The sequence below is a fragment of the Ralstonia sp. VS2407 genome, assembly GCF_052950655.1.
Genome location: NZ_JBRFVG010000009.1, coordinates 115,344 through 172,581 on the forward strand (window position 1 = coordinate 115,344; position 57,238 = coordinate 172,581).

The 57,238-nt window shown below is 64.3% G+C and carries 48 protein-coding genes and 1 tRNA gene (1 of these 49 running past the window's edge); 14 read left to right on the forward strand and 35 right to left on the reverse strand.

From position 1 onward, the window contains the following. From ACU8YE_RS16180 to ACU8YE_RS16190, 3 genes are all read right to left on the reverse strand, one after another. Window positions 1-1,920, reverse strand: the 5' portion of a protein-coding gene (locus tag ACU8YE_RS16180; protein WP_446929156.1) for a bifunctional salicylyl-CoA 5-hydroxylase/oxidoreductase. 444 nt of this gene lie to the left of the window's left edge; 1,920 of the gene's 2,364 nt are visible here — the first part of the coding sequence; its start codon is at window positions 1,918-1,920; its stop codon lies beyond the left edge, outside the window. Window positions 1,921-2,056: 136 nt separating this feature from the next. Then, window positions 2,057-2,872, reverse strand: coding sequence for a dienelactone hydrolase family protein (locus ACU8YE_RS16185; protein ID WP_446929157.1), 816 nt, complete (start codon window positions 2,870-2,872; stop codon window positions 2,057-2,059). Window positions 2,873-2,899: 27 nt separating this feature from the next. Further along, window positions 2,900-3,352, reverse strand: coding sequence for a tautomerase family protein (locus ACU8YE_RS16190; protein ID WP_446929158.1), 453 nt, complete (start codon window positions 3,350-3,352; stop codon window positions 2,900-2,902). A 97-nt stretch (window positions 3,353-3,449) separates the two neighbouring features. Between ACU8YE_RS16190 and ACU8YE_RS16195 the strand changes: the two genes are divergently transcribed. Together ACU8YE_RS16195 and ACU8YE_RS16200 are read left to right on the forward strand one after the other, a co-directional pair. Further along, window positions 3,450-4,421 (forward strand): GlxA family transcriptional regulator, encoded by a 972-nt coding sequence (locus ACU8YE_RS16195; protein WP_446929159.1) that lies wholly within the window; start codon window positions 3,450-3,452, stop codon window positions 4,419-4,421. A 110-nt stretch (window positions 4,422-4,531) separates the two neighbouring features. Further along, entirely contained in the window at window positions 4,532-5,224 is a 693-nt protein-coding gene (locus tag ACU8YE_RS16200) for a DUF2076 domain-containing protein (RefSeq protein WP_446929160.1), read from the forward strand. A 45-nt stretch (window positions 5,225-5,269) separates the two neighbouring features. On the opposite strand, the gene ACU8YE_RS16205 is transcribed toward ACU8YE_RS16200, so the two are convergent. After that, entirely contained in the window at window positions 5,270-6,175 is a 906-nt protein-coding gene (locus tag ACU8YE_RS16205) for a LysR family transcriptional regulator (protein WP_446929161.1), read from the reverse strand. 118 nt (window positions 6,176-6,293) lie between these two features. Here ACU8YE_RS16205 and ACU8YE_RS16210 point away from each other — a divergent pair, with 118 nt between their 5' ends. Continuing rightward, window positions 6,294-6,884 carry a flavodoxin family protein gene (locus tag ACU8YE_RS16210; RefSeq protein WP_446929162.1) on the forward strand — a complete coding sequence of 197 codons (591 nt, stop codon included), beginning with the start codon at window positions 6,294-6,296 and terminating at the stop codon, window positions 6,882-6,884. 132 nt (window positions 6,885-7,016) lie between these two features. Here the strand turns inward: ACU8YE_RS16210 and ACU8YE_RS16215 are convergent, their stop codons facing one another. Both ACU8YE_RS16215 and ACU8YE_RS16220 read right to left on the reverse strand, forming a co-directional pair. Beyond that, window positions 7,017-7,370 (reverse strand): hypothetical protein, encoded by a 354-nt coding sequence (locus ACU8YE_RS16215; RefSeq protein ID WP_446929163.1) that lies wholly within the window; start codon window positions 7,368-7,370, stop codon window positions 7,017-7,019. Between the two features lie 683 nt (window positions 7,371-8,053). Further along, on the reverse strand, window positions 8,054-10,441 hold the full coding sequence (locus ACU8YE_RS16220; protein WP_446929164.1) for a PAS domain S-box protein: 2,388 nt from the start codon (window positions 10,439-10,441) through the stop codon (window positions 8,054-8,056). Between the two features lie 265 nt (window positions 10,442-10,706). Between ACU8YE_RS16220 and ACU8YE_RS16225 the strand changes: the two genes are divergently transcribed. Next, the gene (locus tag ACU8YE_RS16225) at window positions 10,707-11,828 is read left to right on the forward strand and encodes an ATP-binding protein (protein ID WP_446929165.1); all 1,122 of its coding nucleotides are present in this window, start codon (window positions 10,707-10,709) and stop codon (window positions 11,826-11,828) included. A 96-nt stretch (window positions 11,829-11,924) separates the two neighbouring features. On the opposite strand, the gene mctP is transcribed toward ACU8YE_RS16225, so the two are convergent. Together mctP and ACU8YE_RS16235 are read right to left on the reverse strand one after the other, a co-directional pair. Continuing rightward, window positions 11,925-13,433 (reverse strand): monocarboxylate uptake permease MctP, encoded by a 1,509-nt coding sequence (mctP, locus tag ACU8YE_RS16230; protein WP_446929201.1) that lies wholly within the window; start codon window positions 13,431-13,433, stop codon window positions 11,925-11,927. After that, entirely contained in the window at window positions 13,433-13,612 is a 180-nt protein-coding gene (locus ACU8YE_RS16235) for a DUF3311 domain-containing protein (protein WP_024978098.1), read from the reverse strand. The genes mctP and ACU8YE_RS16235 overlap by 1 nt, the downstream gene beginning before the upstream one ends. 838 nt (window positions 13,613-14,450) lie before the next feature. Here ACU8YE_RS16235 and ACU8YE_RS16240 point away from each other — a divergent pair. Further along, complete coding sequence (locus ACU8YE_RS16240) at window positions 14,451-14,651, forward strand: hypothetical protein (RefSeq protein ID WP_322018188.1); 201 nt, start codon at window positions 14,451-14,453, stop codon at window positions 14,649-14,651. Window positions 14,652-14,674: 23 nt separating this feature from the next. Here the strand turns inward: ACU8YE_RS16240 and ACU8YE_RS16245 are convergent, their stop codons facing one another. Next, a complete protein-coding gene (locus ACU8YE_RS16245) occupies window positions 14,675-16,051 on the reverse strand; it encodes an MFS transporter (RefSeq protein WP_446929166.1) in 1,377 nt (458 codons plus the stop codon). Between the two features lie 135 nt (window positions 16,052-16,186). On the opposite strand from ACU8YE_RS16245, the gene ACU8YE_RS16250 reads away from it, so the two are divergent. Beyond that, a complete protein-coding gene (locus tag ACU8YE_RS16250; protein WP_446929167.1) occupies window positions 16,187-16,912 on the forward strand; it encodes an ArsR/SmtB family transcription factor in 726 nt (241 codons plus the stop codon). 13 nt (window positions 16,913-16,925) lie between these two features. Here the strand turns inward: ACU8YE_RS16250 and blaOXA are convergent, their stop codons facing one another. Beyond that, on the reverse strand, window positions 16,926-17,753 hold the full coding sequence (gene blaOXA, locus ACU8YE_RS16255; protein ID WP_232038791.1) for an OXA-22 family class D beta-lactamase: 828 nt from the start codon (window positions 17,751-17,753) through the stop codon (window positions 16,926-16,928). Between the two features lie 179 nt (window positions 17,754-17,932). Between blaOXA and ACU8YE_RS16260 the strand changes: the two genes are divergently transcribed. Continuing rightward, window positions 17,933-18,017: transfer RNA gene (locus ACU8YE_RS16260), tRNA-Leu, on the forward strand. Window positions 18,018-18,215: 198 nt separating this feature from the next. On the opposite strand, the gene ACU8YE_RS16265 is transcribed toward ACU8YE_RS16260, so the two are convergent. The 4 genes from ACU8YE_RS16265 to pip all read right to left on the reverse strand — a co-directional run bounded on the left by ACU8YE_RS16265 (window position 18,216) and on the right by pip (window position 22,001). Beyond that, window positions 18,216-19,364 carry a DSD1 family PLP-dependent enzyme gene (locus ACU8YE_RS16265; protein WP_446929168.1) on the reverse strand — a complete coding sequence of 383 codons (1,149 nt, stop codon included), beginning with the start codon at window positions 19,362-19,364 and terminating at the stop codon, window positions 18,216-18,218. Window positions 19,365-19,375: 11 nt separating this feature from the next. After that, the gene (locus ACU8YE_RS16270; protein WP_446929169.1) at window positions 19,376-20,044 is read right to left on the reverse strand and encodes an HAD-IA family hydrolase; all 669 of its coding nucleotides are present in this window, start codon (window positions 20,042-20,044) and stop codon (window positions 19,376-19,378) included. A 94-nt stretch (window positions 20,045-20,138) separates the two neighbouring features. Then, the gene (locus tag ACU8YE_RS16275) at window positions 20,139-21,044 is read right to left on the reverse strand and encodes a LysR family transcriptional regulator (protein ID WP_260801130.1); all 906 of its coding nucleotides are present in this window, start codon (window positions 21,042-21,044) and stop codon (window positions 20,139-20,141) included. Window positions 21,045-21,047: 3 nt separating this feature from the next. Further along, the gene (pip, locus tag ACU8YE_RS16280; protein WP_446929170.1) at window positions 21,048-22,001 is read right to left on the reverse strand and encodes a prolyl aminopeptidase; all 954 of its coding nucleotides are present in this window, start codon (window positions 21,999-22,001) and stop codon (window positions 21,048-21,050) included. Window positions 22,002-22,121: 120 nt separating this feature from the next. Between pip and ACU8YE_RS16285 the strand changes: the two genes are divergently transcribed. From ACU8YE_RS16285 to ACU8YE_RS16295, 3 genes are all read left to right on the forward strand, one after another. After that, window positions 22,122-22,751, forward strand: coding sequence for a TetR/AcrR family transcriptional regulator (locus ACU8YE_RS16285; protein WP_446929171.1), 630 nt, complete (start codon window positions 22,122-22,124; stop codon window positions 22,749-22,751). Then, a complete protein-coding gene (locus ACU8YE_RS16290) occupies window positions 22,751-25,279 on the forward strand; it encodes a PEP/pyruvate-binding domain-containing protein (protein ID WP_446929172.1) in 2,529 nt (842 codons plus the stop codon). Before ACU8YE_RS16285 ends, ACU8YE_RS16290 begins: the two co-directional genes overlap by 1 nt. Before the next feature lie 123 nt (window positions 25,280-25,402). Continuing rightward, on the forward strand, window positions 25,403-25,549 hold the full coding sequence (locus tag ACU8YE_RS16295; protein WP_232038798.1) for a hypothetical protein: 147 nt from the start codon (window positions 25,403-25,405) through the stop codon (window positions 25,547-25,549). Between the two features lie 60 nt (window positions 25,550-25,609). On the opposite strand, the gene ACU8YE_RS16300 is transcribed toward ACU8YE_RS16295, so the two are convergent. From ACU8YE_RS16300 to ACU8YE_RS16320, 5 genes are all read right to left on the reverse strand, one after another. Further along, the gene (locus ACU8YE_RS16300) at window positions 25,610-26,296 is read right to left on the reverse strand and encodes a Fe2+-dependent dioxygenase (protein ID WP_027679602.1); all 687 of its coding nucleotides are present in this window, start codon (window positions 26,294-26,296) and stop codon (window positions 25,610-25,612) included. A gap of 48 nt (window positions 26,297-26,344) precedes the next feature. Continuing rightward, window positions 26,345-28,573: a TonB-dependent receptor gene (locus ACU8YE_RS16305; RefSeq protein WP_446929173.1), complete on the reverse strand. Its 2,229-nt coding sequence runs from the start codon at window positions 28,571-28,573 to the stop codon at window positions 26,345-26,347. Between the two features lie 286 nt (window positions 28,574-28,859). Continuing rightward, a complete protein-coding gene (locus ACU8YE_RS16310; RefSeq protein WP_446929174.1) occupies window positions 28,860-30,263 on the reverse strand; it encodes a ClcB-like voltage-gated chloride channel protein in 1,404 nt (467 codons plus the stop codon). Window positions 30,264-30,315: 52 nt separating this feature from the next. Continuing rightward, window positions 30,316-30,633, reverse strand: a complete 318-nt coding sequence (locus ACU8YE_RS16315) for a YciI family protein (protein WP_232038801.1) — start codon at window positions 30,631-30,633, stop codon at window positions 30,316-30,318. Window positions 30,634-30,760: 127 nt separating this feature from the next. Continuing rightward, window positions 30,761-31,759: a zinc-binding dehydrogenase gene (locus ACU8YE_RS16320; RefSeq protein ID WP_433867618.1), complete on the reverse strand. Its 999-nt coding sequence runs from the start codon at window positions 31,757-31,759 to the stop codon at window positions 30,761-30,763. Window positions 31,760-31,964: 205 nt separating this feature from the next. Between ACU8YE_RS16320 and ACU8YE_RS16325 the strand changes: the two genes are divergently transcribed. Next, window positions 31,965-32,837: a LysR family transcriptional regulator gene (locus tag ACU8YE_RS16325; protein ID WP_232038803.1), complete on the forward strand. Its 873-nt coding sequence runs from the start codon at window positions 31,965-31,967 to the stop codon at window positions 32,835-32,837. Between the two features lie 108 nt (window positions 32,838-32,945). Here the strand turns inward: ACU8YE_RS16325 and ACU8YE_RS16330 are convergent, their stop codons facing one another. The 7 genes from ACU8YE_RS16330 to ACU8YE_RS16360 form a co-directional block, all read right to left on the reverse strand. Beyond that, a complete protein-coding gene (locus ACU8YE_RS16330; RefSeq protein WP_004632384.1) occupies window positions 32,946-33,671 on the reverse strand; it encodes an ABC transporter ATP-binding protein in 726 nt (241 codons plus the stop codon). Then, entirely contained in the window at window positions 33,668-34,465 is a 798-nt protein-coding gene (locus tag ACU8YE_RS16335) for an ABC transporter ATP-binding protein (protein ID WP_232038804.1), read from the reverse strand. Before ACU8YE_RS16335 ends, ACU8YE_RS16330 begins: the two co-directional genes overlap by 4 nt. A gap of 7 nt (window positions 34,466-34,472) precedes the next feature. Continuing rightward, complete coding sequence (locus ACU8YE_RS16340; protein WP_232038805.1) at window positions 34,473-35,381, reverse strand: branched-chain amino acid ABC transporter permease; 909 nt, start codon at window positions 35,379-35,381, stop codon at window positions 34,473-34,475. Window positions 35,382-35,394: 13 nt separating this feature from the next. Then, window positions 35,395-36,276 (reverse strand): branched-chain amino acid ABC transporter permease, encoded by an 882-nt coding sequence (locus tag ACU8YE_RS16345; RefSeq protein WP_446929175.1) that lies wholly within the window; start codon window positions 36,274-36,276, stop codon window positions 35,395-35,397. Window positions 36,277-36,407: 131 nt separating this feature from the next. Beyond that, entirely contained in the window at window positions 36,408-37,568 is a 1,161-nt protein-coding gene (locus ACU8YE_RS16350; protein WP_232038807.1) for an ABC transporter substrate-binding protein, read from the reverse strand. 451 nt (window positions 37,569-38,019) lie between these two features. Then, window positions 38,020-40,701: a diguanylate cyclase domain-containing protein gene (locus ACU8YE_RS16355; protein ID WP_322018206.1), complete on the reverse strand. Its 2,682-nt coding sequence runs from the start codon at window positions 40,699-40,701 to the stop codon at window positions 38,020-38,022. A 108-nt stretch (window positions 40,702-40,809) separates the two neighbouring features. Next, complete coding sequence (locus ACU8YE_RS16360; RefSeq protein ID WP_232038809.1) at window positions 40,810-41,250, reverse strand: surface-adhesin E family protein; 441 nt, start codon at window positions 41,248-41,250, stop codon at window positions 40,810-40,812. Window positions 41,251-41,375: 125 nt separating this feature from the next. Here ACU8YE_RS16360 and ACU8YE_RS16365 point away from each other — a divergent pair, with 125 nt between their 5' ends. Beyond that, the gene (locus tag ACU8YE_RS16365) at window positions 41,376-42,176 is read left to right on the forward strand and encodes a YhfC family intramembrane metalloprotease (RefSeq protein WP_232038810.1); all 801 of its coding nucleotides are present in this window, start codon (window positions 41,376-41,378) and stop codon (window positions 42,174-42,176) included. On the opposite strand, the gene ACU8YE_RS16370 is transcribed toward ACU8YE_RS16365, so the two are convergent. The 7 genes from ACU8YE_RS16370 to ACU8YE_RS16400 form a co-directional block, all read right to left on the reverse strand. Further along, a complete protein-coding gene (locus tag ACU8YE_RS16370) occupies window positions 42,173-43,531 on the reverse strand; it encodes a sigma-54-dependent transcriptional regulator (protein WP_446929176.1) in 1,359 nt (452 codons plus the stop codon). The two genes, ACU8YE_RS16365 and ACU8YE_RS16370, sit on opposite strands and share 4 nt — an antisense overlap. Then, window positions 43,528-45,444: a sensor histidine kinase gene (locus ACU8YE_RS16375; protein ID WP_446929177.1), complete on the reverse strand. Its 1,917-nt coding sequence runs from the start codon at window positions 45,442-45,444 to the stop codon at window positions 43,528-43,530. Before ACU8YE_RS16375 ends, ACU8YE_RS16370 begins: the two co-directional genes overlap by 4 nt. Window positions 45,445-45,448: 4 nt before the next feature. Beyond that, on the reverse strand, window positions 45,449-46,789 hold the full coding sequence (locus ACU8YE_RS16380; RefSeq protein ID WP_232038813.1) for an MFS transporter: 1,341 nt from the start codon (window positions 46,787-46,789) through the stop codon (window positions 45,449-45,451). 282 nt (window positions 46,790-47,071) lie between these two features. Beyond that, window positions 47,072-48,022 (reverse strand): UTP--glucose-1-phosphate uridylyltransferase GalU, encoded by a 951-nt coding sequence (galU, locus tag ACU8YE_RS16385; protein ID WP_232038814.1) that lies wholly within the window; start codon window positions 48,020-48,022, stop codon window positions 47,072-47,074. A gap of 266 nt (window positions 48,023-48,288) precedes the next feature. Beyond that, window positions 48,289-49,107 carry a DNA-binding protein gene (locus ACU8YE_RS16390; protein WP_446929178.1) on the reverse strand — a complete coding sequence of 273 codons (819 nt, stop codon included), beginning with the start codon at window positions 49,105-49,107 and terminating at the stop codon, window positions 48,289-48,291. Between the two features lie 320 nt (window positions 49,108-49,427). Further along, complete coding sequence (locus ACU8YE_RS16395) at window positions 49,428-50,438, reverse strand: ParB/RepB/Spo0J family partition protein (protein ID WP_260801112.1); 1,011 nt, start codon at window positions 50,436-50,438, stop codon at window positions 49,428-49,430. Continuing rightward, on the reverse strand, window positions 50,435-51,103 hold the full coding sequence (locus tag ACU8YE_RS16400) for a ParA family protein (RefSeq protein WP_316668838.1): 669 nt from the start codon (window positions 51,101-51,103) through the stop codon (window positions 50,435-50,437). Before ACU8YE_RS16400 ends, ACU8YE_RS16395 begins: the two co-directional genes overlap by 4 nt. Before the next feature lie 416 nt (window positions 51,104-51,519). Here ACU8YE_RS16400 and ACU8YE_RS16405 point away from each other — a divergent pair, with 416 nt between their 5' ends. Beyond that, window positions 51,520-51,723 carry a cold-shock protein gene (locus ACU8YE_RS16405; protein WP_004632415.1) on the forward strand — a complete coding sequence of 68 codons (204 nt, stop codon included), beginning with the start codon at window positions 51,520-51,522 and terminating at the stop codon, window positions 51,721-51,723. 75 nt (window positions 51,724-51,798) lie between these two features. Here ACU8YE_RS16405 and ACU8YE_RS16410 read toward each other — a convergent pair whose 3' ends face one another. Then, on the reverse strand, window positions 51,799-52,875 hold the full coding sequence (locus ACU8YE_RS16410) for a replication protein RepA (protein ID WP_045205615.1): 1,077 nt from the start codon (window positions 52,873-52,875) through the stop codon (window positions 51,799-51,801). Window positions 52,876-54,312: 1,437 nt separating this feature from the next. On the opposite strand from ACU8YE_RS16410, the gene ACU8YE_RS16415 reads away from it, so the two are divergent. Then, window positions 54,313-55,617 carry an NCS2 family permease gene (locus ACU8YE_RS16415; protein WP_316869273.1) on the forward strand — a complete coding sequence of 435 codons (1,305 nt, stop codon included), beginning with the start codon at window positions 54,313-54,315 and terminating at the stop codon, window positions 55,615-55,617. A gap of 288 nt (window positions 55,618-55,905) precedes the next feature. On the opposite strand, the gene ACU8YE_RS16420 is transcribed toward ACU8YE_RS16415, so the two are convergent. Then, window positions 55,906-57,168, reverse strand: a complete 1,263-nt coding sequence (locus ACU8YE_RS16420; RefSeq protein ID WP_446929179.1) for an integrase — start codon at window positions 57,166-57,168, stop codon at window positions 55,906-55,908. Between the last annotated feature and the right edge of the window lie 70 nt (window positions 57,169-57,238).

Genomic DNA, 57,238 nt, shown 5'->3' on the forward strand with positions numbered 1-57,238 from the left:
GCCGCCCTCCACCCAGTCGTGCGCCGAAATCCGCACCGACATCGGCTTGTTGCTCGGCCACACTTCACGCACTGCGTGGAAGACTTCGAGCGGAAAACGCAAGCGGTTTTCCAGCGAGCCGCCATATTCGTCATTGCGCTGATTCGTCAATGGCGAGATGAACGATGACAGCAAATAGCCATGCGCACAGTGCAGCTCCAGCCAGTCGAATCCGGCTTCAGCTGCCAGGCGCGCGGCGTGAACAAAGTCGTCACGCACGCGGTCCATGTCGTCGCGCGTCATGGCGCGCGACCACTGGCTCACGCCATCCAGGTACTGCTGCGGCGATGCCGAGATCAGCGGCCAGTTCTGCCCGCCTTCCAGCGGCAGATCGATGCCCTCCCACGCCACGCGCGTCGAGCCCTTGGCACCGGCATGGCCGAGCTGGATTCCGAGCTTCGCATCGCTGTTGGCATGCACGAACTGCACGATGCGCGCCCAGCCGTCGCGCTGGTCGGTGTTCCACAAGCCCGGGCAGCCCGGCGTGATGCGCGCGTCCGGCGACACACAGGTCATCTCCGCCATCACCAGGCCGGCGCCCCCCATGGCGCGCGCGCCCAGGTGGACGAGGTGGTAATCCGCCGGCTGACCGTCTTCGCACGAGTACTGCGCCATGGGCGACACCACCACGCGGTTCTTGAGCGTGACGTCACGCACCGTGAAGGGCGTGAACATCGGCGGCACGGGGCCGTGCTGCGGCCCGCGCGGGGCGCCGGCCTGCTCGGCAATCCAGTCTTCAAACTGTTCGAGATAACGCTTGTCGCGCTGACGCAGGTTTTCGTGGCTGATGCGCTGGCTGCGCGTGAGCAGCGAATACGCAAATTGTTCGGTCGGCAGGTTGGCGTAGCGGTCTACGTTTTCAAACCACTCGGTCGAGTTGCGCGCCGCGTTCTGGATGCGCAGCACTTCCACGCTGCGCACTGCCTCGTAGTGCTCAAGCGCGGCACGCAAATCGCCAGGGTGCTGGCCGATGCTGCGCGCCAGTTCAATCGAATCTTCCAGCGCCAGCTTGGTGCCCGACCCGATCGAGAAATGCGCCGTGTGCGCGGCGTCGCCCATCAGCACCACCGGCGTGCCGTGCGCGTTGGTATGCACCCAATGCCGACAAACCACGCGCGGAAAGCGAATCCACTGCGCAGAGCCCCGCAGGTGCGTGGCGTTGGAAATCAGCTTGTTGCCGTCGAGGTACTTGGCGAAGAGCCGCTCGCAGTACGCGATGGCCTCTTCCTTCTCCATGGTGTCCAGCCCGGCGGCGCGCCATACCTCTTCAGGTGCCTCGACGATGAAGGTGGAGGTCTCGTCATCAAAGCGGTACGCATGCGCCTGGAACCAGCCGTGCTCGGTCTCTTCAAACGCAAACGTGAAGGCCTCGAACAGCTTGTGCGTGCCCAGCCAGACAAAGCGGCAGCGGCGCGTGTCGATATCGGGTTGATACGTGGCGGCGTACTTGGTGCGGATGCGGCTGTTCAGGCCGTCGCTGGCGATGATGAGGTCAGCATCGGCATAAGCCGTGTCATCCTGCACGTCGGTTTCAAAGACCAGCTTGACGCCCTCTTCCTCGCAGCGCGCCTGCAGGATGTTCAGCAAGCGCTTGCGCCCGATACCGCAGAAGCCGTGGCCGCCGGAGCGCACGACCTGCCCGCGGATGTGGACTTCAATGTCGTCCCAGTGGTTGAAGGCGTCGAGGATCTGCGCGGCGCTCTTGGCGTCGGCGCGCTGCAGGTTGCCCAGCGTCTGGTCGGAGAACACCACGCCCCAGCCGAACGTGTCATACGGGCGGTTGCGCTCCACCACGGTGATGTCGTGCGACGGGTCCTGCAGCTTCATCAGCAGGGCAAAGTACAGGCCGGCCGGCCCACCACCAATACAGACAATCTTCATGACAACGGCTCCGCATTTGATGCGGTATTACCTTAGTCATGAATAGTTTAGTTGTAAAGCAATTTGCACAGACGTCGCCCCGGGGTTTACACCGAACCGTGCGGCGCCGGGCTCACACTCGCATGTGAGCCCCCACTCAGCTCAGGCGCTGCCGGAAGAACGCCAGGATCTCGTCGCGGGCCGCCAACGTGGGCTCGCCGGCGGCGTCGATCAGGTGGGCAGTCACCACGCTGTGCGGACAAGGCACGTGCTGGGCAAAGAACGGCGGCGGGTTCGGGTGCGCAGCGCTGTCGGGCAGCACGCGCGCCACAAAGCGGGGGCCCAGCGCCTGCGCATACGCAGCAAAGCGCTCGGCACGGCAGAAACGATCACCCTCAAAGCGGTAGGCCAGCACGGTCAGGTCTTCCTGCTCCAACCGCTGGCGCACGGCGGCCGCATCCTCAGGCGCGATCTCGATCCCGTCCGGTGCGTTCAGCGGCAAGGACGGCTGACACAGCACCGGCGCCAGCATGGCCGGCTCCAGCATCATCGTCAGCGCGAAATTGCCGCTGAAGCACATGCCGATGGCGCCCACGCCCGGGCCGCCGCACTCCGCATGGGCCCGCCGCGCCAGCGCGCGCAGCCATTGCGTGACCGGGCTCGACTGGTTGGCGGCAAACGCACGGAACTCCGCGCTCACGCACGCATGGCGGAACACCTCCGCACCCGCCTCCGCCTCGGGCACCGCGCCATCGCGCCCGAACAACGACGGCATGTAGACCGTCAGCCCCGCATCGCGCACCCAGCGTGCAAACCGCGCCACGTGCGGGCTGATGCCCGGCATCTCGGCCATGACGATCACGCCCGGGCCGGTGCCTGCCACGTACACGGTCTTGGCGATGCCATCCAGGGTGATCTGGCGGCGCGTGAAGTCTTCCAGGCTGTCATCCTGCTGCGTGTGCTGGCTTGTCATGCGTGGGCTCCGTTGGAATGGCCTGGCTCAGGCGGCGAGATGCTGAAGATGCGCATAACCGGCCGCCCTGGCGAAATCAGGCAGCGACCACAACGCGCCGTTCACGCCCCAGGTGCCGTCGGGCACGTCATGCAGCATCACCGAGGTCACCACGCGCCGCGCATCATCGGCTGGCAACGCCAGCGCAAAGGCTTCGTGCATCTGCTGAACGAAGCGCGTACGCGCAGCAGCATCCAGCACACCGGCCGGCACATGGGCGACGACCAGACACGGCACCATCTGCGTTGTCACATCCGCCCCGCCGCACCACCACGAGGCGGCCGGCACCTCTTCCACCATTACCCAGGTCGTCGCGCGCCGGCGCGGATCATCGGGAATCTGCTCGGCCTGCGCGGCCGCCTCGGTGATGCGGCGTGCGAGCGTCGCGCGCGCGTCGCCGTCAAACGTGTTTGCAGGAATCTTGACGAGGATGTTCGGCATGGGGGCACTCGAGAGCGTCGTTGACATGCCTGCATTGAACCCGCGCAGCCGCTAGACTGGCAGTGTCGATTTCGACATCTTTCGGGCAACTTTGGTCATGGCGGATTTCACCATCCTCGTACTCTCCGGCGCGTACGCCACCAGCGTGGCGGCCACGCTGGACATCCTGCAGGCTGCGTCGACACTCGCCCCGCGTGTGAAGGCGCCGCGTCCAACGTGGCGCGTACTGTCAGCCGACGCGCCCAGCGTGCGCCTTAGCAACGGCATGCAGGTGGAGACTGCTGCGCTGCCAAAACGCCCGCGCCCCGATGGCAGCACCTGGATCGTGCCGGGCGTAGGCCTAGACCATGCCGGCGTCATAGCCACGCGCCTGGCGCAGGACGATGCGCAGCGAGCAGTTCGCGCCGTGGCCGCTCAAGTCGCATCGGGCGGGCAGGTGGCTGCATCGTGCTCGGCGGTGTTCCTGCTGCAGGCGGCCGGCGTGCTGCCGGGGCGCTGCGTCACCACGTCTTGGTGGCTCGCCCCAACGTTGCAGCAGTGGGAGCCCGCATGCACCGTCGACGCAAACCGCATGGTGTGCGCCGACGGCCCGATTACCACCGCCGGCGCCGCCTTTGCGCAGACCGACCTGATGCTGCATCTGCTGCGCACGCGCTTTGGCGTGGCGCTGGCCGATGCCGTGGGGCGCGTGCTGTTGATCGACGGCCGTCACGCGCAAGCGCCGTTTGTGGTGCCCGCCATGCTGGCCAACGGCAACGCGCTGATTGCCCGGCTGGTGGCACGCATTGAAGCCGCCCTGCCCAACCCGCCCAGCGTGCAGGCGCTGGCCGACGAGCTGGCCATGTCGCAACGCACCCTGTCGCGGCACGTGCGGGAGGCCACCGGCAGAAGCACCCTCGCCCTGGTGCAGAGCGTGCGCCTGAACCGCGCCCGCATGCTGATCGAATCAAGCCGCATGACCATCGACAGCGTGGCCGAAGCCGTAGGCTACGAAGACGCCACTGCGCTGCGGCGCCTGATGCGCAAGGTGTCGGGCGCCAACCCCAGCCAATACCGCCCGGCCGCCTAGGGGCTTAGGGTTACAGGCCGTTACACAAGAAGCTGCCGGGCCTTAATTTTCGTTTAAGACTTGACGCCTACCTTGGTCACGTCGCACCCACCCAGACAGGAACACACACCATGTCCCCGCAAGAACAGCAAGCGCTGGAAAACTTCCTGGCCCAACTGACGCAAGCCCGCGCCGCAGCCAAGGACCCGCAGGCCGAAGCCCGCATCCTCGACGCCGTGGCCCGCCAGCCGGACGCGGCCTATCTGCTCGTGCAGCGCGCCATGCTGCTCGACCAGGCGCTGGCCTCGGCGCAGGCGCAAATCGCCACGCTGCAGAACCAGTTGCAGGCGGCGCAAGCCGGCCGCAGCGCGTCGTTCATGGACTCGGCCAACAACTGGGGCAGTCACGCCGGCAGCCCGACGCCCACGCCCGCATACGCTCCGCAGCAGGCCGCCCCGGCGCAGATGCCGCCCCAGGCCCAACAGGCCCCGGCGCAACCGGCGCGCTCCGGCTTCTTCAGTGGCGGCCTGGGCAGCACGCTGGGCAGCGTCGCGACCACCGCAGCCGGCGTGGCCGGCGGCGCGCTGCTGTTCCAGGGCATCGAGAACATGTTCCACCACAACAGTGGCGGTGGCGGCTTCTTCGGCCAGCAGCCGGTGATGGGCGGCGCCACGGAAACCGTCATCAACAACTACTACGACAGCGACAGCGGCGGTAACAACGGCAATACCAACACCGCGTTGCGCGATGACAGCCTCGGGCTGATCGACGACAGCGACCTGGGCGGTGGTGACTACTCGGATGACGATTCGATGCTGAGCTAGTCGCGCTAGGCACGCCGCCGATCACGTGGTGTGCCTGCGCAACGCTCAATCCAGATAGGGCTTCAACAGCCCTTCGATCCACGCCATGAAGACCCGGACGCGCGGCGAGAGGTTGCGCCGATGCGCCACCACGAACGACGCAGGCAGCGGCTCAGGGCGCAGGTCTGGCAGCACCTCAACCAGCGCACCGCTCTCGAGATGGGGCGCGAGCGCGGTGTAGCCCGCCTGGATCAATCCAATGCCCGCCAACCCGGCCGCGTGATACGTCTGCACGCTGTTGACCTGCATGGCGGCGGGCAGCGGAAGCCACGCATAACCATCGCCATCGGGGTATTGCCACCCAGCGTGCCTGGCGCCGAGCATGAGCGTGTAATGCACCATCTGATGCCCCTGGCGGACCAAGTCTTCCAGCGTATGCGGGACGCCATAACGCGCCAGATAGGCAGGGCTTGCCGCATTGGTCATGCGCAGCTTGCCCAGCGGCCGCGCAATCATCGTTTCATCGGTAATCGGCCCGAAACGGATCACGCAGTCGAAGCCTTCCTGGACAAGATCGACGCGCCGGTCTGTGCTGGAAAGCTCCAGTTGCAGCTCCGGGTGCGCCGCCATCAATTGCGGCAGCGCAGGCACCACGACACTGCGTGCCAACTCGGTCGGCAGATCGACGCGCAGCCGGCCACGTACCGGCCCGCCATTCGCCAGGAACATCGATTGCAATTCCTGCGCTTCGGCCAGCAGGTCGCGGGCGCGTGCATAGAATTCGCGGCCGTCTTCGGTCAGTTGCACGCTCCGCGTGGTCCGGTGCAGGAGCGCAACGCCCACATCCTGCTCGAGCGTGCGGATCACCGTTGACACACGTCCCTTCTGGATGCCGAGGCTTTCCGCCGCGCGCGTAAAGCTCGTCATTTCGGCCACACGGGCAAAGATCAACAGCGCGTCGAGGTTTTGCATTGTTCATCCGGCGAAGAACAGAACGTTCAAATCGGCGTCGTTTATCACGCCGTCACAGCTCAGTAGAGTGGCCTCCCATGTCGTCCGCAGCGGACCACGTTCACGATAGGAAGCCACCATGACTGAAACCACCACCCAAGCAAAAACGGCCGTCGTCTATCACTCCGGCTATGGGCACACCGCCCGCATGGCAAGCGCTGTTGCCGAAGGCGCCGGCGCAGACCTCGTCGCAATTGATGCCGAGGGCAATATCTCCGAAGACGCCTGGGCCACGCTCGCAGCAGCCGACGCCATCCTGTTCGGCTCGCCGACCTACATGGGCGGCCCGAGCTGGCAGTTCAAGAAGTTCGCCGATGCATCGTCGAAGCCGTGGTTTGAAGGCGCGTGGCAAAACAAGGTCTTCGGCGGCTTTACCAACAGCGCCAGCATCAATGGCGACAAGCTCAACACGCTCGAATACTTCGTTCTGCTCACGGGGCAGCATGGCGGCATCTGGGTCAGCATGGACATCAAGCCTGCGAACGTAAAGGCCTCCAAACGCGACGACCTGAACCGCATGGGATCGTACATCGCGCCGATGGCGCAGACGCCCGCCGATGCGTCGCCGGAAGAAATGTCGTCAGGAGATCTTGAAACCGCACGTCGCTATGGCGCACGGGTGGCGATGGTTGCGGCGCAATTTCGCGCGGGGCGGGGGCAGGTGCGCTGAGATGATGCGAGCGCGCCTGCGCCCGATCACGTGAGGGCGGCGGGCCCGACAGCGGAGGTGGAAAACTGACACCCAAGGAAGCCAGCCAGCCTGAAGGCTGCTCCGCCCGGCCCGCAATCAATCAACGCATCGTTACTGCTCGCTATGGCCACGCCGCTCAATGGCGGCGAGCACATCCCATGCTTGCGGATCCACGTCCCGGCCTCCAAGCGACATCGACACGTACACATCGATCGCATCGACAAAGCCCTTCACGAATGCAGGCGGAAAACTGTGCGCTGAGAAGTGCTGAAGCTGCTCACGCAGCATGCCGGGCCGGCATTGAACATGCGAGCACATTGCGGTGCGCGTGCGCTTGAGATAAGCCTGGCCAGCGAGCGCGCCATTCAGGTAAGTGCGATTCTTGGTGAGCTTGCCCGTTGCCGCTGACGTGGCGTCGGCGTGAGGGGCGCACCGTGGTGGAGAGGGGTATGAAGCGATTGGCATGGAGCCTCCAGAGATAGTAGAGGCCTGTCAACTCGTTGCTACACGGGTGGCGGGCCTGACGGCGGGGGTAGCAAACCGGCTCTCTGGAGCACCGGCAGACCCGAAGGTCTCCCCACCCGGCCCGCCCTTGATGGCGCGCGAGTGCCTGCCGGCAAATTGCAATGCAATTGCCGTCCAGAGGTACCACTCAAACAGGTTGCTACACCCGGCTGCCGTTGGTGCGGCAGCGGGAAGGATTATAGCGATGGGGCTGGCAGCGCAGGTCTGATTTGTGGGGCGTCACTCCAAATGCGCCACGACCCACCTCCAAACCCTCGCGCTCCACTCCCAGGCACTCAAGCGCCAAGCTCTGAGCCCCACGCTCGACCCTCAAACACTCGATTCCGACAGTGCAAGCGTCGCGCATCACCGTCAGACACTCGCGCGCCACGGTCTGCCCCTCGCGCCCGGCTCTTCGAGCTTCAAATTTTCGACCTCCGAGAGCCGCGTTCCAGCCTCGGACAGTCGATCGCCACGGTTGGAGGCTCGCGCTCCACAGTCTGGCCCTCGCGCACGACTCTCGGAGGTCGAAAATTTCGAGCGAGAACTGCGGCGTTCCACAGTCTGAGTGCCGTGCGTGCGCCTCCGACTGTGGAAGACGGGTCTCCGAGGGCCGAACGCCGCCCTCAAACCCCGGCGCTCGGCTATGTATCGGTGGCGGCCCGCTCTGGCGCCATCATCGATTGCAGTGCGTGCTGCAACTGATCGAGCGTGTAAGGCTTGCGTAGCGCAGTCCACCTGAACGCAAAGCGGTCGTGGTTGGGAATCGGGTTGCCGGAGGCGAAGACGACGCGGAGTTCCGGATGCAGTGTGGACGCGCACTGTGCGAGTTCAATGCCGGACATGTCGGGCATGACCACGTCTGTGAACAGCACGTCGAAAGACCCCGACTTCAGCGCGGCCAGCGCCTGCGCGCCGCTGGCCGCCTGCTGGGGTGTGATCCCGATCAGCATCAACAGCTCGCACACCGCGCCACGCAAGGAAGCGTCGTCCTCAACCACGAGGATACGCAAGCGCGCCGGTTCCCACACCGTGCCGGTGTTGAGGTCGGGCGGCGTGTCACCTTCATCGGGTCCGGCCGCTTGCCCCGCGTCGCTTCCGAGCACCTGGCGGATCTTGAACCCAAGCTGCTGTCGGCTGTACGGCTTGCTCAGCAGCTCCACGCCCGGATCGAGCCGCCCGCCATGCACGATGGCGTTCTGCGTGTAGCCGGAGGTATAGAGCACCTTCAGCGCGGGCAGTGCCTGCACGGCTCTCCGCACCATTTCCGTACTGCGCAGGGCGCCGGGCATGACCACATCGGTGAACAGCAGGTCGATATGCACGCCGCTCTCGATCACGGCCAGTGCCTGCTCCGCATTGTTGGCCTTGAGCACGGCATAGCCCAGGCCGCTCAGCAGATCAACCACGGTCTCGCGAACCTTTGCGTCGTCTTCCACGACGAGGATCGTCTCGTTGCCGTGCTTGAGCGCTCCGGTTTTGACGCGTGCGGGCTCAACCGCCATATCGGTGGAACGGGGCAGATAGATGCGCACCGTCGTGCCCTCACCGACCTCGCTGTAGAGCCGGATATGGCCGCCGCTCTGTTTGACGAAACCGTAGGCCATGCTCAACCCCAGGCCCGTGCCTTCCCCCTCGGGCTTGGTGCTGAAGAACGGGTCGAAGGCCTGCTCCATGACGTCGGGGGCCATGCCCGTACCGGTATCCGTCACCGCCAGCATGACGTACTGCCCGGCCGGCACGTCGGGCAGCGCGACCACGTAGTCGTCATCCAGCGTGGCATTGGAGAGTTCAAGCGTGAGCTTGCCGCCGTCCGGCATCGCATCCCGCGCGTTGATGGCCAGGTTCAGGATGACGTTCTCGAACTGATGCGGATCGACCGCGATATTCCACAGTCCGCCCGCCACCACCGATTCGATCTCGATCGCCTCGCCCAGCGCCCGCCGCAGCAGATCGTCCATGGCGCGCAGTTGGCGCGCGGGGTTGATCACCACGGGTGCAAGCGGTTGCTGGCGGCCGAAGGCAAGCAGTTGGGCGGCCAGCTTCGCACCGCGGTCGACGGCATCGATGGCGTTAGTCAGCCGCTCAGCGCTCCAGCCATCCCGGCCATGGCGGCTTTCGAGCAGTTCGAGGTTGCCCCGCAGCACCTGCAGCACGTTGTTGAAATCATGCGCAACACCGCCCGTGAGCTTGCCCAGGGCCTCCATCTTCTGGGCCTGGAAGAGCGCTCTTTGCGTTTGCTCCAGTTGCTCGCTCGCGCGCCGCCGCTCCGTGATGTCGCGCGTGACCTTTGCGAACCCGACCAATTGGCCGTCTTCGTAGATGGCATCGATGATGACGTGCGCGAAGAAGCGGCTCCCATCGCTGCGCACGCGCCAGCCTTCAGCTTCAAATCGCCCTTCGCGCCGGGCCGTTTCCAGGCCACGGAACGGCACACCGGCCGCAACGTCCTCGGGGGTATAGAACCGCGAAAAATGCGAACCGATGATCTCGTCTTCGGTATAGCCCTTGATGCGCCGGGCGCCAGCATTCCAGCTCGTAATGTGCCCGTCGGGCGACAGCATGAAGATGGCGTAGTCCGTCACACCCTGAACCAGCAGCCGGAAATTCCGCTCGCTATTGAGCACGGCGTCGTGGGCGGCCTTCTTCTCGCTCATATCGCTGATCACGGTGCCGAACCCGATCAGCGCGTTGTTGCTGTCGCGCAGTGCCGTCATGGCAACGGTCGCCCAGAAGGGCGTGCCGTCCTTGCGGATGTGCCATCCCTCCTCGACATACCGCCCTGACTCTGCGGCGGCACGCAGCGCGGCCTGCGGCGCACCCGAGGCTCGGCTCTCTGGCGGATACAAAAGGGCGAGCGGCTGGCCAATAATCTCGTCCGGCCGATAGCCCTGCATCCGTTCGCCGCCAGGGTTCCACGTGGCGACCACGCCAGGGCGCGACAGGGCAAAGACGGAGAACTCCGAGGTGGATTCGGCCCACAACCGCAGCCACGCAAAACCGGATTCAGCAGACAAGGGGTCGTGGTTCATAGGATTGGCAGATCAGTCCCGATTCCGCAGGGTGTCGGGCGCGCTTAGCAATTAGTGGACCGCGCCCGCATCTTTACCGAAACCAGCGCAATGGGCGACTGAAACGCCACTCCTTCACACCGGTATGGCTGGCAAGAGGAACGCCGTTTGCATACCTTGTAGCCAAAAGCGCAGCATGGGCCGTTCCCGCGAACGATCGGGATGACAGCGGCGCGGCGCACGAGCCGGCTCCCGACCATGGCTTTCGCCACCATCAAGGAAACCCATGAACCTATCCGACTTTATCGAGGCAAACCTCCCGGGCCTCATCGACGACTGGACGGAATACGCGCGCAGGCTCAACAGCGGCCGCTCTCGTCTGTCTGAACAGCAGCTGTGCAACTCGGCGCGTGACCTTCTCCTGCGGATTGCTGCCGATATGCGCGAGGGGCAGACGTCTGCACAACAGCACGCCAAATCGTGGGGCGACCGTGCGCCGTCCGATTCGGGCTTCAATGAAGCCGCCCACGAGCATGCAGACGACCGCCTCTCGCACGGGTTCGACATCAACGATCTGGTGGCGGAATACCGCGCGTTGCGCGCCAGCGTGCTCCGCCGGTGGCAGCAGGACCCGCAGGCTCACGCGCTGGCGCTGCAAGAGATGATCCGGTTCAACGAGGCCATCGACCAGATGCTTGCGGAATCGGTGCGCCAGCACGCCCAGCAGACCGAGCGCATGCGCGACCTGTTTGCCGGGGTGCTAGCGCATGACCTGCGCTCCCCACTCGGCGCGATCCTGGCTTCGACAGAAACGCTGCTGCACGACGATGGCCTGTCTTCGCGCAGCGTGCGAGCGGTCGCGTTCATCCAGCGCGGCGCGATGCGCGTGCAGCAGATGATTGACGACCTGCTAGTCTTCACACGCACGCGCCTGGGCGACTTCCTGCCCACGAGTTTCAGTAGCCAGGATATGGGACGGCTGTGCAGCGATGCCATCGATGAAGTGTGTGCGTCGTACCCCGACGCGCAGATCGACCTGCGCTTGGCCGGCGAACTGCGTGGCAAGTGGGACGGCAGCCGGATCGGCCAGCTGCTGGTCAATCTGTTGACCAACGCGGTGCGCTATGGGTCGGGGCGGGTCGCCGTTGAAGCGGCCGGGCGCGATGGGCAGATGACGATTGCCGTTTCAAACGAGGGCAACCCCATTCCGCCCGCTGCTTTCCCCACCCTGTTCGATCCGCTCACCCGCGCGACGCAACCCGACCAGAGGGGAAGTGCTGCCGGGATCGGGCTTGGCCTGTATATCTGCCGCTGCATCGTGCAGGCACATCGCGGCACGATCGATGTGCAATCGTCGGAACACGGTACGACGTTCACGGTGCGGATTCCTCTTTTGGCGTCTGCTTGAACCTCGTCGGCTGCGCGGCGTGCCGGTCGCCCAAAGAAAAAGCCGGCACCCTGAGGTGCCGGCCCTTTCTCCTGCTTCTGCGAGTTGCAGCGTCGATCAGCCTGCCTGACGCAGCGCGGCCGTTTCCTGCCCGCGCTTGCCCATCAGCAACTGCACCACCACCGCAACGATGATGTTGAAGGCCAGTGCTGCCAGGCCCGTGTAGATGGTGTACTTGTCACCGCCGATCACGAAGGTGTGCACAGGCTTGATGCCATCGGAGAACGCCAGCCAGCTGCCGGCGATCATGCCCGCCGCCCAGCCGGCCAGCAGCGCCGGTGCGCGGAAGCGGTTCGAGATGTTGAACAGCCCGAACACCACCGACGGGAACGTCTGCACGATCCACACGCCACCCAGCAGCTGGAGGTCCAGTGCGAACTTGGTCGGCAGGAACAGGATGAACACCAGCGCGCCCGCCTTGACGATCAACGAGATCACCTTGGCAACCTTTTCCTCGCCAGCGTGCGTGAGGTCCGGGGCCACGTAGGGCTTCCAGAAGTTGCGCGTGAACAGGTTGGCCGCACCAATCGACATGACCGCCGCCGGCACCAGCGCACCAATCGCGATGGCCGAGAACGCAAAGCCCGTGAACCAGCTCGGGAACAGCGCGTTGAACAGCGCGGGCACGACGTCGTTGTTGTTGGTGACCTTGATGCCTGCCGAGTAGGCCATGAAGCCCAGCAGCGCAATCAGGCCCAGCAGCACCGTATAGGCAGGCAGGAAGACAGCGTTCTTGCGGATGGTGTCTGCACTGCGCGCGGCAAAGATGCCCGTGAGCGTGTGCGGATACATGAACGCCGCCAGTGCCGAGCCAATCGCCAGCGTGGCGAACGGCAGGAACTGCGCAGGCTTGAGCGTCAGGCCCGTGGCGCCGCCCTTCAAGGCAAACGCATCATGCGCGGTGGCAAACACGGCACCGTAGCCGCCCAGCTTGGCCGGCACCAGCACCACCGCCACCAGCACCACGATGTAGATCATGATGTCTTTGACGAAGGCGATGAGCGCAGGCGCGCGCAGGCCGGCGGAGTACGTGTACAGCGCCAGGATGACGAAGGCAGCCGCCAGCGGCAGCTCACCCGTCAAGCCCAGGGCCTTGATCACGACTTCCATGCCGATGAGCTGCAGGGCGATGTAGGGCATCGTCGCCACCACGCCCGTCAGCGCCACCGCAAACTCCAGCGGCCGCGAGCCGTAGCGGCCGTACACGGCATCGGCCGCCGTGACGTGGCCCTTGGCATGCGCCACCTTCCACAGCTTGGGCATGATCAGGAAGACGATCGGGTACACCAGGATCGTGTACGGCAGCGCGAAGAAGCCATACGCACCCACGGCATACACGAGTGCCGGCACGGCGATCACGGTGTAGGCGGTGTAGAAATCGCCACCCACCAGGAACCACGTGATCCAGGTGCCGAAGTTGCGCCCGCCCAGGCCCCACTCTTCAATGTGGGCACCCTTGTCGGAGTTGCCACGCTGCCAGCGCGAGGCGATGAAACCCATCACCGTGACCAGCGCGAAGAAAAAGATGAAGACCGCCAGCGCAGTCCAGTTGATTTGTCCGCCCATCATTCTTCTCCTTTGCTCTGACCGTTCTTGAAGACGATCCAGATCAGCAGCGAGGTGATCGGCACCCAGAGGAACTGGTACCAGTAGAAGAACGGAAAGCCGAAGAGCGCCGGCATTTCCTGGTTGTAGAACGGCACCCACAGCAGGCCGATGAAAGGCAGTGCGAGCAAGAACTTCATGGGTTGTCTCCTAGTTCGGGGACTTCGGATGTTGTTTTGAACAGGTGAGGTGCCACGCCCGATGCGTGACCAGACGGATGTCTGACGGATTGCTTTCCGCCTTTGTAGTTATCCGGCGCACTGTGATCGAGCGCCTTCTGGAAAACCATCCGCACCTGTACGCAGCAGCCACACGTAGTACTACGTAGTAAGCGTAGGCTTTTCGCATGAAATAACCAATCGCTAAGGTGGGCGCGGGTTTCCTAGGGTTTTCACGAATTCCTGTCATGACAGACAACTGCAAAACGCGTGAACAAAACTCGCAAGCGACCACGGTGCCGCATGGCGCCAAGCACCGAGGGAAACCGCAGGGGCTGGCCCTTGTTTGTTGTGATGCAGCATAAGCCCTGGCGCGCCCAGGGTTTCTGCAGCGTGCCGCACTGACACGTTGCTGCCGGCTTACCCGTTCCAGCGCATGCCGAGCTTGCCGTCGTCGCCGCGCGGGCGCTCGTGCGAGTGCTTCCAGCTGAAACCCTCGGTGCTGGACGAACACACAGAACCCCGAATTCCTGACGGCTGACGCGCCCCGAAATTCGATCAATGCAAATGCCTGCCCATGCAGTGGTGTGCGTGCCGACGGCGACTGGCGGCCAACATACCCGGCCGAAGCGACAATTCAATTCGGAAAGAATTGAATTCACTCGCCAATTCATTTCAATCCAATAACGTCTTTTTCATTTGGCTTTTTTTAGATTCTTTTTTTATTGAAAGGCACCGACATTGGATTTCCCACTTCAAAAGGAAATCGTTTGCCATCCACCCGCAAATGGCGCAGCCATCAGGAGAAACCCGCACATGCATGGATATTCAAGCGCCCGTTTCTTTAGAGCAAACCCTCAAAAACGTGTGGTGTTTTGAATTTGTTTTCAATCTGATTGAAGAAATACTTGTAAGGTGGTTCTATCGTACGCATTCACATCCCACTTTGCCCGGCAATCCCCTCGCTGGGCATTTTTTTGGCCGCGCGTCAGATGGCCTTGCCTGCGCCAATCTGCCGTAAAAGCGGGGGACATTGCGGAACCCTCAGCGGCGATCAGCGCCATGCCGCCACGCCACCGCAGCGCACGCAAGCTGTACCGCGCCACCGCACAACATGGCCACGCGCAACCCCGATGCGCCGCTGCCGCCCACGGCATATACCGCGCCCAGGATCGCCACGCCCAACGTCGCCCCTGTCATGCGCGCCACGTTGACGAGCGCCGATGCCGTGCCGGAACGCTCCGGCCCCACGGCGCCTACTGCCGCGCCCATCAGCGGGCCAGTGGCAAAGCCCATGCCGAGCCCCGTGAGTGCCAGCCCGACGGCTGCCGGCACCACCGATGCCGCGCCGGCACATACCCCCAACGTGAGCAGCCCCAGCGCGATGATGCCCACCCCGCCCGCCGTGGCCAGCCGCACACCATGGCGGCGCGCCACCGTGCCCGACATGGGCGACACCGCCATGAAGACCAGCGCCATCGGCATCAGCGCAATGCCCGCGCCAATGACGTTGAAGCGGCCGGTGCTCTGCCACATGAGCGGCAGCAGGAAGAGCGCACCGTACATGCCGAACGTCATGCCGGCCGTGGCGACGATGGCGCCGCGGAACGCGCGCACGCGAAAAAGATCCAGTGGCACCAGCGCCTCGCTGCCGTGGCGTGCCTCTACGCGGATGAACCACGCCAGCGCGACGAGCGCCACGGCGAGCACAGCCGCCGCCACAGCAGGCGCGTGATGCGCCTCGATAGCAGCAAAGGCCAGCCCACCCAGCGTGATCGCGCCCAACACCTGGGCCAGCGCATCGAAACGACGGTGGGCGGCGTCAGACGATTCCGGCACCACGCGCACGGCCAGCACCATGATGGCCACGCTGGCCGGCACCACCACCCAGAACACGGCACGCCAGCCGAAGTGCGTGACCAGCACGCCGCCGGCCGTCGGCCCGATCGCCATGGCCAGGCCGTTGCATGCCGCCCAGACACCCAGCGCATGCGCACGTTCGCCTGCGTCGCGCCACACCACCCGCAAGATCGCCAGTGATGCCGGCAGCAGCAGCGACGCTCCCACACCCGCCATGGCACGCGCGCCGATCAGCCACCCGATCGACGGTGCCAGCGCGCACAGCACCGATGCCACCGAGAACACCGCCGCACCCGACACAAACGCCCGCCGCCGGCCGTACAAGTCGGCCCGCAGGCCACCACTGAGCAGCAGCGCGGCATAGGCGAGGTTATAGGCGTCGATCACCCACTGCAGCGGCCCGACCTGTGCGTGGAAGAACTGGCCTATCGGGCGCACCGCCAGGTTGACGACGGCGGTGTCGATCTGTGCGACCAACACGGCCATCGACAGCACGCACAGCACCAGACGCTTATGCGTCGCGGTGTTGGCATGCGTTGGTTGCATCGTGATTCCATCCATCTGGGAGCCTCTGGCTTTTGGCTTTAGCAAGCGATGGCCCCAGCGTAGTGCCGGCACCCTGGGCAACGCTTCGATGCGTGTCGAAGCATCGCGGCGCGCGGCTCCCTAGAATGGCCACATGACGAGGAGCCCGACATGTCGCATCCGAACAGTTTTTCCGGCACGGCCTTCCTGATTGCCGACCCCGCACGGGCGGCCATGCTGACGGCGTTGCTCGATGGGCGCGCGCTGCCTGCGGGGGAGCTGGCGCATGCTGCGGGCGTCACCGCGCAGACGGCCAGCACGCATCTGGCCAAGTTGCTCGACGGTGGCTTGGTGGTGGTGGAAACCGAGGGACGGCACAAGTACTTTCGGCTGGCCGGGGCACATGTGGCACAAGCGCTGGAGCACCTTGCCGCCATCACGCCCGCCGCGGCCGTGCGACGCACCACACCCAGCCCGAAAGCGCGCGAACTGGGCTTCTGCCGCTGCTGCTACGACCACCTTGCGGGCCAGGTGGGCGTGGCTGTCACGCACGCGCTGCAATCACGCGGCTATCTGCTGCCGATGCCAGATAAGCAATACGAGATCACGCCTGCGGGCATCCTGTGGTTTGGCGATGTGGGACTCGATGTGCGTGCCATTCGCCCCACGCGGCGCGGTCTGGCGCGGCAATGCCTGGATTGGACGGAGCGCACGCATCACCTGGCGGGCCCGCTGGGGGTGCAGTTCCTGCGGCGCCTGTGCGATGCCGGTTGGATGCTGCGCGCACGGGATTCACGCGCCGTGCTGGTCACGCCCAAGGGCTGGCAAGAGCTGCATCAGCGCCTGGGCGTGGATGAGGCAACGGTGCGCAGCGAAGCTGAGCACCGTCATGCATGAATGACGTCGTTGGTCAGTGCCCGGCGAAGGCCAGCACTTCCGGCAGGCGCGCAAGCAGCGCATCGCGCGAGCGGATGCCGCCCGAGGTCGGCTCAACCTTGTCGTCCTGGATCAGGTTGGCAAACACATACGTCTTGTCACCCTTCTTGGCCCAGCCGACAAACCAGCCGTAAGCGTGCGCCTGGTCCCACGTGCCGTCGGGCGACGTATTGCCCGGCGCCGGGCCGGCGGTGCCCGTCTTACCCTGCACCGCCCAGCCGCCCGGCACCTGCCAGGTCTGCACGGTACGGTCGACCATCTCGTAGGTGCGTGCAGATACCGGCAACTGCCGGTTGACGATCCGGCGCATGAAGTCGACCTGCTCCTCCGGGGATATCTTCAGCGACGAGGTGATCCACGAGCGGTCCATGCCGTTGTTCTTGCCTGGGTCGCCGCTCACGTCCATGTTGCCGTAGCCGAGCTTGCGCACGTACGCCTGGAAGGTTTGCGCGCCCATCGCATGCGTAATGCGCTGCGAATACCAGACCACCGAATATTTGAGCCACAGCGCCGGGTCGATGGGCTGGTGCCAGGCTTCGCCGCCCCAGTCGGGGTCGCCGCGCTTGAAGTGCTCGACGGGGGTGTGTTCGTCCTTGAGGAAGCCGTGGTCAAACCCCATGACGGCCAGCGCCAGCTTGAAGGTGGAAGCGGGGGTCACGCGCTCGTCGCACTTGCCTTCGTGCAAGACGGCCTTGCCCGTGGCGGCATCGGCCACGATCGTGCAGATCGGGTGCTCGGCGTGGGCAAAGGTGGCAAGCGCGGCCAGCAGGGCGCCGGTGGCGGCGTGGCGGAGTTTCATCATCAATCAACCTCATGTTGGGGGGAATGCAAATAGCTGCGTGGCAGCGTAGCAGCGAGGTTGCCGTCCTGCGGACCGCCACACGCGTAACGGCTGTAACGCAGGCGCGCCGGTGGAATAGCCGATCAGAAAAGAAGGGCTTGCAAATTTTTTGGCGGTCGGTAAAATGCGCCGCTCACCTAGCCCAGGTGGCGGAATTGGTAGACGCACTAGTTTCAGGTACTAGCGGGTAACTCCGTGGAGGTTCGAGTCCTCTCCTGGGCACCAAACACAGTCCCAAGCAGTTCAGGGGCGACAAAAAACCCGCGTGGCAATGAGCCTCGCGGGTTTTTTGTTGTCCGGACGGGTTCGGCATGCCGAGGCTTGTGCTCCGCAGCGATGCAGCGACGAGGCACCGCCGGCCACCCGCTCTGTTCGCGTCAAGCCTGCTCCTGCGCGGTTTCATGCTGGGCGCGGCCGCACCACTCACCATCCGTGGAACCGCCCCCACGTCTGCACCATGCCCCGCGACGACACCGCCTGGTACTCCGGGAACTGGGCCCCCGTGGCGCACGCGTGGTTCGGCAGTACACGCAGCTTCGTGCCGACCGGAAAGCGCGCCACCAGGTCGTCTTGTACCGAGCCATCGCTCGCTGCCAGAATGCCGTGCTCCTGGTTTGCGCCAATCAGCATGAGCCCGTCGAGCGGCGTGCCATCGAGCGTGCACGGCTGGCCATAGCCAAAGTCTTGCGACTGCTTGGCCGTGCCGCGGTCACGGCTCATCGCCATCCATCCGGCATCCACAATCACCCAGCCCTTGTCGGGCTGATGGCCAATCACCGTGGTCAGCACGCTCAGTGCAATTTCGTCCAGCGCACACACGCCCACGTTGTGCATGACCAGATCGAAGAATACGTAGACGCCCGCGCGCACTTCCGTCACGCCTTCGAGGTGCTCGGTGGCCAACGCGGTGGGCGTGGAGCCCACGCTCACCGCCGCGCACGGCACCCCGGCTTCGCGCAGGCGCTGCGCGGCGCGCACGCAACCGGCACGCTCCTGCTCGGCCAATGCCGCCAGCGCGGCGCGGTCGCTCAGGTCGTAGCCGGAGCCGGCGTGCGTCATCACGCCGCCCACGTCGATGCCGCCGTCTTTCAGGATGCGGCCGACTTCCAGCAGTGCATCTTGCTCGGGCGTGATGCCGGAGCGGTGGCCATCGGTGTCGACTTCGATCCACACTTCACAGCGCTCACCGTGCACGCGGGCGTGGTCGACCACAGCGTGGGCGGCCTCTGCGTTGTCGACCACGAGCTTGAGATCGCAGCCCCGCTTGCGCAGCGCCATCGCACGCGGCAGCTTGGTGGCGACAATGCCGACCGCGTAGAGGATGTCTCTGATGCCGGCGGCAAAGAAGGCTTCGGCCTCCTTCAACGTGGATACGGTAATGCCCTGCGCGCCGGCCGCCACCTGTGCGCGCACCACGTCTAGGCACTTGGTGGTCTTCACGTGCGGGCGGAATTTCACGCCCAGCGCGTTCATGCGGTGCTGCATGCGGGCGATGTTGTGCTGCATGCGCGGCAGGTCAATCAGCGCAGCCGGCGTGTCGAGGGTTTCAAGCGTGTGCGTGTCGGCGGTCATGGTTTGCATCCTCATGCGGCAAAACGGCGGGCCCAGGGCAGCAGATCTTCGAGCGTGGGCGAGGTGATCTCAGGCAACTGGGCGCCCTCCACCGGCGCCAGGCCGATGCCGTTGTGCCAGTACGTGCGCAGACCGACGGCCGCCGTGCCGAACATGTCGTAGCTGGAGCCCGCAACAAATGCCGCGTCAGCCGCATCCACGCCAAGTTGTTCAAGCGCCATGCGATAGGGCTTCGGATCGGGCTTGTACACGCCAGCCTGCTCGGCCGTGACAACGACATCCCAGGAAACAGGCAACAGCGCGGCGGCTTGCCGGCCCAGTCGTTCCGAGCAGTTGGTGACAACGGCCAGCTTGCAGTGCGGCTGCAGCTGGGCCAGCGCTTGCGCAGCGCCGCTCCAAGGTGCCAGGTGCAACCAGTTGGCTTCCAGCGCTTCAGGGGCGGAGGCCGGCAAGCCGACGTTCTGCCCGGCCTGCCGCACCATCGCTTCATACGGAACGTACGCGCCACAGCCGTACGTCAGCCGTAGATACTCGGCGCGCCACGTGCGGCCTGCCTGCTCGGAGCCCGCAGCACGGTTCCACAACGACCACGAATCGAGTAGCGCGGTCAGCAGATCGAACAGGATGGCCTTCGGATAGCGGGCGTCGGGAGAAACCGTGGAAGCGTTCACGCTTGTCACCTGCAAATCGGTAGAGATCGATGCCACCGATTGTAGGTACCGCGCAGCGGCTTTCGGTGAAGCCAGGTTGAATCAAAGATTCAGTGACGCTGCATCATGCGCGCCACGGCGGCTGCGGCTTGAAGCGGTTCTGCAGCGCCTGCATGAAGTGACGCGTACGTTGCGGCAAGCCCGCGCGGTTGTGCGTGAGCGCGATCACGTTGGCATCCGGCGCCTTCCAGCCGGGCAGCAATCGCACGAGGCGACCCGCACGCAGGTCATCGGCGACATCCCATTCGGAGCGCAGGATCACGCCGCGCCCTTCGCACGCCCACTGGCGGATGACATCGCCGTCGTTGCAGATGAGTTGCCTCGGCACGCGCACGCTGCGGCTCGTGCGGCCCTTGCTGAAGTGCCAGAGCGACACGTCTTCCTTGTTCTCGCGCAGCACGATGCAAGGCAGCGCGGCAAGGTCATCGGGCGTTTCGGGCAAACCGAAGCGCTTCACAAATGCGGGCGACGCGCAGACAAAGCGTGCGTTCGGTGCAATCGCATGGCCGACCAGGTTCGACACCTGCAGCGCGCCAATATGCACCACCACGTCAAACCGGTCCGCCGCTTCGATAAGGGGTGCATCGGACAGCGCCAGTTCGATGTCGACATCAGGGTGCTGCTGCTGGAAATCGGCAATGACAGGCGCCACGTAACGTCGCCCAAACCCTAGCGGCGCATTCACCTTGAGCGTACCGACCAAGCCGCCCCGGCGCGTGTGCAAATCCTCTGACAATGCGTCGAGCTGGCGAATCAGCTCTGCGCCGCGCTCGCACAGCAGCGCGCCCTCTTGCGTAAAGCGCAGGCTGCGTGCGGTGCGATCGACCAGCCGTGTGCCCAGCTTCTTCTCCAGTTGCTGCAGGCGTTGCGACACGGCTGAGGGCGTCACATCCAACGCGCGCGCCGTCGCCACCAGGCTGCCGTTGTCCTGGATGGCCAGCAGGAAGCGCAGGTCGGCGGAATCCGTCATGGGTTACTTGCCGGCAAAGCGATCCGTTGCGGCCAGCAGCTGATCGAGGATGCCGGGTTCGGACCACGCATGGCCGGCACCTTCGATCAGGTGGAAGTCTGAATCGGGCCACGCCTGATGCAATGCATACGCATAGCGCGCGGGGCACGGCATGTCGTAGCGGCCATGCACGATCACGCCGGGAATGCCCGCCAGCTTGTGCGCCTCGCGCAGCAACTGGCCCTCTTCCAGCCAGCACTGATGCGTGAAGTAGTGATTCTCCAGCCGCGCGAAGGCCAGGGCGAAATGGTCGTCGGCGTGCTTGGCGCTGTTGCTCGGGTCGGGCAGTAGCGTAATGGTCTCGCCTTCCCACACGCTCCAGGCGCGGGCGGCTTCGATCTGCCTGGCGGTGTCGTTGCCGGTGAGCACCTTGCGATAGGCGGCAATCATGTCGCCGCGCTCGGCCTCGGGAATGGGCGCCTGAAAGCGGGCCCATTTCTCGGGGAACATCTCCGATACGCCGTACTGGTAGTACCAGCGCAGCTCGGCCTGCGTGACGGTGTAGATACCGCGCAACACGAGTTCGCTCACCTGCTGCGGATACTTCTGCGCGTAAGCGAGTGCCAACGTCGAACCCCACGAGCCGCCAAAGACAAGCCAGCGCTCGGCGCCGGCAATGGCGCGCAGGCGTTCGATATCGGCCACGAGATGCCACGTGGTGTTGGCCTCCAGCCCCGCGTGCGGCGTCGACCGCCCGCAGCCGCGCTGGTCGAACAGCATCACGTCGTAGCGTGCGGGATCGAACACGCGGCGATGATCAACCGAAACGCCGCCACCCGGCCCCCCATGCAGGAACACCGCAGGCTTGGCACCGGGCGTGCCAACGCGCTCGTAGTAAACCGTGTGGCCATCGCCCACGTCGAGCATGCCGGTTTCATAGGGCTCGATGGGCGGATATAGCGTGCGCAATGCAGTCATGGTCGGTCCTGTCAAAAGGTTGCCGGAAGAATGGGCCGATTCTACAGAGGGGCTCTCGCTTGCACATATTTTTGAACGACGTATAAAATTGAACATCGTTTAAACAATGGTGTGCCCATCATGTCGTCCAACCCGATCCCCATTGAAGCCGGCCGCCGCGAGCGCAAGCGCAACCAGACGCTGGACCACCTGGCGGCCACCGCCTTCTCCCTGTTCGAGCAGCACGGTTACGACACGGTGACGATGGAGCAGATTGCAGCGCAGGCCGATGTGTCCAAGGGCACGCTGTACAACCACTTTCCGGTCAAGGAAGCCCTGTTGGCGCACCAATTCCACGCCGAACTGGCGGCAGGCGGCACGCAACTGCGCGCGCAGATCGAGGGGCAGCCGGATTTCGCCTCCCGCCTGGCGGTGCTGCTTTCCGCCTCGGCCGATTGGTGCAACGTCCGCCGGCCCTATCTGGCCGCGTATTTCCGCTACCGCTTTGCCAGCGCCGACCTGGCCGCCCGCAACCGTGACCCGGAGAAGCGCAGCGGGCTGGAAGCGGTGTTCATGGCGCTCATCGACGCGGCGCAGCGCTCGGGCGAGCTCGACACCCGATTCGATGCCGAGCAGCTCGCGGGGCTGTTCGAGTATCTGTATCTCGGCGCGCTCATGCGCTGGCTGGCACGTCCCGAAACAGACCTGCACGCGGGTTTCTCCGCCGTCATCGACCTGTTCCTGCACGGCATGGCCCGCAAGGAGGCTTGATGAACCCGCTCGTGCTCGATTGGCCGGCTGCAGCGGCGGCTGGTGCCGCTGTGGCGGGCGGCAAGGGCTGGCAGCTTGGCCGGATGTCGAAACTCGGCGTGCCGGTGCCCGATGGTTTCGTGCTGGCCGCGGACGCCAGCCTCCGGCGGAATCACGGAGAGGCGGTGCCCGATACGGTGCTGGCTGCCATCGCGCAAGCGCTGGCCGCGCGCGGCTGGCAAAACACGCCGCTGGCTGTGCGCTCTTCCGCACCGCAGGAGGATTCCGCGCGACGCTCGTTCGCGGGCATTCACGAGACGCGACTGAACGTGATGGGCATGCAGGCGCTGGCGGACGCGGTGCGCGCAGTGTGGGACTCGGCGCATGCACCGCAAGCGCTGGCATACCGCGAGCGCTTTGGCATCGACACCTCCGACCTGGCGATGGCCGTGGTCATCATGCCGATGCTGCCGGCACTGGCCGCAGGCATCGCGTTTACGTGTGACCCGCTGACGGGCCGCGACGACCACATCGTCGTCAACGCGCACTGGGGCCTGGGCGAAGCGCTGGTGGGCGGCCATGCCGATGGCGACGTCGACCGGCTGGAAGTTGCGCCGCAAGACGACACGCTGCATGTGGTCGAACGCCGGATCGGCACGAAGCACCGCATGACGCGGGCGCTGTCCGAAGGCGGCACCGCACTCGCAGACACCGCCACTGCAGACGCCCGCCGCGCCGTGCTGGACGACGCGCAGCTCATCGCCTTGGCCACGGTCGCGCGCGACACGGCCCGTGCGCTCGACTTTGCCCAGCCCCGCTATGACATCGAATGGGTCTGGGACGGGCAACGCTTCTGGATCGTGCAGGCTCGCCCGATCACCACGGCCGCCCGCCAGACTTACGCTGCGCTCCAAACCCAGCCGACGTTCTGGACGCGCGGCAACACGCGCGAGGTGTTTCCCGCGCCGCTGTCGCCCATCGACTGGACGCTCTATGGTCACGCGGCCAACCGGATGCTGATGCTGGCGTACTCGCTGGCAGGCTACGCACTGCTGCCAGGGCTGGCGCGCGCCAGGCTATTTGGTGGCCGCGTGTATCTGGATGTCTCGTTGATGCAGTGGGAGGCCTTTGACGCGTTCGGCATTGCACCAGAGGCCATCAACCGCATGCTGGGCGGCACGCAGCCCGAGATTGCGCTGCCGCGCGCCACATGGCCGCAACGGCTGGCGCGTGGCGCGCGGCTTGTGCGTTATCTGTGCAGCGCCGGCGCCGCGCGCCGCCATGCACAAAGCGATCTGAACCGCGCCCGCAAGCAAGCTGCGCAATGGCGTGAAGACGCGTGGCCGGAATCGACCGCGGAGCTGGCTACCTGCCTGCGCGACCGCTTCAACATCGCGCGCCGCGCAGACGGCCTGTTCTTCCTGCAAGGCTCGGCGGGCGGCTCCGTTTCGGGCCTGGTCGACGTGATCGAAAAACAGTGCCCCGGTGAGGGCCACGCCCTGGCCGCCGCGCTCATGGCCGGCGCTGAACCCAGTGTGACTGCGCAGCAAAGCTACGAACTGATGGCCCTGGCGCAAACGGCCGCCGCCGATGCCGAGGCGCTCGCCTGGCTTCGCGCCGACAACCGCATCGGCACGCAATGGGCGCTGCAAATACCGGCGCACAGCCCGTTCCGCCAGCACTTCAGTACGTTTCTGGAGCGCTACGGGCACCGCGCCATTGAAGAGAGCTACTTCTGCCGCCCGCGCTGGCGCGAGCAACCCGACTATGTGCTCGACCTCGTCGTCGGGCTGATCGGCAGCGACGCGAATGCCGTGCGGCAACGGCAGCTGGCTGCCTCCAAGCGTGCGTGGGCGCGCCTGCCGTTCTGGCTGCGCCCGATTGTGCGGGGGATGCTCAAGGGTGCCGTGCGCGATAGCAACCAGCGCGAAGCCGCACGCAGCGCACTGGTGGCGTATCTGGACGCGCTACGCATCGGTCTGTTGAAACTGGCTGACAGGCTTGTCGGCGAAGAAGGACTCGATGCGCCCGAAGACATTTTCAACCTGACGTTGGACGAATGCGTTGCCGCGGGCACCGGCGCGCTGCCTGTGCGCTTCGCCGCCCAGCGCGCGCGTGAACGCCGCCAGCAATTGGACGATTGGGCCGCCGCGCAGGAGCCGGACATCCTCACCGAACATGGCGAGGCACGGGTCGGGACCAGCGCGCCAATCGCCCTCACAGGCGATGCGTGGAGCGGCACCGCCGTAGGCGCAGGCTCGGCACGGGGGCAGGCTCGGCTCGTCGATCACGCGGCTGGCGGCACGGCGCTGCAAACGGGCGATATCCTGGTCGCCCCCAGCACCGACCCCGCCTGGACGCCGCTTTTCCTGAAGGCCGGCGGGCTCGTCATGGAAACCGGCGGCTACCTCTCGCACGGCGCTATCGTGGCGCGGGAGTTCGGGATTCCGGCGGTGGTGAACCTGCCCGGCATCCGGGCACAGTTGGAAGACGGCGAGACGATCTGCGTGGACGGGAACGCCGGCACGGTCAGCAGAGTGGCGGATTAGGCACGCATATGTGGTGATGAGGCGACACTGGCAAATGCGATTTGCTGCGCCGCAATATTCGGACTAACATTCGGGTATTCCCTACTAGGGTTATCCCTAAATCAGTCCTCAGAAGGAATCGCCATGAACACCGTCGCTCTCCAAGCCGCCCCCGCCTCGCGCCTCGCCCGTTTCTGGCAAATCGTGCGCCGTGAAGCCAGCCGCGCCGTAGCGCTGCACGTGGAAAGCTGCGGCATGATGGCCGAGCTGTATCGCCGTTCGGGCCACTAAGCCGAAGCGCACGGCTCACAGTGCGTCGCACCGCCACGGGTGTGACGCTGGGCGCTCAGATCAGGTCTCGCTCCACTGCCGCATCAGGTTGTGATACACGCCGATGAGCGTGCGGCGCGCGGTGGCATCCGCGTCGGTCTGGTTGAGCGTCTGGATGGCGTTGTCCAGGTCGAACAGCATGGCGCGCTGCGCGTCATCGCGAATCAGGCTCTGGATCCAGAAGAAGCTCGCTACGCGCACCCCGCGCGTGATGGGCGTCACCTGATGCAGGCTCGTTGCCGGATAGATGACCAAGTCGCCGGCATTGAGCTTGACGCTGTGCATGCCGTACGTGTCTTCAATCTGCAGTTCGCCGCCGTCATAGCTGGCGGGGTCTGACAGAAACAGCGTGGCCGAGATGTCGGTGCGCAACTTTGTACCGTTGTGCGGGTGGATGCGCACGCTGCCATCGACATGCGCGCCGAAGGTCATGCCCTCGCCGTAGCGGTTGAACATGGGCGGGTACACCACGTTCGGCAACGCCGCGCTGATGAAGCGTGGGTGCCGCTCCAGCACGCTCAGGATGAGCTGCTGGCACTGCAGGGCCACTTCTGCGCCCTCATCAATCTGCTGGTTGACCTTGACCGGCGCCCCCGAATATCCGGCCGACACGCGGCCATCGACCCAGGCATCGCCCGCGTTATCGAGCAGATCGCGCAGCGCAGCCACCTGCGCGGCGTTGAAAACGTTCGGAATGCAGACAAGCATGGCGCTCGAAAGAAACGGGGATGCAGCCGGGGGCCCATCCCCCAGCCATTACATCCGATACACCACCGAGAGCATCGCCGCACGGCCGGTGCCCGGCACGGCGCGACCGCCATCGGACGGAATCAGCGCATCGTAATACGTCTTGTTGAACACGTTGAACAAGTTCAGCCGCACGTCGTATTTCGGCTGATGGTAGGCCAGCATCGCGTCCCAACGCACGAAGCCGCCCGTCTGCACGGTGTTGGTGTTGTTGGCATACCGCTGGGACATGTAGAACGCGCCCGCACCCACTTCCCAGTTCGGCACAAAGGCGTAGCTCGTCCACACTGTGGCCGAATGCTTGGGCGTGTTGGCCGGCGTCATGCCCTGCGTGCCCGCGGCAATGCCATTGACGATCTGCGCATCCAGATACGTATAGCCCGCGAAGATCTGCAGCTTGTCGGTGACATGGCCCGTGGCACCCAGGCGCGCACCGCGCACGCGGATCTTGCCGGCCGACGTGTACGTCGTGCTGTCGATCTGTGTGCGGGCGTTGTCCTTGGTGATCTGGAACAGCGCCGAGCTGACCGACAGATCGCCGTTGAGCAGATCCCACTTGCCACCGGCTTCATACGACTTGTTCTTCTCGGGGTCCAACCCCTGCTGGCCCGTGGTGCCCACGAGTTGTTCCAATGACGGGTTGAACGACGTGCCGTACGACACGTAGTACGACTGCCATTCCGTCGGTTGCCAGATGCCGCCCAGGCGCGTGCTGACAAAGTTCACGCTCTGCTGCGCATACGGCAGCGCGGTGATCTTGGCCGACGCCGGCGTGTTCGCCGAATTCAGCGAGTTCGAAATGCTCGCCACGTAGCGGTCGTAGCGCAGGCCGGCCACCGCCTTCCACTGCTTGGTGAATTCGATCGAATCGTTGAAGTACGCAGCCACCGTGTTGGCCGAGCCGCCCTGCAGGTTGCCCAGGCTCGACGGCGTGCTGGCCGGCGACGTGGTGTAGCTCGGGCTGACCAGTGGCTCGCACGAGACGAAGCCGCTTGTCATGCTCGACTGCGCCAGCGGCGTGCCGTTGCACGAGCCGTTGCGGTAATAGTTTTGGTTGTCGTAACCGTCGTGGCCGAACTCGGTGCCGACCAGCAGCGTGTGCTTGACCGAACCCGTATCGAACTTGGCCGTCAGCTCGGTCTGGTTGAACAGCGAATAGTCACGGATGCGGCGGTCATGGCTTTGCAGGCGCACCGACAGCGCCGAGAGCGGCAGATTGCTGTTGGTCAATGCCGTGAACACGCCTGACGAATTGACCGTACCCACCGCGTTGGGCGCCGTCTCGCGCGCATCGGTCTGTACGTAATTGAACTGCGTCTGATTGCGCAGCCGCAGGTTGGGCGAGAACTTGTGATCGATATTGGCCGAGAACGACGCCACGTCCTGTGTAGTGCGGTCATCGGTGTAGCCGTAATACGTCTTGGGGCTGACGTTGACCGGGTGGCCGTTGAGGTTCGGCACGCCGTAGTCGGGCATGTCGCGGTTGTGCTGCAGCAGCGCGGACAGCGTCACCTCGGTTGGCGTGCCGATGCCGAAACGCCACGACGGCGCGATGCCGAAATCCTGCGCGGTCATTTCGTCGCGCGTGCTCGTCTTGCCGTTCTGCGCCATCGCGGCGATGCGGAAGGCGGAGGTATCGGACGTCGGCGTGTTGACGTCGGCGGTGGCGCGCACGAGGCCGTTGGTCGTGACCGAACCGGTGATTTCCGTGGCCGCCTTCAGCTTCGGCTTCTTCGTCACCTGGTTGATGACGCCGCCCGTTGAACCGCGGCCAAACAGCATCGACGATGGGCCCATCAGCACTTCCACCGAATCGAGGGCGAACAGGTCGCGGTAGTACTGGCCGCGATCCCGGAAGCCGTCCAGGTAGATGTCGGTACGCGCCGAGAACCCGTTCAGGTTGATGTTGTTGCCGATCTGCCCGCCTTCGGCCGCACCGATGGTGATGCCCGGCACGTTGCGTAGCGCATCGGCCAGCGAGCTGCCGCCTTGCGCATCGGTCAGCGCCTTGGGCACGACCGTCACCGATTGCGGCACATCGCGCAGGTTCTCGGGCAGCTTCGAGATGGAGCTTTTGGCGGCGTTGTAGTCGTCGCGCGGGGCAGACCCCTTCACAACGGCTTCCGGCAACGTGGTGGTGGCCGGTGCCTGGGCTAGCGTGGCCTGCTGGGCAAGTGCGACGGTGGGGGTGGCAAACAGAGCCAACAGGGCGCTGGCGACGGGCGTGCGGCGGTTCATTGCGTGGTTTCTCCGGCGGCGCTCTTCTATTGAGTGCCAGCCGCTCCGGAACGCCCTCCTGCGCCCGTGCCGCCGTGCACGAGAGCGCACTACGAATTGCGGACGCAAATATAAATGATAACGATTCGCAACAGCAACAAAATGTCGCAAAAAACTCCTGAAAGTTCCCGGAAACGCACAATTCAGAGAGGCTTATAGAGCGCTTTTCCTTGGATTTGGCTGACTTGGCAAGCTTGTCCCCAAGGAATATCTGTGGTCAGGCGCCTCCCCAATCAGCAAAGCGTACCTATTTCTGCGTGCCCGGTGAGGGCGATGGAAGGTGCTGCGCATCGTCGCCGGCATCTGCACGGTTGCGCGCCAGCGCACGCGCATACACCGACGGCGCACCGGCTGCATGTGCCGTCACATAGCCGGTAATGCAGGCCAACATGAGCGGCAGCACCACCTGATACGACAGCGTCATCTCGAAGATCATCAGGATCGACATGAGCGGCGCATAGGTGGTGGCTGCCAGCAGCGCACCCATACCGACCACCGCGTAGCTGACCGGCACCGGCGCAGCACCCGGCAGCAGCGCGTGCATGCCCGTGCCGTACAGCAAACCGAGCGCGGCGCCACAGAACAGCGTGGGTGTGAACACGCCACCCACCGCGCCAGAGCCCGCGCTCGACGCCGTCGCCACCACCTTGCAGATCAGCACCAGCGCCACCGTCTGCCAGAGCCACGGCTCGTGCAGAAAGCTGTTGACCACGCTGTAGCCGTTGCCCCAGACCTCGGGCACGCCCGTGGACAGCGCACCGACAATCAACCCGCCGGCCGCCAATCGCAGCGTGAGCGGCAGCTTGGTCTGTGCAAACGCATCACGCGCGCGGTCGATCAGCCCCAGCAGCAACGGCCCCACCATCCCCGCCGCCAAACCAAGGCCCAGATACGTCAGCACTTCCCAGCCGGAGACGAAATCGAAGTGCGGCATCTCGTAGACCGCCCCGTACCCGAAGAACTGGCGCACCACGATATCGGCGGTGACAGCCGCCACCAGCAGCGGCCCGAGCGTTGCCGTGGTGATGACGCCGAACACGATTTCACAGACAAACACGGCGCCCGAGATGGGCGCGTTGTAGGCAGAGGTGATGCCAGCGGCCGCACCGCAGGCGACCAGCAGACGCAGTTGCTCGACCGGCACGGGCGTCCAGCGCCGCAGTACCCGGCCGACCAGCGAGCCGCACATTGCCGCCAGTTGCACCATCGGCCCTTCGCGCCCGATCGACGCGCCGCTGGCCACCGAGCACAACGACGACGCACTGCGCACCAGGCTCTGGCGCGCGCTGAGCACGCCATGGCCCACGGCAATGGCTTCCATATAGTCTTCCGAGCCTTTTCGGGGGATCCACTTCAGGCCCACCTGCAAGGTGATGCCTGCCAGCAGTCCACCCACCGTCGGCACCAACAGACGCGCCCACCACGGCAGCGCGCGTGCCGTGGCCACCAAACCCTGGTCCGTACCCGAAAGCCACCATTGCAGTAGACGCAGGCATTCGCGAAACAGGATCGTCGACAAGGCGCCTGCGCAGCCGATCACCCCGGCGATCACGAACACCAGATGCTCGCGACCGAACGGCAGCCGGGCAGTCGCGCGCCGCCACCATGGCTGGCGCGGCACTTCAGATTGAGGCGGCGGCGTGTCGGTCATGTCGGTTCGCGCAAGGACAAGCCGACATGATAGCGGTGGCGCCGCACCGGTTTTAAGTCGACGTCGCGACCAGGGCGTCTGGCAACCACGCCTGCGGTGTATCAGCACTCCGACGATTCGGGCCCCAGGCAATGACGCGCGCCTGCACGAGGTTTTCGATGACGAAAGGGTCGCGCGCGACGATGTCGTCGATCTCTTCGCGGGATTCGGCACGCGCCAGGATGCCACCGCCCTCACGCGGGAAGAACGGCCCCGACATCAGGAAGTGGCCGCTCGCATAGTGCGCGTCCAGATGCGCGCGGTGCGCAGGCAGCACCCGATCGAGTGCTTCGAGCGGTGCGGTGTAGTTGAAAAGAATCAGGTACAGCATGCGATGGCTCCTTGTGGGATGAGGTCAAACCTTCGAAACGCGAGACCTGGCAGCGTGAAGCAACGATGCTGAGTGTCCCGCAGAAATGGGTACGCTTTGTACGGAAACCCTTCGGCGCGCGGGGTTCTCAAGGGCGCAAGAGCAACGCCCCTGAGGTCTGTGCGGCTTCCAGCGCGGCGTGCGCGGCGGCCGCATCTTCCAACGCATAGGTACCGCCCACCGGCACGCGCACGCCATCCAGCATGCGTTGCAATGCCGCCTGCGCTCCAGTTCGGTAGTTCGACAGTTCGGCCATGTAGCGGAATACGCCCGGCCGCGCCAGCGCGATGGAGCGCGACGGTCCAAGCGCCGCAAGATCGACGACATCCGTTTGGGCGTTGCCGACATCGCCTGCTTGTCCGATGCTCGCCACCATGCCGAACGGCCGTGTCACTGCCAACGAGGTCTGCAGCATCGCGCCGCCAATGCCGTCGATCACGTAGTCGACGCCTTCTCCGCCGGTGAGTTGCAGCACGGCTTCGCGCACATCCTGCTGGCGATGCAGCACAACGTGGTCTGCGCCGTGGCCCAGCGCGACGGCGGCCTTGGCTTCGCTGCCAACCGTGCCGATCACACGCGCACCCTGGCGCTTGGCCCACTGCACCAGCAACACGCCCAGGCCGCCGGCTGCAGCGTGTACGAGCAGCGTATCGCCGGCGCGCGTCTGCCGTACCCGCGTCAGCAGCATGTGTGCAGTGATGCCGCGGACCAACGTGGCTGCCACGGTTTCGTCATCCAGCGCATCGGGCAAGGCAATCGCCCGTTCGGCCGGGATGTTGCGGTGGCTGGCGTAGCCGCCGGGTGCGCCGTCCATCAGGCCGGCCCAGGCCACGCGCTGTCCAACGACAAAGCCGCGCACTTCCGACCCCATCGCTTCCACCACGCCAACGCCCTCCACCCCGAGCACCGCTGGGAATGCCGGCACCGGGTACAGCCCGACACGGTGATACACGTCGACAAAGTTCACGCCGATGGCCGTGTGCCGCACCGTCAACGCGTTCGGCGCAGGCGGCGCCAACATCAGGCTGGCGGGCCGCAAGCCCAATGCCGGTCCGGGTTCGCGCAGTTGGATCACCTTGGCATGCATGACAAAAGTCCTCGCAGAAATAGGTACGCTTTTCGGTTTGGTGGATGACGGGTACTGCGTTCGTCACGTTGTGAAAGAAGCGTAATCCGTTCAGAATCACCCGGGAATTCACAAAAACCGATCAGCTTCTGTGCAAAAAAGCCCAGGTTGGCCAAAAAATGCGCGCGCCCCGGCGCGTGCGGCGGCGGCCGAACCTTCCTCTTCCTTGCAGTGGGATGACGTGCGCTACTTTCTCGTGCTGGCGCGCGAGGGCAGCTTGTCAGCTGCTGCGCGGCGGCTGGCGGTGGAACACACCACGGTAGCGCGGCGTGCCGATGCCTTGGAGCAATCGTTGGGCGTGCGCCTGTTCGACCGCCTGCCGCGCGGCTGGCGCCTGACCGCTGAAGGCAACGCACTGGCCGAGCGCGCTGAGCGCATGGAGCAGGAAGCCGCCGGCTTTGCGCGTGCGGCAGCGGGCGCGGGCAGCTTGCGCGGGACGGTGCGTATCTCCGCGCCACCCACGGTGGCCAGCCACATCATTGCGCCAAACCTGGCGACACTGCGCCGGCAATGGCCCGGCATCGACCTCGTGCTGCTGGGCGAAAAGCGCAACGCCAACCTGATGGCGCACGAAGCCGACTTGGCGGTGCGCTTGTCGCGTCCGACGTCATCGACCTTGGCGACACGGCCATTGGGCGACCTCGGCTACGGCCTGTACGCCACCGCAGAAGTACTCGCACGCCCCGAAGCCGAATGGGAATTCATCGGCTACGACGAAAACCTCCGCCACGTCCCGCAACAGCGCTGGCTGGACAACTACGCAGGCGAACGTCGCGTGGTCTTACGCTGCAGCGATTTGGCCGCAATGCATCAGGCGGCGCTGGCCGGACTGGGTGTCGCGGCGCTGCCTCACCTGCTTGGCGCGCCCGCAGAAACGGGTACGCTTTTGCGCCGATTGCCCATCGACGACCCTGCATTGCATCGAGAAATCTGGTTGGTGATCCACCCCGACGTTCGACGATCACCGCGCGTGCGGGCCGTGGCCGACGCATTGATCGCGCTGTTCGACGCACAGCGCCACGTCTTGGCAGGGATTTGAACGTACGCAGAAACGGGTACGCTTTTGGATGAAAATGAACCGCAAACCCAATGGATATGCGGTTCTTACGCCTCGGCAATATTGCATGCCGAGGCGTGTTCGGAACGCTCAGCCGCCCAGGTAGGCTTCGAGCACGCGTGGATTGCCCAACAGGTTTTTGCCGCTGTCAGCCAGCACGATCTCGCCGGTTTCCAATACGTAGCCGTGCTGCGCGATCTTCAACGCCTGACGCACATTCTGCTCGACCAGGAAAATCGTCAGACCCTCGGCATTGATGGTGCGCAGGATGCGGAAGATTTCCTGCACGATGATCGGCGCGAGGCCCATCGAGGGTTCATCCAGCAGCAGCACGCGCGGGCGAGCCATCAGCGCGCGACCAATGGCCAGCATCTGCTGCTCGCCGCCCGACAGGTTGCCCGCCAGACCGTCGATGCGTTCCTTCAGGCGCGGGAACAGGTGGAACACGCGCTCCAGGTCCGAGGCGATCTGGCCTTTGTCCTTGCGCGTGTAGGCGCCCAGCTCCAGGTTTTCGCGCACCGTCATCGTGGTGAGCGTGGCGCGCCCTTCGGCCACCTGCACGATGCCCCGCTCCACACGCTTGTGAGCAGACCACTGCGTAACGTCTTCGCCCTCGAACAGGATCTGGCCGCGCACATCACCCTGCGACTTCGGGATCAGGCCCGAGAGCGCCAGCAGCGTGGTCGATTTGCCCGCACCGTTTGCGCCCACCAGCGAGGTGATCTCGCCGGCCTTGAGCGCAAAGTCGATGCCCTTGACGGCTGCGATGTGCCCGTACGACACATCCAGCCCCTTGACTTCCAGCAACGTGGTCATGCCGTCTCCTTCTGCGCGGCATCGCCGTTCGCGTCATCGTCGTCATCGCGGCCCAGGTACGCCTCGATGACTTGCGGGTCATTGCGGATCGCCTCGGGCGGCCCTTCGGCGATGATGCGGCCGAAGTTGAGCACCGCGATGCGCTCGCACAAGCCCATCACGAAGCGCATGTCGTGCTCGATCATGAAGATCGTGTAGCCGCGCGCCTTGATGTTCTCGATCTCGGCCATCAGGTCGACCTTCTCGCCGGTGTTCATACCGGCGACGGGCTCGTCGAGCAACAGCAGCTTGGGTTCGGTGGCCAGCGCCCGCGCGAGTTCGAGCTTGCGCTGGTCGCCGTACGAGAGGTTGTCGGCAATGTCGTGCGCCTTGTGGTCGAGCTTGACCCACGAGAGCAGCTCCAGCGCACGGTCGCGCGCGCGGCGCTCGGCAGCGCGGTACTTGGGCAGCGACAGCAGCAGGCCTGGTGCCCCGTAGTCCAGATGCCGGTGCATGCCCACCACGACGTTCTCCAGCAGCGTCATCTCCTTGAAGATGCGGATGTTCTGGAACGTGCGTGCGATGCCCATCTGCGTGATCTGGTGCGGCTTCTTGCCGACAAGATTTTCGCCGTTGAACGTCAGCGAGCCGCCCGTGGGTGCCAGCAGGCCGGTGATCAGGTTGAAGACGGTCGTCTTGCCGGCGCCGTTCGGGCCGATCAAGCCGAAGATGGTGCCTTGCGGCACTTCAATGTTGACGTCCTGCAGCACCGACAGGCCGCCAAAGCGCTTGGAAATGGAGGTGAGTTTCAGCATGGCGGCCTCAGTGCGATTCATTGGAAGCGGCCGGGGTGTTGCCCGTGCCCGGCATGGTGCCGCCGCGCTTGATGCCGAACCAGCGCGCGAAACGCGCCGGATCCCAGATGCCCTTGGGCAGGAACAGCACGATCACCATCAGGATCACGCCGTTCACGACCAGGCGGAAATCCTTGAACGCACGCAGCAACTCGGGCAGCAGCGACAGGATCAGGCTGCCGAGCACCGGGCCCGTCAGGCCGTTGGTGCCGCCGAGGATCGTCATCGTGAGAATCTCCACGCCGCGATCAAAACCGAACTCGTTCGGGCCGATGAAGAACGTCAGATGCGCATTGAGTGCACCCGCGAGCCCGGCGATGGCCGCACCCAGCGTGAACGCCAGCAGCTTGGTGCCGGCCACGTTGATGCCCATGAGGCCAGCAGCGGTTTCGTCTTCCTTGATGGCCTCGAAAGCGCGGCCAACCTTCGACCGACGCATGCGCGCCAGCACGAACAGCGTCGCCAATACGGCCAGCGCCACGTGCCACCACTCAGTCAGCTGCGGAATGCCGTTCAGGCCCAGCGCGCCGCCGGTCCAGTCTTCGGTGTTCAGGATCAGCACGCGCACGACTTCGCCAAAACCAAGCGTGGCCATGGCCAGATACACGCCGGAAAGACGCAGCGTCGGCCGGCCGATGACAACGGCCACCACGGCCGGTGCCACCATGCCGCCCAGCAGGGCGACCGAAAACGGCATCTCGGCATTCATCGTCAGCAGCGCCGCCGTGTAGGCGCCGATGCCCATGAAGGCCGCATTCGCCATCGCCAGCAGGCCGCACGACAGCGTCAGGTAAATGGACAGCGCCAGCAACGCATTGATGCCCAGCGTGAGCACCAGGTTGCTGTAGACCGACCAGAAGTTGTCGAACCATTCCATGTCGTCGGTCTCCTTATGCCTTGCGTTCCAGCACCTTGCCGAACAGGCCTTGCGGCCGCACCAGCAGGATCAGGAACAGCAAGCCGAACGCCACCGCGTCGCGCATGGTCGAGCCGATGTAGGCCACCGACAGCACTTCGGCAAAACCGAGGAACAGGCCGCCCAACATTGCGCCGCGAATATCGCCCAGGCCACCCAGGATGATGACCGCGATGCCCTTGTGCAGCATCGGCTGGCCCATCAACGGGAACACGGCGTTGGAGTACAGGCCGATCAGCACGCCCGACAACCCGCCCAGCGCTGCGGCGGCAAACGAGGTCAGCAGGAACAGCCCTTCGACATTGATGCCGAGCAGCGCCGCCGCCTTCGGCGACTCTGCGATCGCGCGCAGCGCGCGGCCGAGTTGCGTGCGCTTGAGCAGCAGCATGAGCGCGCCCATCAGCACGAACGACAGCACGATGATGCTCAGTTCGAGCGGCGTGAGATGAATGCCGCCCAGGTCCAGCGAGGCGTCAGACACGAGCCCGGCCGGGAAGCGCAGGTTCTCCGCCCCGAACACGCCCTGCATGGCGTTATTGATGGCGATGCCCGCACCGATGGTCCCGATCATCGGGATCAGGTGCGGCGCGTTGCGCCGGCGCAGCGGGCGCAGCAGCAGCACATCGATGATGAGGCCGGCCACGCCACTCACGGCAAAACCGACGGCCAGCGCCGCCCATAGCGGCAGATCGAAGTGGAGGACGACCTGCAGCGCCGCATAGGCACCGAGCATGAAGACCGCGCCGTGCGACAGGTTGATCACGCCCAGGACGCCGAAAACCAGCGTGAACCCCAGGGCGAACAACGCATACACGCAGCCGAGCGACAGCGCATTAACGAGTTGCTGTTCCAGCATGATGAATCAGAGTGAGGTGCGGCCGAAGGGGACCAAAGCAGTCACCAAAGCAGCCGCAAAAAAAGCGATGGGGCGTAGGTTTAGCTACGCCCCGCCTGTCTCGTTCAAAGGGTTTCAACGAGAACCGAAGATTACTTCTCGATGGTGTACTTGCCGTTCTTGGTCACGCTCACGATCGGCGTCTGCACGGCGTCATAGCCAGCCGGCTTGCCACGTGCCGTCACCTGGCGGAACGCAAATGCACCGGTCGCGCCAACGTGCTTGACTGCCGGCAGCGCATCGCGGATTGCCTTGCGATCGGCTTCGAGGTTGCCGCTGAACTTGACCGTCTTCAGCGCCTTGCTCGCGATGTACATGGCGTCATACGCCTGCGCCGCAAACTGATCCGGCGCGGCCTTGTACTTGGCGGTGTAGGCGGTGATGAACTTGCTGTTCTCGGCCGTGTGGTTCTCGATCGACCACGGGCTGCCCACCCACAGGTTGTCGGACTTATCCTTGGCCAGGTCGAACACCTTGACCGAGTTCATCCCATTGCCGCCGATGACCGGCACATTCAGGCCGAGCTGACGCGCCTGCACCATGATCGGACCACCTTCGGCAATCAGCGCCGACAGCACGATCGCATCCGGGTTCGTCGCCTTGATCTTCGTGAGTTGCGCCTTGAAGTCGACGTCGCCCTTGGCGAAGGTCTCGGTGGTTGTCACCGGAATCTTCAGGTCTTCGAGCGCCTTCTTGAAGTTGTCGTACCCGCTCTTGGTGAAGACGTCGTCGTTGCCGTACAGCACGGCGACCTTCTTCACGCCGGCCTTCTTCACAACGGTCTGGATCGTTGCCGGCAGCACGTCGGCTTCGGTCACGGAATTGCGGAAGACGAAATCGCCGATGCTGGTGATGCCGTCTGCGGTGTTGGAGGTGCCAAAGGCGACCGTCTTGGAAGCCTGCGCGATCGGGTCGGCCGCCTGTGCCGAGTTCGACAGCGTGGGGCCGAACACCATCGCCACCTTGTCCTGGAAGATCAGCTTCTTGAAGACGTTGATGGCTTCTTCCTTCTTGCCCTGCTCGTCTTCGATCACCAGTGCGATCTTGCTGCCGTTGATACCGCCCGCGGCGTTGATCTCATCAGCGGCCAACTGGAAGCCGTTGCGGATGGCCACGCCGTACTGAGCTGCGCCGCCCGACAGCGCTTCGGCCACACCGATCTTGATGTCCTGGGCCGCAGTTGCCGCGCCCGTTGCGATTGCCGCCCCCGCAGCCACTGCCGTCAACAGCAGCCGTTTGATCATTTTTTGCATGCGAACCTGCTCCTTGTTTGTCCGTCGCGATTGCTTGAATGCGATGCGTCTCGAAGATGCGCTGGCCCAACACCGTCGCTCCCCCCGCATGCGCCCTGCATCGCGTCCGGACGCTCGCCTGCCGGGTTTCGCGCCACGAAGACAAGACAACGTTGGCGAAACGGCGGAAGACCTGCCGGGCGAGCGATGCCGGATCGGGCATGCGTGCACCGGAAGTGCGTCGGAGTGTGAAGCGAAGGCGCCATGGGTACAGCGCTCTTGTGCGACGCGCCGGGGTGGCCGGCGCGTGCAGTCAGTCGCGGGACTTTACCGGAAAGCGCACGACCGTGCGATAGGGGATTGTCCGCCGCCCGGCCTGGGGGGCGGTCATTGCGGCGCAACATTGCCTGCGCAATACCGTCAAATCGACGTGGAGCGTACCCGTTTCTGCGTGCCTTGCCGCACTGCGAAATCAGCCCGTCGGAAGCTCGTCGGCGCTGACAAACAAGCCCTTGCCACGCGATTTGGCTTCGTACAACGCCTCGTCGGCGGCTTCGAAGACGACGCTCTGCGCCAGCGTACGCGCGTCGAAGGTTGCGATACCGATGCTCGCGCCCACCTGCACCATCGCCTCACGCAGGCGAAACGGCTTGTTGCATGCGGCAAGGATATTCGCGGCAACCGTCTTTGCGTCGCCCGGGTGCGACAGGTGCTCCAGGATGACGGCAAACTCATCACCGCCAAAACGCGCCACGCCGTCATACGGGCGCACAGCACGCGCCAGCCGCTGCGCGAAAGTACGCAGCAGCGCATCGCCAACGGCGTGCCCGTGCGTGTCGTTGACCACCTTGAAGTGGTCGAGATCGATCAGCAGGAGCGCTCCGGTCGATCCATTCACACGTGCCTGGTCCAGCGCCCCCTGCAAACGCGCTTCAAAGCCGGCACGGTTGGCCAGGCCGGTGAGGTGGTCGGTGGTGGTCAGCGCGCGCAGGCGCAGCTCCTGCTTCTTGCGCTCCGTAATATCCAGCGTGACCGAATGCACACCCGCCACGCGGCCTTGCGAGTCGAACTGCGGAAGGTAGCTGACCTCTTCACACCGGTATTGATCGAGGGCCCCGGTCTCGCGCTCGAAGACCATCGTCTCTCCGCCCAGCGCACGCTGCAACGCATCGCGGAGGTTGCTGTAAGCGTCGTCCCCCACGACTTCGCGCAGCGTCTGCCCGAGCATGCTCACGGTCGATCGTCCATACGCTTTCTCGTAGGCGGCATTCAGGAAGCGGAAGCGCTCCTCGGTGTCGATGAAGGCCACCAGCGCGGGCAGCGCATCGGTCACGGTCTGCAGCGTTTCGCGGCTGCGCTGCAGCGCTTCCTTGGCGGCCTTGTCCTGCGTGATGTCGCGCATGACCGACGAGAAATACTCCATGCGCCCGGCAGGATCGCGGTGCGCGATGATCATGTGGTTGATCGGCACGACCTGACCCTCGGCACCTCGCGCGGTGGTTTCGCCAATCCATACGCCATCGCGCGAGGCTGCGGGTACGGCCACCTCGCGCAGCCAGCCCATTGTCTCGGGCGGGTAGAAATCCGCAACCGTCAGGCCTTGGAGATTGGCACCCGGCGCAATGCCGGCAAAGCGGCGGCCGGCCGGATTCATGTAGGTGACGTTGCCCTGTACGTCGCTTTGCGCAACGAAGTCGGTGGTGGAGTCGAGGATCTTGGTCAGCACGCGCGAGGCTTGTTGCGCCCGCGCCCGCACGGTGATGTCTTCCATCGCCCCAACGTGGCCGACCACCTCGCCGTCCACCCGCACCGGCGCTGTCGTGACCACCAGCAATCGCTCACCCAGGCCTGGCACGATCACGTGCTGCTCGGCGTTGTAGCCGGCCCCGCGTGCGACCGCGTCGCGCCAACCGGCCATGGTGGCATCCCGGTCGTCCGGATGCAGACGTGCGAGCCACACATCGGCCAGCGCCTCTTCATGCGTTGCACCGAGCAGCCGGCGATACGCCTCGTTGGTATAGACGGTCCGCCCCTCCGCATCCGAGCGGAACAACCCGAGCGGCGACGCATCGTTGACGGCTTCGAGTTCGGCGCGCTGGCGGACGACCTCGTCCATCAGCTTATGGAACGCCGTTGATACTGCGTCGATTTCCGCAGAGGTACTGCCCAGCTCGAGCGGAGGCGCGTTGCGCAAGTCCGTGGCCGAAAGCTGCGTCATGGCTGAATGCAACCGGCCAAGCGGGCGCAACAGCCACAGCATCGCCGCCCACACCGATGCGCCGATCATCGCCGCCAGCACCAGGAGCGACCAGCGAAAACGCTGGCGCATGAGGAAGAGCTGCCGGTTGGCCTCGGCGCCGGGCAACACCGCAGCGAGGGTCCAGCCGGCCGAGGTGATGTCTTGCGTGGTGACCACGTCGCCACCGCGATCAGGCAGTGCGTCCGGATTCGCGTAAAAGGCTGCGGCCACCGCCGGATCGGCATCGAGCGGCGCCAGCGTCTTGTCGGCCTGGGGGTGGACGATATAAACGGGGTTGTCACCGCGCGTGGCCAGGTAGACATGGCCGGTCTGGCCCACGCGCATATCGCGCATGTCGCCCAGAAAGTTCGGCTTGAGCAGGTACAGCGACGCGCCGATCAGCCCGACGAGATTGCCATCCTGATCATGCACGGGCGCGGCCATGATGACGATGGGCTCGCCGCCCACACGGTTGCGCAGCGGTGCGGAGATGGTCGGCTGGTCAACCACCATGACCTGCCTGAAGTAATCCCGATCCGAAATGTCGATGCCGACCACGCCCGCGCGGTGCGGCGAGGTGGCTGTCACCTTGCCGTCAGCCGAGGCCAGGAACACGCCGTCGAACAGGCCGCTGGCCGGCTGGATGGAGCGGTAGAACGCCGCTTCTTGCGCCGGCGTGTCGAAGTGTACGGTGCGCATCTGCTGCGCAGTGCGCTCGAGCACGCCCAGGTATGTGTCCAGCCGCTGCTTCAGGTCTTCCGCCGACTCCTTGACCATGGCCGTCTGCTGCGCCTTGATCTGCGCCATCACCTCGCGGCGGATCGGCTCGCGTTGCGACCAGCCGAACACGCTCACCACCGTCACGCTGATGACGGTCGCCATGATGGCCGCCTGCGACTTCAGGGTCAGTTTCATCAAACGGTCGGCTGGCGCCGGCGCCCCTCGCGGCCGGCGTCTTGTTGTGGTGTGAGGGCAAACACCATAGTGCTATGCCCGCCGGTCAATGTCGAGTCGCCGCGGGGTCTAACGGCGGCCGCAGACATAGGCGGCCGAGCGCGCCGCGAGCGTACCGGGGCGGATGCGCATCCAGTGCGCGCCGGCTGCGGTATCGGTATCGAGCGTGGCGCCGTCGGGACCGCGCACCACGTAGTCGACCAGGCGGATGCGCTGGCGATGGCAGTCGATCTCCTGGCGCGAGAGGATCATCGTGCCGGGCCGGTAATGGGCGCCATGGGCGCGGCGTTCACTGCGCTTGAGCACCGTGCGCGCCAGAAAAATTTTGTGACCGGTACGGTTGGAGCGCAGCGACGTGCGATCGATGGAAGCCACGACGGACGTCGTCGTCAGGTATTGGTGCCAGCGTGCAGCCTGGGCAGGCACCGCCATGCCGAAGGCGCCCACGCCGACACTGCATATCCAGATCCACCGCCACATCATGCGTTTCACGACCGTCCGTCCTGCCATATCAAGAAGCCAAGAAGCGGCATTGCTGCCGCAGGTACGTATTGTAACAATCGGCCCGCAAGACTCGCGCCAGCACGCTCAGGTAGCATGCGGCCAACTCGATTGCCCGACTGTCTCCATCCGCCATGTTCACCGTCGCCATCCCTGCCCTTGTTGCCCACGCCATCGCGGCCTTGCTCATCGCAAGCGTGCCCGTCGTAGCGTGGTTCTGGCTGCGGCGGCGCTTCGACCTGGCATGGCGCGACATCGGCGTGGGCGCGGCGGTGTTTGTGGTGTTTGCGTTGGTGCTGGAACGCACGCTGCATTTGTACCTGCTGCAGCTCAACCCGACCACGGCGCACTGGCTGCGCATGCCCGTGCTGTTCGTCATCTACGGCGCGCTGATGGCCGGCTTGTTCGAGGAAAGCGGCCGCTGGCTCGGCCTGCGTTTTCTCGTGCGCAAGCCGGGGGGTGCCGCCACACCGGTGGCGTATGCGCTCGGTCACGCGGGCATCGAAGCCTGGCTGGTTGGTGCGGCATCGCAGGCCCAGATGGTGATGTTCGGCATTGCCAGCAACCGCGGCGAGCTGGAATCGCGCCTCGCGGCCAGCGGTGCCGATGCCATGGTCGGGACCATCCATGCCATGCTGGCGCAGCTGTCGCCGTGGCTGGCGCTCGGTGCGGTGAGCGAGCGCATTGCGGCGATGCTGATCCAGTTCACGCTCACGCTGGTGGTGTGGCACGCGGTGCGGCAGCGGCGGTTTGTGATCGTCGTGCTGGCGGTGTTGCTGCATGCGCTGGCTGACTTGCCCGCTGCGCTGTACCAGGTACATGTGCTGCCCCTGGCGGTGACCGAAGCGATCTACGCCGTGGCCGCCGTGCTGCTGGCAGCAACGTGCTGGCCTCCGCAAGGCGGCCGCAAGATCGGCGAATCCTCGCTGCGCTAACTGCTGCGGAACTTGTCCGGCTCGATGCCGTGCCGGTTGAGCTTGTCGTATAGCGTCTTGCGCGGCACGGCGAGCAAGTCGGCCGCACGGGCAACGTTGCCCTCCGTGGCGCGCAGTGCTTCTTCGATGGTGGTGCGTTCGACCGCCATCATCCGGCCGGCCAGGGAATGCTGGCTCGCCTCTGAAACCACCAGGCCGTCGTCCAATCCGAGGCAAAAGCGCTCCGCCACGTTCTTCAGTTCGCGCACGTTGCCGGGCCAGTCGTGGTGCTGCCAGCGCATCATGTCTTGCGCAGACCAATCGGGCGCCGCACGCTCGTAGCGCACCGCAGCCTGCTGCAGAAAGTGGGCCATCAGCAGCGGAATGTCTTCGGCACGCTGGCGCAGCGCCGGCAGCGCAATCGACACGACGTTCAGGCGGTAATACAAGTCCGCGCGGAACTGCCCGTGATCGGATGCCTCCTTCAAGTCGACCTTGGCGGCAGCCACCACACGGCAATTGACCGGCACGCTCGCGTTACTGCCCAGCCGTTCGATGCTGCGTTCCTGCAGCGCACGCAGCAGCTTGGCCTGCAGCGCCAGCGGCATCGATTCGATCTCATCCAGGAACAGCGTGCCGCCATCTGCATATTCCATCTTGCCGATGCGGCGGCGGTTGGCACCTGTGAAAGCGCCCGCCTCGTGGCCGAACATCTCGCTCTCGAACACGGACTCCGGCAGCGCCGCGCAATTGAGCGCGACGAACGGCCCGCGACGTCGGCTGCCTTCGTGAATGGCGCGCGCGAGCACTTCCTTGCCCGAGCCGGTCTCGCCCGTGACGAGGATGTCGGCATCGGTCGGTGCCAGCGCGGTGACGAGCCGGCGTACGTTCTGCATGACGGCGCTCTGGCCGATCAATGGGTACGCCTGCCGGCCCTGCAGCGCTTCACGCAAACGCAGGTTTTCGGACGTGAGCCGGCGCTTCTCCAACGCACGCCGCACCACGTCGACGAGGCGCTCTGAGTGGAACGGCTTCTCCATGAAGTCGTATGCGCCCGCGCGCATGGCGGCCACGGCCATCGTCACATCGCCATGACCGGTGATGAGGATGACGGGCAACTGGCGGTCGTGCCGCAGCATCTCGCGCAGCACAGCCAGGCCGTCGCGGCCGGGCAGGCGCACGTCGGTGACGACCACGGCCGGCGTTTGCGTGGCGAGTGCGGCCAGCGCGCTTTCCGCGTCGGCAAAGGACTGCACCGGCACGTCGGCCAGCGAGAGTGCCTGCTCGCAGCCCAGGCGCACGACGTCATCGTCTTCGATCAGGAAGACGGGCGCGTGGTCGATGGGGGAAGGGTCTGGCGTGCCGTGTTCAGTCATGTGGGTTTCACAACGCGTTCAAGCTCGATGATGAATTCTGCGCCACCTGCATCGTCACCCGCATTGCGGCCTTCGAGCCGGCCGCCAAAGTCTTCGATGATCGCCAGCGAAATCGCCAGCCCGAGCCCCAGGCCCTGACCATCGTCCTTGGTGGTGAAGAACGGCTCGAACAGGCGCGGCAGCACATCAGTGGAAATGCCCGGACCGAAGTCGCGCACGGTGATGCGTACCCATTTCTCGATGGGCTCGACGCTCACCCGCACGGTAGCCGATTCGGCGACCGGTCCCTCGGCGGTGGCATCAATGGCATTGCGGATGAGGTTGACGAGTACCTGCTCAAGCCGCACGGCGTTGGCCCAGACCGCAAGATCAGCTGGGACGGGTTCGGTCACCACCGTCACGCCGACCTGGCGGCGACGCGTTTCCACCAGCATCAGCGCCTGGCGGATGGCTTCGTCCACCGACACAGCCGCGCGTGCCGCATCGCCCTTGCGCGAGAACGCCTTGATGTGCGAAACGATGCGGCCCATGCGTTCGGCAAGCTGGCTGATGTGCGTGAGGTTGCCGCGCACTTCGTCGATGCGGCCGCGCTCGGCAAGCTGGTTGGCGTTGTCCGAGAGCGTGGTCAGCGCGGTAAGCGGCTGGTTCAGTTCGTGCGTGATGCCGGCGGCCATCTGGCCGAGCACGGCGAGCTTGCCGGCCTGCACGGCAGCATCGCGCGTTTCGCGCAGGATGCGTTGCGCGGCATCGAGCGCTTCGACCTTGCCGGCCAGCGCGGTGTTGGCGGACGTCAGCTCCGCAGTGCGCTGCGCGATCCGTGCTTCCAGATCACGCTGGACTTCGCGCAGTGCGGCGCGCGCGCGGTGCTGCTCTTCGCGCCGGCGCGTACGCAGGCGCAAAGCCACGAGTACGGCGAAGATCAACGCCATCGCAAACGCGGCACTTGCACCGGCCACCAGCGCGGTACGCTGCTCGTCGCGCGGGTCGATCAACACGGCGACCTGCCAGCCGAGCAGGCCCACCGGGCGGTACTGCACACGCAGCGTCGACGCCGATTTTCCGGGCAACGCCACGCGCACGGTCTGCGGCGGGTGGTCCGCAGAAAAGGGTACGCTTGCGGCTTGCCCGTCGCGCGTTCCGAGCGGCGTGAGGTTGTGGGGGGCGTACTGGCGCGTCGCGTCGAGTGCTGCGCGCTGGTCCGCGCTCAAGGTGCCGAGTGTGCGGTATTTCCACTCGGGTACGGACGACAGGAAGATCACGCCGTACCGATCCAAGAGCAGCACCGTATCGCCGCTGCGCGACAACGTGGCCTCGAATGCATCGAGGTTGACCTTCACGACGACCACGCCGATCGGCTTGTTGTCTTCGCGCACGGGGGCGGCCACGAAATAGCCCGTCTCGCCGGTGGTATTGCCCACGCCGTAGAAGCGACCCAGCCCTTCGCGCATGGCCTCAACAAAGTACGGGCGGAATGCGTAGTTCTGGCCGACGAACGAGGTCGGCAGATCCCAGTTGCTGGCCGCAATCGTGAGGCCGGTCGTATTGATCAGGTGCGCAGCGGCCAGATCGGTGGCCGCCTGCACTTCCTTCAGATAGGCATTGGCTGCGCGGCGCATGACAGCGTCGCCAGCCTGGGGATTCTCTTGCAGTGCGACGTGCAGCACATGCTCCAGCGCCGCCAGCCTCGGCAATGATTCATAGCGGGCCAGCGTGCTGCGCAGGTTCTGTGCGTAGAAGGTGGTGCGCTGGCCCGCCTCTTCGGCGCGCGTGGCAACGTAGCGCTGCAGGGCGATGGCGTAAGCGCCCCACCCCGCTGCCGCACAGCACGCCGCCATGGCCAGCGCGACGGCCATGCGCCAGCCGCGCCCGTGTGCGGGGTGGGCAAGGTCTGCGTGGCCGTCAGTTGGCGACATGGGGTCAATGTTCGATGCGGGAATGCTCGCGAGTATCGCGCATGAACACGTACACCAACAGCGACAGGAAGATCGTGCCCGTCACATACCAGTAGAACAGCGACTCGTGACCCGCCTGCTTGAGCCACAGCGCGATGTACTCGGCCGTGCCGCCGAAGATCGACACCGTGAGTGCATACGGCAGGCCCACGCCCAGCGCACGCACTTCCGCGGGGAACAGCTCCGCCTTGACCACCGCGTTGATCGACGTGTAGCCGGAGACAATCACCAGCGCAGCCATGATGAGGAAAAAGGCCGTCCACACGTTGGTGGTCTGGCTGATGCCGGTCATGATTGGCACGGTGAACAGCGTACCCAGCACGCCAAACGCGATCAGGATCGGACGGCGGCCAATGCGGTCGGACAGCCCGCCCACGATCGGCTGCAGCATCGCGAACAGCAGCAGCGTGGCACCAGACACCAGCGTCGCCGTGTCCTTCGACAGCCCCACCGTGTTGGCCAGGAACTTCTGCATGTAGATCGAGTACGTGTAGAACGCCACCGTACCGCCCGTCGTCAGGCCCACGACCGTTGCAACGGCGCGCGGATGCTTGGCCAGTTCCGACAGCGTGCCGCGCTTCTTGTTTGTCTTCGCGGCGGTAAAGGATTGCGTCTCCTCCATGTGCGAGCGCATGACCATTGCCAGCAACGCACACAGCGCGCCGATGAAGAACGGGATGCGCCACCCCCACGCCTCAAGCTGCGCCGGCGACAGCACGAACTGCTGCAGCACGATCAGCAGGGCCAGCGCCGTCAGTTGCCCGGCGATGAGCGTGACGTACTGGAAGCTCGAGTAGAAGCCGCGGTTTTCCTTGTTGGCGACTTCGCTCAGGTACGTGGCCGAGGTGCCGTATTCTCCGCCGACCGACAAGCCTTGCAGCAGACGCGCCAGCACCAGCAGCACGGGTGCCGCCACGCCGATGGTCGCGTAGCTCGGCGTGAGCGCAATGATGAGCGAGCCCGCGCACATGAGCACCACCGAGAAGAACAGCGCGCGCTTGCGGCCGTAGCGATCTGCGTAGATACCCATCAACCACCCGCCCACCGGACGCGCCAGAAAGCCGACCGCAAACACCGCCGCCGTATTGAGCAGCTGCGCGGTCTGGTCGCCCTTCGGGAAGAACGACTTGGCAAAGTACAGGGCAAACGCCGAGTAGACATACCAGTCGTACCACTCGACAAGGTTGCCAATCGAACCGGAGAAGATGGAACGCAGACGACGGCGTACGTCTGCGGGAGTGTCTTTGGTGGGGGCCTGCGCGGGCGAAAAGTCGCCCGTGACCGCACCAGCCTGAGGCTGCGTCATGGTGTCTCCTTGGAGCGTTGCGGCGGCCTTTGCTGGTGACAGTTCGCACACGGAGCTGCGTGTGCGACGTCCAAGCGGTCCGCCGGTTTATGGGTGGTCGCTCTTACTCAAGAAGCATTCCATGCAGAAAACAGGCGTGTCGACCCGCCACAAACGCCCATGGCACCAGGCTTTGCGGGGAATTGACCGAACAACGGGAGATCGGAGAGGTGTGCGGTTTATCAGAATCGGCCGGGCGGCCTGTGCGGAAACCCGCACGACCGATTCTGAAAGGGACGAAGCTCAGGCAGCCACGCTCAGCGGAATGGTGTCGCGAACCAACGACTCCATCTCGGCAGACACATCTTCATGCGTTTGGGACAGGCCCAGACGCTCATGCAGATACGCCTCAAAGTCAGCACGCACTTCCGGGTGGCGCAGCGCAAACTCGACCGTCGCCTGCAGGTAACCGAACTTGCTTCCGCAATCGAACCGCTGACCACGGTAGCGATACGCCAGGATCTGCTCTTCGGCCAGCAGGCTCTGGATGGCGTCCGTCAACTGCAATTCGCCGCCTGCGCCAGGCTTCAGATTGCGCAGATGATCGAAGATGCGCGGCGTCAGAATGTAGCGCCCGACCACGCCCAGGTTCGACGGCGCATCCTTCGGCGCCGGCTTTTCGACGATGCCATCGAGCTTGACGAGGCGGTCATCCCATTCACGGCCGGCAACCACCCCATACGACCGCGAGGCTTCCGGCGCAATCGTTTCGACGCCGACGATGGAGCACCGGTAGTGATCGTAAAGCTCCGTCATCTGCTGCATGACGGGCGGCTGGTTGTCCAGCAAGTCATCGGCCAGGATCACGGCGAAGGGTTCGTCGCGTACCAGTTTCTGCGCACAGAGCACGGCGTGGCCGAGGCCCAGGGTCTCCGGCTGACGCACATAAAAGCACTCGACGCCGGACGGCTTGATCGACTGCACCATCTCCAGCAACGCCTGCTTGTTCTTGGCGGCCAGTTCGGTTTCAAGCTCGTAAGCCTTGTCGAAATGGTCTTCGATAGCGCGCTTGGCGCGGCCCGTGATGAAGATCATTTCCGTGATACCCGCGGCGGCAGCCTCTTCCACCGCATATTGGATCAGCGGTTTATCGACGATCGGCAGCATCTCTTTCGGGCTGGCCTTGGTGGCGGGTAGAAAACGTGTACCGAGTCCCGCCACGGGAAACACGGCCTTGGTGATCTTCTCGTTCATGACAACTCCATTGGTGAGACGTAGCGTCATGAGCAAGTCATATGCCAGCGACAATAAAAGGGGTCGACCCTTTGACGGAGCACCATCTGGCGCGCCCCGCGCAACGTTGTGGGCGTTGCATCGGCACCTTTCCTACAACGGGTTGAAACTCCGTCGCACCAACTTTCAGCGCCGAAAGTCGAAAAGCGTACCCAATTCTGCGTGCCGTTCTGAGCCAACTCGCGCTCGGCCAGACCAGTAAGCACCCGCTAACAGTGTGTCGAAAATCAGGAAGATGGCTTGACCCAGCCGCGCGAGACCGGCGCGGTGCGCTCGGGCGTGCGCCGATAGGCATCGATCTGGGCGTTCAGTTGCGCGACCTCGGCTTCCAGGGTTCGGATGCGCTGACGCAGTTGATCGGCTTCGTTTTGCGTCTGCTGGCGCACCGCATCGTTCTGCAAGCGTAGAAAGCGCTCCGTACCCGCCAGCGCGCTGGCCGCGCCCTCCAGGCGGGTCACGGTTTCCATGGTCTGCTCCAGGCGCTCGAGGGTCGCGTCGGTCAACTTGGGCGGCACGGCCGGCGCCGTGGCAAGCGCTTCGCCGAGACGCCGCTCCAAGTCGGCCATGGCGGCCTGCAATTGACGATTGCGCGCGGCTTCGTGTTCCAGCGCGCGCTCCGCCACCTCGGCTCGGATGCGCGCTTCCATCCATTCGGCGCCCGCACCGGGCGCGCCAATGGCGCGCGAGGCGATGCGGTTGCGTTCGTCGCGCGCAGAAAGCGTACCCGTTTCTGCGTGTGCCAACGGGATCGGCCAAGGCTCAACCGCATCCGCAGCGACACCTCGCGCAACCGGCCCGCGCCCCTGCGCCCGGTCGATCGCCTTCTGTAACGTCGCATTGCTCGGACGCCGGCGTACTCCGGCTTCCGCCAACCACTGCACGTAACGCCGAACGCCGTAAACACGGCGCGTCACCGCCTGAACGGCTTCGATCACCTCATCCAGGAACACAGCGTTGTCGTGCGGGAAGGCGATATCCAACCGTCGAATCGCTTCAACGATTCGTTGCTGCTGCTCAGCCGAGAAATAGAGACCGGGGCGTGCCATAGGGGCTATCGAGTGTCCATATAGTGTACATCAAGGGTTAAAAACCTCAAGCAGTGTACGTTACATATCATTATTTACATTTTACGCAGTTGTACTTGCAGTCCAATCGTGAAGCATAAACATCCCCTTTGAATGGCAAGCCCCCTCATTTCGGCGCCGGGCGGGCCGGGGAACGAGTCCTTCGATGGGGTGCACCGGACACCGCTGAGCCTGCGCAGAAACGGGTACGCTCCACGCGCCGATATGGCCCTCGTGTCCGAAATCAGGGCGAAAAAAAAGCGCCCCATGGGGCGCTTTTTGCGGACAAATCTGCGGCGGATCTACAGTAGGGCGACGTCCAGGCCAAATCGGCTTTTCAGCGCTTCCACCAGCGATTCCCGGGCGGCACGATCTCCGAGCTTCACATCAAGCATCACTCTTCCGGAATCCCACTCCTTGATTGTGCCGAGAAGATCACCTTCCGCGCTTCGAATCTTGTATTGGCGGCTGACTTCCTTCACCTTGCGGGTACGCCCTTCTTGAGCCACCTTGCGGATCTGCTCCACGTCGCGGCTTGAAAGCCCCTCTTCCAGTACGCGATGTACCAGCTCACGCGTACGGTCTTCGCCCGCGCTCTTGAAGTACAGCGTCAGCTCGTATCCGGTCGCGATGCCGATACCAGCCGGTCGCTCCTTCATGACTTCGAGCACTGACTCCGGCAGTTTCAGCAGCGCCAACGTCTTGTTGACCGTTCCTGCGGATACGCCGGTAATCTCGCAAATATCTTCTTCTTTTTTAACTTTTCCTTCATCTAGCAGCTGCCGCCAAGCGATGGCGTTGTCCAACACGGATTGGCCGGAACGCTGCTCGTTCAAGACGAAGGACAGCCGATAGAAATCGATATCCGACAGGCCGTCCTCGATGAAGCAGTCCATCTCGGCCTTCCCAGCGGCGGCCAAGGCACGCTTCCGGTAATGGCCGTCGATCAGGACATACCAACCTGGGCGTGCCGGGTCTGGCGCCGCCAAGCCTGGCGTCTGCTGACCATGCGTAGCGATGGACGCCGCCCGCTCCTGGACGATCTGCGGATCGTAGATGCGGCGGGCGTTAAGCGGATTTTCCTGCAACCGTTCAAGCGGAACCTTGATCACCCGGCGTTCAGACGTATTCGCGGGCACGGGACTTTCAGCGCTGAAAGCAGCGCCGGGGGTAGCTTGGCCAAGCAGGCCGCGAGGGTGCGATGTAATCGCTTTTTCTGCTAGCGCAAAACGATCAACGGGTGTCGCCTTGGTCTTCTCTGCGGCAATGCCGGCCAGCATGCCGTCTTTGAGCGATTTCAACTTCGCGCTCATACACGTTCCTCCTGCAACAACTGCAACACCTCGTCGATCAAGATGTCGACTTCACTGATGGCTTCCCGGGCGCCCGACACACCATGCACCGTCGCACCGATCGCCTGACACTCCCGAAATGCAGAGCGCGAACCGATCATGGAATCCATCAAAGGAATATCACCATCATCACCAAGAATTTCAATTGCTTGCTTCGCGAGCGAAACCCGCCGCTGGACCATATTCGCCAGTACGCGAATGCGCAGCGTTTCGTTGGTTACCTGGGCCTGCTGCGCGAGGGCTTTGGCGGCCACGGCAGCCCAGAGATCCGGCGGCGACGGCACTACGGGAATCAACGCAATGTCGGAGATCAGCAGCGCGCTTGACGAAGACGGCGAGTGCACCGCTGGAGGGCAATCGACGACGATGTAATCGTAGTCCGCCACAAACTTGCGCACCTCTCTGTGCATGGCGCCGCCAGACGGCGCTAAACCGATCACCGAAGCTGGAAAGGGCTTGTCTTCGGGCGCTTGAGCGGCCCACCGTGTGGCTGTTCCTTGCTCGTCCATATCGACCAGCAGCGTTTTACTCCCCCGCAAACCAAGGGTTCCGGCGATGTGCATGCTGACCGTGGTCTTGCCGCATCCGCCTTTCTGATTGAATACCGTTACGATCTTGGCGCTCACTGGTCCTCCACTTTCAGCGCTGAAAGTCAGCAGCGCTCATCTTAGGGAAGACAGCATAAAAACACAAGTTCGATAAATTTCAATTCATACAAATTTCAACGGATAGGCGCTCCCAAAAAGGAGGCCGTCTAGGTGGTTTTCAATTCACCTAAATTGAGATGTAAATGCGGCCTTTAGCGCATAACTTTCTGCGTTCAACCCAGCATTTACAGGCTTTGTAGGTGTTTACCAGTGGGATGCATAAAAGCGACATTTCGCGAAAATACCGCCCATCGACACTCTGCCCCAAACTGGTTATGATGCTCGGACAGTCGTCTGAAGACTTTGTCTACGCAAGATTCGGAATCAGCCGGTTCTTCGTGCGATGTCCGGATCGGCTGGACGACGTGTTTTTTGTTTTTTAAAGGAATTTTTGCATGGCCACGGGTACTGTCAAATGGTTTAACGAAACCAAAGGCTTCGGCTTCATCACTCCGGACGGCGGCGGCGCAGATCTGTTCGCGCACTTCTCCGAAATTCAGGGTTCGGGCTTCAAGACCCTGAAGGACGGCCAGAAGGTCACCTTCGAGGTGAAGCAAGGCCCGAAGGGTCTGCAAGCCTCGGCGATCAAGCCGGAATAAATTTCAGGCTGATCGCCTGAGATGAAAAAGGGGAGCGTCTGCTCCCCTTTCTTTTTGTCCAACGCTTTGCGTGCTTCAGGCCAGCTTCCGCACGCTGGTACGCGATGGCTGCAGAATCAGCGCCTTGGACGAGTCAGCATCGACTTTCGCGTCTGGATAGACAACCAGCACGTCCTTCAGCGCCTTGCGGAACAACGCACGGAATTTCCGCTCGCTTTCGGTCTCGGTACCGAATTGCATCTGCAGCGCTTCCCAAGGGATCTCCGTACGCTTCTGGATCGTAAAGAAGCGGTATGTGAGCCACGAATACACATCCAGTGCAAACGGCGATTGCTTGAGCGCCTTCAACGCACGCATATCCACCGGCACAGGGCGATTCACGAGTTCGTTGAAGAACGGTTCGGACAGCACCACGAAGCTCTCAAACATCGAGCCCTGGCCCGGCTGCATTGGATCCCACCACGTCGACAATTGATCGGCCAGCAGGTAACCGATGCGATCGATCGATAGTGGTTCTTGGTTCTGATTCTGGCTGCTGGGCGCCGACTTGTTCTGCACGATGGCAATCGTGGCAGAGAACAGGCGGATCATCTGCTGGCGCACCAGCGTCATGGTGCCCCGCTTACCACCGGTGGCCATTGGGATGCCCAAGTTGTACATGAACTCGGACAGCGAGTTGCCCAGCGAAATGCGCCGGTCTTCCACCGTGCCCTGGAATTCGCCGCGCTTCTTCTTGGCCATGATCTCCTTGCCGATCCAGGCCAGCATCAGCCGAGGATACGAGCCATAGGGATAGCCGAAAGAGACCGTCTCGGAGACGATGCGCTGCCGCCCATTGCTGGCCCGCTCAGAACGCTGCTGCGTGAAGTAGCCCGGCTGGATCATCAGCGAAATGTTGCCGCTGGAACGCGTCCAGACTGGCGGTGCCCCCTTTGGAGCGCGATAGGGGAGGGTGACCTGCACGCTGGCGCGGCTGAGAAAGCCAACCTCGCCGCTTTGCCAGGCGTCTTCCCGTTCCATCGCCTGTGCTTCGTCGAACAGGCGCTGAAACTTCTCCGGCGCGGCAATGACTTGCCCTCCCGAGGGGACGATGATGCGGCCGGGCGACTCGTCGGCCGGTTTCCCATTGGGTGTAAGGCGTTTGGTGACCATGGTGGGCAAGAATTGTTCAGAGCCTTTGTACTAAAACGCCTTCGCCTTGTCACGCAGAATTGGGTACGTTTTCTTATTTTCGCTCGTTGTCGCGGGAAGGGCATCGGTGGGCAACCGTTAAGGTTGTCCACGGAAGACCTTTCCTCACTACAAGCTATATATACCTTCTACGTTTACTACAGGTAAACCGTATACGCGGCCCGTAAAGCCTTGTCAGAGCTGGGTTTAGAGGGGTAAACCGAACCAGATTCTGCGAACGCGCGAACCAGATTCTGCGCGATGGCGTACCCGCTTCTGCGCGAAACCGTACCCGCTTCTGCGCATTGGGCGTACCGGAATCTGCGGGGACAACATCATGTTGTCCACAGTGTTATCCACAGAAAACCGGGGTTGGGCGAGGCCGTTCGGTGCGTTTTCGCATGCGCGTACCCGTTTCTGCGGCCGATTTGACGATTTTTTAGACCGGCTCAGCCTGTTTGTCGTCGAAGCGTACCTGTTTCTGCGTGGATCAAGGGGATTTCGGCACATGTTGGCGTACCCAAATCTGCGCGCATGCCGATTCCGGCGATTTCTTGGTGCTTGTTACCGTTGGCTGTTCGCTGAAAGCGAGCGCACGCTTCGCACCGTCTGCATAGGACCCACGCGTACCCGTTTCTGCGTGGCGGCTAGAAAACGGCATATAGCTGCAGATCATCAAGCCTGCTGCCTAAGACGGATGAATCCTGAACTTTCATCGCTGAAACCTGGACGAGGGGAGACCGTTTGGCAATGTCTCGCGGCATGACGTTCCAGCGGCCGTACCTGTTTCTGCGGGTAAAAAGCCTTATTGGCCAAGGGCTTGGCGAGGCGGGGTGCAGATAGAGCGTACCCGTTTCTGCGGAGGGCCGCGCAGAAATGGGTACAACCCACCCCGGGCTTCTTGCGCAGAAACGGGTTCGCTTTAGAGGGACCCTTGGGCGCGACCATGCGCAGAAACGGGTACGGCGTCGCACTTCAACGGCTCGCAGAAACAGGTACGCCTTTACCTGTCAGTACGCCCTCTGTATTCGTGGAAATTCGTACCCGTTTCTGCGCTTGTCTGCGCAGAAACGGGTACGCCCGTCGCCACGCAGGCCGCGTAGCATCGGGCTTTCGCAGAAACGGGTACGGTTTGTCGGTGAAGTCGTGTCCTGCGCTGCCTGGGCGATAGGGCTCGCCAGGCGATGTGCACACGTCCGGCGTTTCGGGCATCATGCGCATCCCGCGCACCGGGCTGGCACTTGGCCGGCGCGTTTTCCATCATTCGATTCGCATGAACGGCATTTCGTACGCGCCGCCTTGGGGCGCCGGAATCTTGCTAAGAGTAGCCTCGCCCCATGGTGGGCGTGCATCGGGGGAGCCAGGCGCAGGACGGCGTCGGCCAGCCATGACACTTCACAACAAGAGGAGACAACCTGAATGACCTGGCTCGCGCGCACCTTCAAGCTCGAGGAACACCAGACCGACGTCCGCACGGAAGTGCTTGCCGGGCTGACGACGTTCCTCACCATGGCGTACATCATCTTCGTCAACCCGAACATCCTGGCTGACGCAGGCATGCCGCACGACGCGGTGTTTGTTGCCACCTGCATTGCCGCGGCAATCGGCACCGTCATCATGGGGATGTACGCGAACTACCCGATCGCGATGGCGCCGGGCATGGGCCTGAACGCCTACTTTGCGTACGCGGTGGTCAAGGGCATGGGCTTTACGTGGCAGGCGGCACTGGGCGCGGTGTTCATTTCCGGCTGCCTGTTCCTGCTCGTGAGCGTGTTCCGCATCCGCGAGATGATCGTCAACGGGATTCCGCATTCGATTCGCGTGGCGATCACGGCGGGTATCGGGCTGTTCCTGGGCATCGTGTCGCTGCGGGGCGCGGGGCTGATCGTCGGGAATCCGGCGACGCTCGTGACGCTGGGCGATGTGCACCAACCTTCGGTCATCCTGGCAGTGATCGGCTTCTTCGTGATCGTGGCGCTGGACCACCTGCGCGTGAAGGGCGCCATCCTGATCGGCATTCTGGCCGTGACAGCAGCGAGCTTCTTCTTTGCCGGCAATACCTTCCACGGTGTGGTGTCGATGCCGCCGTCGCTCGCGCCCACGCTGATGCAACTCGACATCATGGGTGCGCTATCGGTCGGCATCCTGAACGTGGTGCTGGTGTTCTTCCTGGTGGAGCTGTTTGACGCGACCGGCACGCTGATGGGCGTGGCCAACCGCGCGGGCCTGCTCAAGCAGGGCAAGATGGACCGCCTGAACAAGGCGCTCCTGGCCGACAGCACGGCCATCATGGCGGGCTCCCTGCTGGGCACGTCGTCGACCACCGCCTATATAGAAAGCGCTTCGGGTGTGCAGGCCGGTGGCCGGACAGGGCTGACCGCGCTGACGGTGGCGGTGCTGTTCCTGCTATGCCTGTTCTTCTCGCCGCTGGCTGGCGTGGTGCCGGCTTACGCGACGGCGCCCGCGCTGCTGTATGTGTCGTGCCTGATGTTGCGCGAACTGGTGGATCTGAACTGGGAAGACACCACCGAAGCCGTGCCGGCCGTGCTGACAGCGCTGATGATGCCGTTCACGTATTCCATCGCCAACGGCGTCGCGTTCGGCTTCATCACTTACTCGGGGCTGAAGCTGTTCACGGGCCGCATGCGCGAAGTGCCGATCATCGTGTGGATCATCGCGGCGGTGTTCCTGTTCCGCTTCTTCTATCTGTCGGGCGGGCACTGAGCGCCAGGGTCTTCAAGCAACACACAATGAGCGCGGACTCTCGGGTCCGCGTTTTTATTGGAGCATTTGAGTCAAAGCGTACCCGTTTCTGCGTGCAATTTCGGGGCCGAGCGTACCCGTTTCTGCGTGCCGCCGTCGACAATTTGGCGGCGAAGCGTACCCAATTCTGCGGACGAGGTAAGCGACAACTGTCGCGCAAATCGCACCGACAATTGATTTCGACAATGCGTGAATACGGCATCTGCGCAGGCGGTGCGTACCCGTTTCTGCGCGATGTGTGGAGGACTGTCAGGCGGACGGCAGGGCCAGTTTGCGCGCAGCGTCAGCAATGCTGGCGGCCAGATCGGCTTCGCGCGCACGCACGGAAGCACTCGGCAGGGCGGTAAGACCGAGCGCATGGGCGATGTCGGCGGCGGCTTCGCCAGCGGCAAGCCGCTCGCGCAAGTGAGCCCCGCGCACGCCGCGCAACGAGGCATTCGCCAGGCGTACTGCCGCGTCGGCGTGGCCCAGGCCACGAGCGTACTCAGCCGCTTCACCGAGCATGGCCTTGACGATGAGCAGCAGTTGCGAACGCGAGGCGATGCCCTTGCGCTCGCCGAAGTCGCGGCGCAGGGCGGGGGAGTCGATGATGGTGCCGTCTGCGCGTCGTGGCGATCGCTTGCGCACCGACAGCAGCAGCGGCGTAGCTTCATTCGGCAACGGCAGCGGCGACAGGCCAAAGACTGTGCGGTACTCGCGCAGCGCAGACATCAACGCATCGCATGGCAGCCAGCGCTGCGAGCGGCCTGTGCCGATCGCCAGCAGCCAGACCGACGCGGGCAAGAGTGCGTCGGATGTCGCGTGGCCGGTCGGCACGGCGTGCAGCGCCACGTCGCCCATGCGGGCGGACACCAGCTCCGATACACGTATCCCCGCCTGTGTGAGCAGCACGGCGAGGAAGTGATCGCGCGCTTGGCGCAAGCGCGCTTCACGGCCCAAGGCGACACGCGCACGCACGGCATCGATCATCAATGCCATGTCGGATGCGCTCAGTGCCGAGTCCGATTCGGATGCCCCGACGGATTTGGGTGCAGGCGCGCTTGGCGCCGGCACGGTAATGACGATCGCATCGTCATCGAGAAATGGATTCGCGCGCAGATAACCCGTGCGCTGCAGCCAGCCGCAGAGATTCGCCGCGATGACGCTGCTCTGCCGAGTGGAACGTGCCGAGAGCGGGCCGCGCAGCGGCGTCCAGTTGGCATCGTCGCGTTCGATGCCGCGCGAACTGATCGCCCATGCAGGCGGTTCTTGCAAAAAACGCAAATAGGCCGACGCGTCGTCGCGCTGCCAGCTTGCGATCGGCTTACCGAATGTGCGCGCGTACCAGCACACGCGCTCCGCTTCTACGCGGTACTGCGAGAGCGTGGAAGCACTCACCGCACGGGCGCCAGAAGCGCGCGCAGCGAGCCACGCCTGCACGCGTTCGCGCTCTTGCGCGAAAGCCTGCAGATCGGCCTGGGAAGCGGCGTTATCGGGAAGGGGCACGGCATCAGCCGGGCGCGGTTCGAGCATGCGAAGCGTGTGTGAGGCACGAAGACAAAACAGATCGCGCAAGTATAGCGATCCGCATTCACGCCCAGGC

Coding starts and splice junctions, on each gene's coding strand:
- ACU8YE_RS16185 (WP_446929157.1), bottom strand. CDS start 2,872: ATGACAAGCCAGCACACGCAGCAGGATGACAGCCTGGAAGACTTCACG.
- ACU8YE_RS16190 (WP_446929158.1), bottom strand. CDS start 3,352: ATGCCGAACATCCTCGTCAAGATTCCTGCAAACACGTTTGACGGCGAC.
- ACU8YE_RS16195 (WP_446929159.1), top strand. CDS start 3,450: ATGGCGGATTTCACCATCCTCGTACTCTCCGGCGCGTACGCCACCAGC.
- ACU8YE_RS16200 (WP_446929160.1), top strand. CDS start 4,532: ATGTCCCCGCAAGAACAGCAAGCGCTGGAAAACTTCCTGGCCCAACTG.
- ACU8YE_RS16205 (WP_446929161.1), bottom strand. CDS start 6,175: ATGCAAAACCTCGACGCGCTGTTGATCTTTGCCCGTGTGGCCGAAATG.
- ACU8YE_RS16210 (WP_446929162.1), top strand. CDS start 6,294: ATGACTGAAACCACCACCCAAGCAAAAACGGCCGTCGTCTATCACTCC.
- ACU8YE_RS16215 (WP_446929163.1), bottom strand. CDS start 7,370: ATGCCAATCGCTTCATACCCCTCTCCACCACGGTGCGCCCCTCACGCC.
- ACU8YE_RS16220 (WP_446929164.1), bottom strand. CDS start 10,441: ATGAACCACGACCCCTTGTCTGCTGAATCCGGTTTTGCGTGGCTGCGG.
- ACU8YE_RS16225 (WP_446929165.1), top strand. CDS start 10,707: ATGAACCTATCCGACTTTATCGAGGCAAACCTCCCGGGCCTCATCGAC.
- mctP (WP_446929201.1), bottom strand. CDS start 13,433: ATGGGCGGACAAATCAACTGGACTGCGCTGGCGGTCTTCATCTTTTTC.
- ACU8YE_RS16235 (WP_024978098.1), bottom strand. CDS start 13,612: ATGAAGTTCTTGCTCGCACTGCCTTTCATCGGCCTGCTGTGGGTGCCG.
- ACU8YE_RS16240 (WP_322018188.1), top strand. CDS start 14,451: ATGGATATTCAAGCGCCCGTTTCTTTAGAGCAAACCCTCAAAAACGTG.
- ACU8YE_RS16245 (WP_446929166.1), bottom strand. CDS start 16,051: ATGGATGGAATCACGATGCAACCAACGCATGCCAACACCGCGACGCAT.
- ACU8YE_RS16250 (WP_446929167.1), top strand. CDS start 16,187: ATGTCGCATCCGAACAGTTTTTCCGGCACGGCCTTCCTGATTGCCGAC.
- blaOXA (WP_232038791.1), bottom strand. CDS start 17,753: ATGATGAAACTCCGCCACGCCGCCACCGGCGCCCTGCTGGCCGCGCTT.
- ACU8YE_RS16265 (WP_446929168.1), bottom strand. CDS start 19,364: ATGACCGCCGACACGCACACGCTTGAAACCCTCGACACGCCGGCTGCG.
- ACU8YE_RS16275 (WP_260801130.1), bottom strand. CDS start 21,044: ATGACGGATTCCGCCGACCTGCGCTTCCTGCTGGCCATCCAGGACAAC.
- pip (WP_446929170.1), bottom strand. CDS start 22,001: ATGACTGCATTGCGCACGCTATATCCGCCCATCGAGCCCTATGAAACC.
- ACU8YE_RS16285 (WP_446929171.1), top strand. CDS start 22,122: ATGTCGTCCAACCCGATCCCCATTGAAGCCGGCCGCCGCGAGCGCAAG.
- ACU8YE_RS16290 (WP_446929172.1), top strand. CDS start 22,751: ATGAACCCGCTCGTGCTCGATTGGCCGGCTGCAGCGGCGGCTGGTGCC.
- ACU8YE_RS16295 (WP_232038798.1), top strand. CDS start 25,403: ATGAACACCGTCGCTCTCCAAGCCGCCCCCGCCTCGCGCCTCGCCCGT.
- ACU8YE_RS16300 (WP_027679602.1), bottom strand. CDS start 26,296: ATGCTTGTCTGCATTCCGAACGTTTTCAACGCCGCGCAGGTGGCTGCG.
- ACU8YE_RS16305 (WP_446929173.1), bottom strand. CDS start 28,573: ATGAACCGCCGCACGCCCGTCGCCAGCGCCCTGTTGGCTCTGTTTGCC.
- ACU8YE_RS16310 (WP_446929174.1), bottom strand. CDS start 30,263: ATGACCGACACGCCGCCGCCTCAATCTGAAGTGCCGCGCCAGCCATGG.
- ACU8YE_RS16315 (WP_232038801.1), bottom strand. CDS start 30,633: ATGCTGTACCTGATTCTTTTCAACTACACCGCACCGCTCGAAGCACTC.
- ACU8YE_RS16320 (WP_433867618.1), bottom strand. CDS start 31,759: ATGCATGCCAAGGTGATCCAACTGCGCGAACCCGGACCGGCATTGGGC.
- ACU8YE_RS16330 (WP_004632384.1), bottom strand. CDS start 33,671: ATGACCACGTTGCTGGAAGTCAAGGGGCTGGATGTGTCGTACGGGCAC.
- ACU8YE_RS16335 (WP_232038804.1), bottom strand. CDS start 34,465: ATGCTGAAACTCACCTCCATTTCCAAGCGCTTTGGCGGCCTGTCGGTG.
- ACU8YE_RS16340 (WP_232038805.1), bottom strand. CDS start 35,381: ATGGAATGGTTCGACAACTTCTGGTCGGTCTACAGCAACCTGGTGCTC.
- ACU8YE_RS16345 (WP_446929175.1), bottom strand. CDS start 36,276: ATGCTGGAACAGCAACTCGTTAATGCGCTGTCGCTCGGCTGCGTGTAT.
- ACU8YE_RS16350 (WP_232038807.1), bottom strand. CDS start 37,568: ATGCAAAAAATGATCAAACGGCTGCTGTTGACGGCAGTGGCTGCGGGG.
- ACU8YE_RS16355 (WP_322018206.1), bottom strand. CDS start 40,701: ATGAAACTGACCCTGAAGTCGCAGGCGGCCATCATGGCGACCGTCATC.
- ACU8YE_RS16360 (WP_232038809.1), bottom strand. CDS start 41,250: ATGGCAGGACGGACGGTCGTGAAACGCATGATGTGGCGGTGGATCTGG.
- ACU8YE_RS16365 (WP_232038810.1), top strand. CDS start 41,376: ATGTTCACCGTCGCCATCCCTGCCCTTGTTGCCCACGCCATCGCGGCC.
- ACU8YE_RS16370 (WP_446929176.1), bottom strand. CDS start 43,531: ATGACTGAACACGGCACGCCAGACCCTTCCCCCATCGACCACGCGCCC.
- ACU8YE_RS16375 (WP_446929177.1), bottom strand. CDS start 45,444: ATGTCGCCAACTGACGGCCACGCAGACCTTGCCCACCCCGCACACGGG.
- ACU8YE_RS16380 (WP_232038813.1), bottom strand. CDS start 46,789: ATGACGCAGCCTCAGGCTGGTGCGGTCACGGGCGACTTTTCGCCCGCG.
- galU (WP_232038814.1), bottom strand. CDS start 48,022: ATGAACGAGAAGATCACCAAGGCCGTGTTTCCCGTGGCGGGACTCGGT.
- ACU8YE_RS16390 (WP_446929178.1), bottom strand. CDS start 49,107: ATGGCACGCCCCGGTCTCTATTTCTCGGCTGAGCAGCAGCAACGAATC.
- ACU8YE_RS16395 (WP_260801112.1), bottom strand. CDS start 50,438: ATGAGCGCGAAGTTGAAATCGCTCAAAGACGGCATGCTGGCCGGCATT.
- ACU8YE_RS16405 (WP_004632415.1), top strand. CDS start 51,520: ATGGCCACGGGTACTGTCAAATGGTTTAACGAAACCAAAGGCTTCGGC.
- ACU8YE_RS16410 (WP_045205615.1), bottom strand. CDS start 52,875: ATGGTCACCAAACGCCTTACACCCAATGGGAAACCGGCCGACGAGTCG.
- ACU8YE_RS16415 (WP_316869273.1), top strand. CDS start 54,313: ATGACCTGGCTCGCGCGCACCTTCAAGCTCGAGGAACACCAGACCGAC.
- ACU8YE_RS16420 (WP_446929179.1), bottom strand. CDS start 57,168: ATGCTCGAACCGCGCCCGGCTGATGCCGTGCCCCTTCCCGATAACGCC.